The sequence below is a fragment of the Amycolatopsis sp. lyj-84 genome (assembly GCF_046549075.1).
GTDB lineage: Bacteria > Actinomycetota > Actinomycetes > Mycobacteriales > Pseudonocardiaceae > Amycolatopsis.
This window is the reverse complement of sequence record NZ_JAJPWO010000003.1, coordinates 676,447-732,126: the sequence shown is the minus strand read 5'-3', so window position 1 is coordinate 732,126 and position 55,680 is coordinate 676,447. Positions and strand designations below refer to the sequence as shown.

Annotated in this window: 58 protein-coding genes (1 of these 58 only partly in view); 22 read left to right on the top strand and 36 right to left on the bottom strand. The window is 68.7% G+C overall.

The genetic code is table 11. From position 1 onward, the window contains the following. The first annotated feature begins 4 nt into the window (after positions 1–4). On the top strand, positions 5–328 hold the full coding sequence (locus tag ACLJRM_RS13770) for an MGMT family protein (RefSeq protein ID WP_101612538.1): 324 nt from the start codon (positions 5–7) through the stop codon (positions 326–328). Positions 329–342: 14 nt separating this feature from the next. Further along, entirely contained in the window at positions 343–1,173 is an 831-nt protein-coding gene (locus ACLJRM_RS13765) for a siderophore-interacting protein (protein ID WP_101612537.1), read from the top strand. Between the two features lie 362 nt (positions 1,174–1,535). Here ACLJRM_RS13765 and ACLJRM_RS13760 read toward each other — a convergent pair whose 3' ends face one another. Genes ACLJRM_RS13760 through ACLJRM_RS13750 form a run of 3 tightly spaced genes read right to left on the bottom strand, consistent with a single transcriptional unit; the run spans position 1,536 to position 4,652 of the window. Further along, complete coding sequence (locus ACLJRM_RS13760; protein WP_101612536.1) at positions 1,536–2,819, bottom strand: sensor histidine kinase; 1,284 nt, start codon at positions 2,817–2,819, stop codon at positions 1,536–1,538. A 53-nt stretch (positions 2,820–2,872) separates the two neighbouring features. Then, positions 2,873–3,682, bottom strand: a complete 810-nt coding sequence (locus ACLJRM_RS13755; protein WP_101612535.1) for a uroporphyrinogen-III synthase — start codon at positions 3,680–3,682, stop codon at positions 2,873–2,875. After that, complete coding sequence (locus ACLJRM_RS13750) at positions 3,675–4,652, bottom strand: helix-turn-helix transcriptional regulator (RefSeq protein WP_410663141.1); 978 nt, start codon at positions 4,650–4,652, stop codon at positions 3,675–3,677. Before ACLJRM_RS13750 ends, ACLJRM_RS13755 begins: the two co-directional genes overlap by 8 nt. Before the next feature lie 60 nt (positions 4,653–4,712). Between ACLJRM_RS13750 and ACLJRM_RS13745 the strand changes: the two genes are divergently transcribed. Together ACLJRM_RS13745 and ACLJRM_RS13740 are read left to right on the top strand one after the other, a co-directional pair. Next, entirely contained in the window at positions 4,713–5,108 is a 396-nt protein-coding gene (locus tag ACLJRM_RS13745) for a DUF3224 domain-containing protein (RefSeq protein ID WP_101612533.1), read from the top strand. 9 nt (positions 5,109–5,117) lie between these two features. After that, entirely contained in the window at positions 5,118–6,236 is a 1,119-nt protein-coding gene (locus ACLJRM_RS13740) for a DNA glycosylase AlkZ-like family protein (RefSeq protein ID WP_410663140.1), read from the top strand. Between the two features lie 4 nt (positions 6,237–6,240). On the opposite strand, the gene ACLJRM_RS13735 is transcribed toward ACLJRM_RS13740, so the two are convergent. Genes ACLJRM_RS13735 through ACLJRM_RS13710 form a run of 6 tightly spaced genes read right to left on the bottom strand, consistent with a single transcriptional unit; the run spans position 6,241 to position 15,070 of the window. After that, positions 6,241–7,344 (bottom strand): uroporphyrinogen-III synthase, encoded by a 1,104-nt coding sequence (locus ACLJRM_RS13735; RefSeq protein ID WP_410663139.1) that lies wholly within the window; start codon positions 7,342–7,344, stop codon positions 6,241–6,243. Further along, complete coding sequence (nirD, locus tag ACLJRM_RS13730; RefSeq protein WP_101612530.1) at positions 7,341–7,688, bottom strand: nitrite reductase small subunit NirD; 348 nt, start codon at positions 7,686–7,688, stop codon at positions 7,341–7,343. The genes ACLJRM_RS13735 and nirD overlap by 4 nt, the downstream gene beginning before the upstream one ends. Next, positions 7,685–10,189, bottom strand: coding sequence for a nitrite reductase large subunit NirB (gene nirB / locus ACLJRM_RS13725; RefSeq protein ID WP_410663138.1), 2,505 nt, complete (start codon positions 10,187–10,189; stop codon positions 7,685–7,687). The genes nirD and nirB overlap by 4 nt, the downstream gene beginning before the upstream one ends. Continuing rightward, the gene (locus ACLJRM_RS13720; RefSeq protein ID WP_410663137.1) at positions 10,189–11,547 is read right to left on the bottom strand and encodes a nitrate/nitrite transporter; all 1,359 of its coding nucleotides are present in this window, start codon (positions 11,545–11,547) and stop codon (positions 10,189–10,191) included. The genes nirB and ACLJRM_RS13720 overlap by 1 nt, the downstream gene beginning before the upstream one ends. Before the next feature lie 29 nt (positions 11,548–11,576). Then, positions 11,577–13,004 (bottom strand): FAD-dependent oxidoreductase, encoded by a 1,428-nt coding sequence (locus tag ACLJRM_RS13715; RefSeq protein ID WP_410663136.1) that lies wholly within the window; start codon positions 13,002–13,004, stop codon positions 11,577–11,579. Beyond that, complete coding sequence (locus ACLJRM_RS13710) at positions 13,001–15,070, bottom strand: molybdopterin oxidoreductase family protein (protein ID WP_410663135.1); 2,070 nt, start codon at positions 15,068–15,070, stop codon at positions 13,001–13,003. Before ACLJRM_RS13710 ends, ACLJRM_RS13715 begins: the two co-directional genes overlap by 4 nt. A 262-nt stretch (positions 15,071–15,332) precedes the next feature. On the opposite strand from ACLJRM_RS13710, the gene ACLJRM_RS13705 reads away from it, so the two are divergent. Genes ACLJRM_RS13705 through ACLJRM_RS13695 form a run of 3 tightly spaced genes read left to right on the top strand, consistent with a single transcriptional unit; the run spans position 15,333 to position 18,793 of the window. Further along, entirely contained in the window at positions 15,333–15,857 is a 525-nt protein-coding gene (locus ACLJRM_RS13705) for a PadR family transcriptional regulator (protein WP_101612526.1), read from the top strand. Positions 15,858–15,875: 18 nt separating this feature from the next. Then, a complete protein-coding gene (locus tag ACLJRM_RS13700) occupies positions 15,876–16,556 on the top strand; it encodes an ABC transporter ATP-binding protein (protein ID WP_410663134.1) in 681 nt (226 codons plus the stop codon). Then, on the top strand, positions 16,553–18,793 hold the full coding sequence (locus ACLJRM_RS13695; RefSeq protein ID WP_410663133.1) for an FtsX-like permease family protein: 2,241 nt from the start codon (positions 16,553–16,555) through the stop codon (positions 18,791–18,793). The genes ACLJRM_RS13700 and ACLJRM_RS13695 overlap by 4 nt, the downstream gene beginning before the upstream one ends. Positions 18,794–18,837: 44 nt before the next feature. On the opposite strand, the gene ACLJRM_RS13690 is transcribed toward ACLJRM_RS13695, so the two are convergent. From ACLJRM_RS13690 to ACLJRM_RS13675, 4 genes are all read right to left on the bottom strand, one after another. After that, positions 18,838–19,635, bottom strand: a complete 798-nt coding sequence (locus ACLJRM_RS13690; RefSeq protein WP_410605411.1) for a TIGR02569 family protein — start codon at positions 19,633–19,635, stop codon at positions 18,838–18,840. A gap of 137 nt (positions 19,636–19,772) precedes the next feature. Beyond that, positions 19,773–20,951, bottom strand: coding sequence for an adenylyltransferase/sulfurtransferase MoeZ (moeZ, locus tag ACLJRM_RS13685; protein ID WP_101612522.1), 1,179 nt, complete (start codon positions 20,949–20,951; stop codon positions 19,773–19,775). Positions 20,952–21,069: 118 nt separating this feature from the next. Then, the gene (locus ACLJRM_RS13680; protein ID WP_410663132.1) at positions 21,070–22,239 is read right to left on the bottom strand and encodes a DUF3152 domain-containing protein; all 1,170 of its coding nucleotides are present in this window, start codon (positions 22,237–22,239) and stop codon (positions 21,070–21,072) included. Between the two features lie 81 nt (positions 22,240–22,320). Continuing rightward, positions 22,321–23,178, bottom strand: a complete 858-nt coding sequence (locus ACLJRM_RS13675) for an alpha/beta fold hydrolase (RefSeq protein ID WP_168214653.1) — start codon at positions 23,176–23,178, stop codon at positions 22,321–22,323. Between the two features lie 243 nt (positions 23,179–23,421). Here ACLJRM_RS13675 and ACLJRM_RS13670 point away from each other — a divergent pair, with 243 nt between their 5' ends. Next, the gene (locus ACLJRM_RS13670; protein WP_101612519.1) at positions 23,422–24,045 is read left to right on the top strand and encodes a TetR/AcrR family transcriptional regulator; all 624 of its coding nucleotides are present in this window, start codon (positions 23,422–23,424) and stop codon (positions 24,043–24,045) included. 222 nt (positions 24,046–24,267) lie between these two features. Further along, positions 24,268–24,804 (top strand): carboxymuconolactone decarboxylase family protein, encoded by a 537-nt coding sequence (locus ACLJRM_RS13665; RefSeq protein WP_101612518.1) that lies wholly within the window; start codon positions 24,268–24,270, stop codon positions 24,802–24,804. A 145-nt stretch (positions 24,805–24,949) separates the two neighbouring features. Here the strand turns inward: ACLJRM_RS13665 and ACLJRM_RS13660 are convergent, their stop codons facing one another. Together ACLJRM_RS13660 and ACLJRM_RS13655 are read right to left on the bottom strand one after the other, a co-directional pair. Then, positions 24,950–25,873: an alpha/beta fold hydrolase gene (locus ACLJRM_RS13660; RefSeq protein ID WP_410663131.1), complete on the bottom strand. Its 924-nt coding sequence runs from the start codon at positions 25,871–25,873 to the stop codon at positions 24,950–24,952. Beyond that, entirely contained in the window at positions 25,870–26,778 is a 909-nt protein-coding gene (locus ACLJRM_RS13655) for an AurF N-oxygenase family protein (RefSeq protein WP_168214502.1), read from the bottom strand. Before ACLJRM_RS13655 ends, ACLJRM_RS13660 begins: the two co-directional genes overlap by 4 nt. A 50-nt stretch (positions 26,779–26,828) precedes the next feature. Here ACLJRM_RS13655 and ACLJRM_RS13650 point away from each other — a divergent pair, with 50 nt between their 5' ends. Together ACLJRM_RS13650 and ACLJRM_RS13645 are read left to right on the top strand one after the other, a co-directional pair. Then, positions 26,829–27,608, top strand: coding sequence for a TetR/AcrR family transcriptional regulator (locus ACLJRM_RS13650; RefSeq protein ID WP_410663130.1), 780 nt, complete (start codon positions 26,829–26,831; stop codon positions 27,606–27,608). Beyond that, a complete protein-coding gene (locus tag ACLJRM_RS13645) occupies positions 27,605–27,931 on the top strand; it encodes a DUF4873 domain-containing protein (protein WP_101612514.1) in 327 nt (108 codons plus the stop codon). Before ACLJRM_RS13650 ends, ACLJRM_RS13645 begins: the two co-directional genes overlap by 4 nt. 71 nt (positions 27,932–28,002) lie before the next feature. Here ACLJRM_RS13645 and ACLJRM_RS13640 read toward each other — a convergent pair whose 3' ends face one another. The 3 genes from ACLJRM_RS13640 to ACLJRM_RS13630 form a co-directional block, all read right to left on the bottom strand. After that, the gene (locus ACLJRM_RS13640; RefSeq protein WP_101612513.1) at positions 28,003–29,283 is read right to left on the bottom strand and encodes a heparan-alpha-glucosaminide N-acetyltransferase domain-containing protein; all 1,281 of its coding nucleotides are present in this window, start codon (positions 29,281–29,283) and stop codon (positions 28,003–28,005) included. A gap of 114 nt (positions 29,284–29,397) precedes the next feature. After that, positions 29,398–29,628: a DUF3107 domain-containing protein gene (locus ACLJRM_RS13635; protein WP_005167610.1), complete on the bottom strand. Its 231-nt coding sequence runs from the start codon at positions 29,626–29,628 to the stop codon at positions 29,398–29,400. A 58-nt stretch (positions 29,629–29,686) separates the two neighbouring features. Next, entirely contained in the window at positions 29,687–30,340 is a 654-nt protein-coding gene (locus tag ACLJRM_RS13630) for a ferritin-like fold-containing protein (RefSeq protein WP_034313407.1), read from the bottom strand. 504 nt (positions 30,341–30,844) lie between these two features. Here ACLJRM_RS13630 and ACLJRM_RS13625 point away from each other — a divergent pair. After that, positions 30,845–32,443: a DEAD/DEAH box helicase gene (locus ACLJRM_RS13625; protein ID WP_101613746.1), complete on the top strand. Its 1,599-nt coding sequence runs from the start codon at positions 30,845–30,847 to the stop codon at positions 32,441–32,443. A gap of 36 nt (positions 32,444–32,479) precedes the next feature. Then, complete coding sequence (locus ACLJRM_RS13620) at positions 32,480–33,874, top strand: hypothetical protein (protein WP_410663129.1); 1,395 nt, start codon at positions 32,480–32,482, stop codon at positions 33,872–33,874. A gap of 43 nt (positions 33,875–33,917) precedes the next feature. Here the strand turns inward: ACLJRM_RS13620 and ACLJRM_RS13615 are convergent, their stop codons facing one another. The 7 genes from ACLJRM_RS13615 to ACLJRM_RS13585 all read right to left on the bottom strand — a co-directional run bounded on the left by ACLJRM_RS13615 (position 33,918) and on the right by ACLJRM_RS13585 (position 38,351). Beyond that, positions 33,918–34,550 carry a hypothetical protein gene (locus ACLJRM_RS13615; RefSeq protein WP_101612511.1) on the bottom strand — a complete coding sequence of 211 codons (633 nt, stop codon included), beginning with the start codon at positions 34,548–34,550 and terminating at the stop codon, positions 33,918–33,920. A gap of 120 nt (positions 34,551–34,670) precedes the next feature. After that, a complete protein-coding gene (locus ACLJRM_RS13610) occupies positions 34,671–35,015 on the bottom strand; it encodes a hypothetical protein (protein ID WP_410663128.1) in 345 nt (114 codons plus the stop codon). Positions 35,016–35,050: 35 nt separating this feature from the next. After that, positions 35,051–35,911: a RecB family exonuclease gene (locus ACLJRM_RS13605; RefSeq protein ID WP_101612509.1), complete on the bottom strand. Its 861-nt coding sequence runs from the start codon at positions 35,909–35,911 to the stop codon at positions 35,051–35,053. A gap of 153 nt (positions 35,912–36,064) precedes the next feature. Further along, positions 36,065–36,694, bottom strand: a complete 630-nt coding sequence (locus tag ACLJRM_RS13600; RefSeq protein WP_101612508.1) for a MarC family protein — start codon at positions 36,692–36,694, stop codon at positions 36,065–36,067. Continuing rightward, positions 36,691–37,554: a PHP domain-containing protein gene (locus tag ACLJRM_RS13595; protein ID WP_101612507.1), complete on the bottom strand. Its 864-nt coding sequence runs from the start codon at positions 37,552–37,554 to the stop codon at positions 36,691–36,693. The genes ACLJRM_RS13600 and ACLJRM_RS13595 overlap by 4 nt, the downstream gene beginning before the upstream one ends. A gap of 51 nt (positions 37,555–37,605) precedes the next feature. Then, positions 37,606–38,166, bottom strand: a complete 561-nt coding sequence (locus ACLJRM_RS13590) for a PH domain-containing protein (protein WP_101612506.1) — start codon at positions 38,164–38,166, stop codon at positions 37,606–37,608. A 23-nt stretch (positions 38,167–38,189) separates the two neighbouring features. Then, positions 38,190–38,351 carry a hypothetical protein gene (locus ACLJRM_RS13585; RefSeq protein WP_005167589.1) on the bottom strand — a complete coding sequence of 54 codons (162 nt, stop codon included), beginning with the start codon at positions 38,349–38,351 and terminating at the stop codon, positions 38,190–38,192. 186 nt (positions 38,352–38,537) lie between these two features. On the opposite strand from ACLJRM_RS13585, the gene ACLJRM_RS13580 reads away from it, so the two are divergent. Further along, positions 38,538–38,966: an NUDIX hydrolase gene (locus ACLJRM_RS13580; RefSeq protein WP_410663127.1), complete on the top strand. Its 429-nt coding sequence runs from the start codon at positions 38,538–38,540 to the stop codon at positions 38,964–38,966. 104 nt (positions 38,967–39,070) lie between these two features. Here ACLJRM_RS13580 and ACLJRM_RS13575 read toward each other — a convergent pair whose 3' ends face one another. Further along, positions 39,071–40,174, bottom strand: coding sequence for a DUF2332 domain-containing protein (locus tag ACLJRM_RS13575; RefSeq protein WP_410663126.1), 1,104 nt, complete (start codon positions 40,172–40,174; stop codon positions 39,071–39,073). Between the two features lie 32 nt (positions 40,175–40,206). Beyond that, on the bottom strand, positions 40,207–40,710 hold the full coding sequence (locus ACLJRM_RS13570; RefSeq protein WP_076163453.1) for a MaoC family dehydratase: 504 nt from the start codon (positions 40,708–40,710) through the stop codon (positions 40,207–40,209). Between the two features lie 326 nt (positions 40,711–41,036). Between ACLJRM_RS13570 and corA the strand changes: the two genes are divergently transcribed. The 3 genes from corA to ACLJRM_RS13555 all read left to right on the top strand — a co-directional run bounded on the left by corA (position 41,037) and on the right by ACLJRM_RS13555 (position 43,786). Beyond that, on the top strand, positions 41,037–42,125 hold the full coding sequence (corA, locus tag ACLJRM_RS13565) for a magnesium/cobalt transporter CorA (RefSeq protein ID WP_101612504.1): 1,089 nt from the start codon (positions 41,037–41,039) through the stop codon (positions 42,123–42,125). A gap of 177 nt (positions 42,126–42,302) precedes the next feature. Next, on the top strand, positions 42,303–42,950 hold the full coding sequence (locus tag ACLJRM_RS13560; protein WP_410605424.1) for a metallophosphoesterase family protein: 648 nt from the start codon (positions 42,303–42,305) through the stop codon (positions 42,948–42,950). Next, positions 42,947–43,786 (top strand): ParB N-terminal domain-containing protein, encoded by an 840-nt coding sequence (locus tag ACLJRM_RS13555; RefSeq protein WP_101612502.1) that lies wholly within the window; start codon positions 42,947–42,949, stop codon positions 43,784–43,786. Before ACLJRM_RS13560 ends, ACLJRM_RS13555 begins: the two co-directional genes overlap by 4 nt. A gap of 190 nt (positions 43,787–43,976) precedes the next feature. On the opposite strand, the gene ACLJRM_RS13550 is transcribed toward ACLJRM_RS13555, so the two are convergent. Then, positions 43,977–45,491 (bottom strand): MFS transporter, encoded by a 1,515-nt coding sequence (locus tag ACLJRM_RS13550; protein WP_101612501.1) that lies wholly within the window; start codon positions 45,489–45,491, stop codon positions 43,977–43,979. Between the two features lie 121 nt (positions 45,492–45,612). Here ACLJRM_RS13550 and ACLJRM_RS13545 point away from each other — a divergent pair, with 121 nt between their 5' ends. Beyond that, positions 45,613–46,290: a TetR/AcrR family transcriptional regulator gene (locus ACLJRM_RS13545; RefSeq protein WP_101612500.1), complete on the top strand. Its 678-nt coding sequence runs from the start codon at positions 45,613–45,615 to the stop codon at positions 46,288–46,290. A 67-nt stretch (positions 46,291–46,357) separates the two neighbouring features. On the opposite strand, the gene ACLJRM_RS13540 is transcribed toward ACLJRM_RS13545, so the two are convergent. Next, positions 46,358–47,284 carry a hypothetical protein gene (locus ACLJRM_RS13540; protein ID WP_101612499.1) on the bottom strand — a complete coding sequence of 309 codons (927 nt, stop codon included), beginning with the start codon at positions 47,282–47,284 and terminating at the stop codon, positions 46,358–46,360. A 200-nt stretch (positions 47,285–47,484) separates the two neighbouring features. Between ACLJRM_RS13540 and ACLJRM_RS13535 the strand changes: the two genes are divergently transcribed. Then, positions 47,485–47,685: a PspC domain-containing protein gene (locus ACLJRM_RS13535; RefSeq protein WP_101612498.1), complete on the top strand. Its 201-nt coding sequence runs from the start codon at positions 47,485–47,487 to the stop codon at positions 47,683–47,685. 79 nt (positions 47,686–47,764) lie between these two features. Here the strand turns inward: ACLJRM_RS13535 and ACLJRM_RS13530 are convergent, their stop codons facing one another. The 6 genes from ACLJRM_RS13530 to ACLJRM_RS13505 form a co-directional block, all read right to left on the bottom strand. Further along, on the bottom strand, positions 47,765–48,943 hold the full coding sequence (locus tag ACLJRM_RS13530) for an ABC transporter ATP-binding protein (RefSeq protein WP_101612497.1): 1,179 nt from the start codon (positions 48,941–48,943) through the stop codon (positions 47,765–47,767). A 3-nt stretch (positions 48,944–48,946) separates the two neighbouring features. After that, positions 48,947–49,789 carry a carbohydrate ABC transporter permease gene (locus ACLJRM_RS13525; RefSeq protein ID WP_101612496.1) on the bottom strand — a complete coding sequence of 281 codons (843 nt, stop codon included), beginning with the start codon at positions 49,787–49,789 and terminating at the stop codon, positions 48,947–48,949. Next, positions 49,789–50,739, bottom strand: a complete 951-nt coding sequence (locus ACLJRM_RS13520; RefSeq protein WP_410663125.1) for a carbohydrate ABC transporter permease — start codon at positions 50,737–50,739, stop codon at positions 49,789–49,791. Before ACLJRM_RS13520 ends, ACLJRM_RS13525 begins: the two co-directional genes overlap by 1 nt. Then, positions 50,736–52,058 carry an ABC transporter substrate-binding protein gene (locus tag ACLJRM_RS13515; RefSeq protein WP_101612494.1) on the bottom strand — a complete coding sequence of 441 codons (1,323 nt, stop codon included), beginning with the start codon at positions 52,056–52,058 and terminating at the stop codon, positions 50,736–50,738. Before ACLJRM_RS13515 ends, ACLJRM_RS13520 begins: the two co-directional genes overlap by 4 nt. A 226-nt stretch (positions 52,059–52,284) precedes the next feature. Further along, on the bottom strand, positions 52,285–52,794 hold the full coding sequence (locus tag ACLJRM_RS13510; RefSeq protein WP_101612493.1) for a general stress protein: 510 nt from the start codon (positions 52,792–52,794) through the stop codon (positions 52,285–52,287). A 60-nt stretch (positions 52,795–52,854) separates the two neighbouring features. Then, the gene (locus ACLJRM_RS13505) at positions 52,855–54,051 is read right to left on the bottom strand and encodes an acyl-CoA dehydrogenase family protein (RefSeq protein ID WP_410605431.1); all 1,197 of its coding nucleotides are present in this window, start codon (positions 54,049–54,051) and stop codon (positions 52,855–52,857) included. A 158-nt stretch (positions 54,052–54,209) separates the two neighbouring features. On the opposite strand from ACLJRM_RS13505, the gene ACLJRM_RS13500 reads away from it, so the two are divergent. The 3 genes from ACLJRM_RS13500 to ACLJRM_RS13490 are packed head-to-tail and all read left to right on the top strand — an operon-like array spanning position 54,210 to position 55,644. After that, on the top strand, positions 54,210–54,527 hold the full coding sequence (locus ACLJRM_RS13500) for a DUF4190 domain-containing protein (RefSeq protein WP_410663124.1): 318 nt from the start codon (positions 54,210–54,212) through the stop codon (positions 54,525–54,527). 33 nt (positions 54,528–54,560) lie between these two features. After that, positions 54,561–54,938 (top strand): DUF4190 domain-containing protein, encoded by a 378-nt coding sequence (locus tag ACLJRM_RS13495; RefSeq protein WP_101612488.1) that lies wholly within the window; start codon positions 54,561–54,563, stop codon positions 54,936–54,938. 49 nt (positions 54,939–54,987) lie between these two features. After that, on the top strand, positions 54,988–55,644 hold the full coding sequence (locus ACLJRM_RS13490) for a DUF4190 domain-containing protein (protein WP_410663123.1): 657 nt from the start codon (positions 54,988–54,990) through the stop codon (positions 55,642–55,644). 27 nt (positions 55,645–55,671) lie between these two features. On the opposite strand, the gene ACLJRM_RS13485 is transcribed toward ACLJRM_RS13490, so the two are convergent. Then, positions 55,672–55,680 carry the final stretch of a slipin family protein gene (locus tag ACLJRM_RS13485; RefSeq protein ID WP_410663122.1) on the bottom strand. 852 nt of this gene lie beyond the right edge of the window, so the window shows 9 of its 861 coding nt (coding positions 853–861); its start codon lies off the right edge, out of view; the stop codon is at positions 55,672–55,674.

The window sequence follows — 55,680 nt, the reverse complement described above, 5'->3', positions numbered from 1 at the left end:
TCCCATGGATGACGAACTGCACGAGCGGGTGCGCGAGGTCATCGCGAGCGTGCCCGCCGGCTCGGTCGCGACTTATGGGGATATAGCGTCGGTTTCGGGAGCCCCGTCACCGCGGTTGATCGGGCGGATCCTCGGTGAGGACGGCCACGACCTGCCTTGGCACCGCATTCTGCGCGCCGACGGGACACCGGCTCCGCATCTGGTCGACGAACAGCTGCAACGGCTGCGCGCGGAGGGCGTCATGGCCGACGGCCAGCGCGTCGACCTGCGAAAATACCGGTGGCAGCGTGATCCCGATGACGACGCCGGCCTGGGCGGACTTTTTTAGGTTAGCCTCGCCTAATGAGTTACATCGAGGCGAAGGTGACCGGTGTCCGGCGGCTGACCCCGCACATGAGCAGGGTGACCTTCTCGGGGGCGTCGATGGTGGATCAGGCGCCCGACCAGTACCTGAAGGTGTTCTTCCCGCAGCCCGGTCAGGCGGAGCCCGTCCTGCCCGCGCCGCTGGGCGGTGACGAAGTGCTGTCCTGGTACAGGACCTACCTCGCGATGCCCGACGACGTCCGGCCGGCGATGCGCACCTACACCGTGCGCGCGCTGCGGCCGTCGGTGCAAGAGATCGACATCGACTTCGTGCTGCACGGCGACGAAGGCCCCGCCTCCGCGTGGGCTTCGCGCGTTTCGGAGGGCGACAGGGTCGCCCTCCTGGGCCCGCACGGGCTCTACGACGTGCCCGAAGGAACGACCTGGCAACTGCTGATCGGCGACGAAACCGCGATCCCGGCGATCGGCGCGATCGTCGAAGCGTTGCCCGCCGGGACGCGGGCGCTGGTCTACGTCGAGATCGGCGACCGTGAGGACCGGCAGGTCTTCGAAACGCGGGGGACGGTGGAACTGCACTGGGTGGTGCGGGATCCCGGCGGCCCGGTCGGCGACGCCGTGCTGGAAGCCGTGCGGAAGGCGGACCTGCCGGGCGGGACGCCTTACGCGTGGGTCTCGGGCGAGGCGAACATGGTGAAGCTGGTGCGGCGGCATCTCGTGCGGGAGCGCGGGGTCGACAAGCGGGCGATCTGCTTCACCGGGTACTGGCGGCAGGGGCTGAGCGAAGAGGCCGCTGGGCGCGAAGCCATGCGTCAGATCGAGAGCGGAGAGGTTCCGGCCGAAGAGGACTGACCGCTTCTGGTCGCCTCGTGAGTGGCTAGGACGGTTCTGGTGGACCGGTATTTGCCTGCCCACTGGATCCTGATGTCATCTCGGTGAGCTTGTGGGGCTTTGTTCTGGATGCCGGTGGGCGAGTGGGGAAGATTTGAGACGTTCAACGTCCCAAATCTTCCCCACTCGGCTGCCGTCCGCGAGACCACGGTCTTGATCAACGGAGGATTTGGGACGTTGAGTGTCCCCGATCCTCCGTTGATCAAGCCCCGAGACCACTCCGACCCCCATCGACGATGAAGGAATCGGGACACTCAACGTCCCAAATCCTTCATCGTCAACGCCCGGCACACGCGTGAGCGCCACCCCAACCGAGTGTGGACTCAGTGCGGCACCCACAGGGTCACCCGGGTCCCCCGCCCCGGATGCGAATCGATCGTCCCCCGCCCGCCGACCTCGGTCAGCCGCGCCATGATCGACTGGCTGATCCCGAACCCCGGCGGCCGGTCCAGCATGCTGAAGCCGGTTCCCTGATCCCGCGCGATGACCGCGATGCCGCCTTCGCGCTCTTCGACGCGAAGCACGACCTGTTTCGTCCCGGCGTGCTTCACGGTGTTTCGGAGCGCCTCGCGGACAGCGTCGCGGATGGCGGTCCGGCGCGCGTGCGAGAGGCGGTAGTCCTCTTCGTTCTCTGCCGCGACGAGCTGGGTGCGGAGGCCGTCGCGCGCCATTTCGGTGGCGACCTCGGCGAGGTCCGCCGCGAGGCCACGGGCCGACGGCGCGTCCGGGCCGACCAGTTCGCGCCGCAGTTCGGCGGCCTGTGCCCGCGCCGTCGCGCGCATTTCCGCGAGCCGTTCCGCGGCCGCGGTTTCGTCGTCCGGCGCCTCCAGACCCATCGCTTCCAAGGTCTGGAGGACGGAGTCGTGCATGACCCGCTGGGTCCGCAGGCGTTCGGCACGCTGCCCTCGGCGCATCCCGATCCCCAGCGCGAACCGGGTCCCGACGCCGAGCAGGATCAGGATCCCCGCCGTGGTCACCATCGCCACGACCAGCGCGATCATGCAGCCCACCGACCGGCTCACCGCGAGCGGATGGTCGATCGGGAGCCCGCCGATCCAGGTCAGGAACGCCCGGAACGGAAAAGCCGCGATCAGCAACAGGCAAGCGGCGGGCAGTCCGAACGACAACGTCCACAACGCCACCGTCCCGACCATCCAGGTCCACGCGACGTCGATGGCGAACGGCTGGATCTCGGTGGGCGCGGCCAGGGCCACGATCGTCGTGAGCACCACGCCCACCGCGAGATCCGCGTACATCAGCAGCCCGGAGGTCTTCGCCCGGATCCCGCGGCCCCGCACCACCCACCAGACCGCGATGACGTTGAGCAGCACCGCCAAGATCGTCGTGCTCAGCACCGGGACGATCCCGGCCGATCCGTTCGCGACCAGGAAACCGATGTACACCTTGGGAAACGCGGCCACGCGGTAGAAGATCGGGCCGAGCGCGGAGTAGCGGATCGCGCGCATCAGCAGCGAGTCCGCCGAGTCTTCGCGATAACGCCAGTCGGGAACGGAATCGGGATCGGGTGCCTCGTCGGCCGGGCTCGCGCCCAGTACCGAAGATCCCTTGCGCAACATCGCCCGCACGAAGGTGACCGACTCGGACATCCTCCGCCCTCCCGTGCGTTCGATGTCGAGCCTGGCAAAGGGGACCACACCCGTCAAGACGGCCGAATGCGCAGTTCCGCGACGAGAAGTTTCACCAAGGCGCCGAGCCGCTGCCGTTCGGGCTGGACGGTCGGGATTCCGGCGGCCTCCAGCGGCGCCGCGGTCACCGGTCCGACGCACGCGCACAGCACCGGACCTCGAAGAGCGGCGAGAAGTTCCTCTCGGCGCGAGCCCGCCAGCACGAGCAGATTCGCCGCCGCGGGGGCGGAAGTGAACGCGAGCGCGGCCACCCGTCCGGTGAGCACACTTTCGACGAGATCGTGCACCGGTTCGACGTCCGCGGGCGAAAGCCAGCGATACGGCTGTGCCTGGACGACGTCCGCGCCGGAATCCCGCAGCAGCCCGGTGAGTTCGGGCAGCAGCGTGCCGTGCAGTTGGACGGCGACCCGCGCCCCGCGAACCCCGGCGTCGCGCAAGCCCTCGAACAGTCCGGCGTTGCTCTCCTCCGGCGCGGAGAACTCCTCGCGCAGCCCCTCGCCGCGCACCGCACCGGCCGCTTTCGGCCCGCGCACGAAGATCCGTGACGCCGCCAGCCGTTCCAGCAGCGGTTCGCGCAGCCCCCAGCCTTCCGCCGCCGAAAGCCAGCCGCGGAACCCGGCGCCGGTGGTGACCGCGGTGAACCCGACCGGTTCGGCCAGCACGGCGTCCGTCGCCGCGCGGAGTTCGGCGTCGTCGGGCAGCGGGACGATGCGGATGGTGGGCGCGTGCAGCACGGTCGCGCCATGTCGTTCGAGGGCGGCGATGAAGTCGTCGGCCCGCCGCTCCGCGGTGATCCCGATCGTGATGCCGTCCAGGTCAGCCATAGCGCGCGCCCATCTTCCTGATCTCCTCCGCCAGCCGCTCGCGCAGTTCCGGCGGTTCGAGTACTTCGAGGTTCCCGCCGAACCGCAGCAGTTCACCGACGGCCGACTCCCCCGGCTCGACGGCCAGTTCCATCGTCAGCCAGCCGTCCTCGTCCGGCTCGGCGCCGCCTTCGACGGCTTCCCGCAACGCTCGCGTGCCGACGGCGCCCAGATAGAACGGTAGGAGTATGCGGGCGAACTCGTTCAGCCGGACCACCGCCACGCGCGAGTACATCCGCTTCTCGAACTGCTCCGACCACTCCAGCCAGTAGCGTGCGAGGTCGAAGTCGGACGGCCGCTCGAAGGTCTCGCCGAGATCGTCGAGCTCCTCGATCCGGGAGACCCGGTAGGTGCGGTCGGTCCCGTCGCAGCGCGCCGCGAGATACCAGTTCCCCGCCTTGAGGATCAGGCCCAGCGGGTCGAGGACGCGCTCGACCTTCTTCTGGCCCCAGCGTTCGTACCGGACCTTGATCCGCCGCGCGTGCCAGACCGCGTCGGCCAGTTCGGACAGTCGCGGCAGGCTCTCGATCCCGCGGTGCCAGCCCGGGACGTCCAGGTAGAACCGGTCGGAGACCTTGCTCGCCCCGGCGCGCAGCTCCGCGGGCATGGCCGCGTGCAGTTTGAGCTGAGCGGCGGCGAGGACCGTGCCGAGCCCGAGTTCCGCGGCCGCGCCGGGCAAACCCGCCAGCGAAAGCGATTGCGCTTCTTCCTCGGTCAGCCCGGTCAGCCGCGTGCGATAACCGTCGACCAGCTGGTACCCGCCCGTGCGCCCGCGCTCGGCGTACACCGGCACGCCGGCCGCGGACAGCGCCTCGACGTCGCGGTAGACCGTCCGGACCGAAACCTCCAGCTCGGCCGCCAGCTCCTCGGCCGTCATCCGGCCGCGGTTCTGCAGCAGGAGGAGGACCGACAGGAGTCTGCTCGCGCGCATGGATCCAGTATCCCCTAAAACCTGACACATCCTGACAGGTATGGCTGACAGGGTGAACCCATGAACACCTTCGCCATGAAGAACTGGGAAGAAAACGTCGTCAGCGGCACCGAGGGCGGCCCGCGCGTCGCCTACGCCCACGCCACGCTCGCCTACAGCGGGCTGATCGACGGCGAGTCGATCGTGGACTACCTGCTGTACTACGCGGGTGAGGGTTACGACGGCGGCGGAACGACCGCGCCGGGATTCGAACGCGTCGAGGGCACTGTGGACGGGCGTAAGGGAAGCTTCGTGATCAAGCACGACACCGGATTCGACGCGCAGGGCATCTCGTCGACGTTCACGGTGGTCGAAGGCTCCGGAACGGGTGAACTCGCCGGGATCACCGGGTCCGGCACCACCACGGGCGTCCTCGGTGAGCCGACGATGTCGTACACGCTCGAATACTCGCTCTAGGGAGGACAAGTGCTCGAGGTCGATCGCGAGCAGGTGCTGGCGTACCGGATCGCGGCGCACGGGCTGCACCGCGAGGAGACGGACCCGGCCGCGGCGGCCGTGTTCGACCTCGGCCTGCAGGATTCCGTGCGCGACACCGCACTGCTGGGCCTCGCCGCCCGTCTCGACGGCGACGTGACGCCCGCGGTCTGGGACGACGATCGGTTCGTACTCGCCTGGACGCATCGCGGCGCCCCGCATTTCCACCGCCGCGCGGAACTGGACGCGATCAGGGCGGCGCTCGTCCCGCTCGACGAGAAGGACGCGATGGCCCGGATCCTCTGGCAGCGCAAGCAGGTCGAGGACGCGGGGATGTCCGCGACGGACGCGCTGTTCACCGCGGCGAAGGCGATCCGCCGGGCCGTCACCGGTGTGCAGACCAAGGGAACGGTGAGCGGCGCCGTCACGAAACTGATCCCCGAAGGGCTCTCGTACGCCTGCCGGGGCTGCGGTGTCGTCCACATCTACGAGCAGTTGATGCGGGTCGCGTCGATCCACGCTGGCGTCCGGCTCGAACCGGGTGCGACCCCGGCCACGTTGGCACCGCTGGAAGAGCGGGGCAGGCTCAAAACCGCGCCGGACGTCGAAGCGGCCACGCGCGTCGTCGAGGGCTACCTGCGGATCAACGGTCCGGCCGCCCCCGGTGACGCCGCCGTCTACGTCGGTACGACCCGCACCGGCGTCGACGCGATGTGGCCGGACGGTCTGGTCGAGGTCCGGGTCGACGGCAAGAAGGCCTTCCTGCCGGAGGACCGGGTACCGCTGCTGGAGAACCCGCCGGAGCCGGACGTGGTCCGCCTGCTGCCTCCGCTGGACCCGTTCGTCCAGGCGCGGGATCGTGCCGTTCTGGTGCCGGACAAGGCCAGGCAGAAGGAGGTCTGGAAGATCCTCGGCAACCCCGGCGTCCTGCTGGCCGACGGCGAGATCGCCGGGGTCTGGCGGGCCAAGGCGAGCGGGAAGAAGCGGCTCGACTTCACCGTCACCCCGTTCGACGCCGTCCGCCCGGCCGTGCGGAAGGCGGCCGAGGCGGAGGCCGCCCGCGTCGCCTCCGCCCGGGAGTTCCCCGACCACCGCGTCACCTTCTCCTAGCCCGTCACGGGTCGACGGCCAGGCGGTAGCCCCGTTTCACCACGGTCTGGACGAGTTTCGGGGCGCCCAAGGAGCTTCGGAGGCGCCCGATGGCGGTTTCGACGGCGTGCTCTTCGCCGCCGTCGGGCAAGGCGGAGATCAGCTCCCGCCGCGAGAACACCCGCCCCGGGGACTCCGCCAGTGCCCGCAGCAGCGCCATCGGCGCGGGCGCGATGTCGCACCACTGCCCGTCGACCACCGCCGCCTGACCACGCAGTTCGATGGTCCGACCGCCCGCCGTAAGCCGCGACGAGCGGGCTTCGAGCGCTTCGGACACCGTCCGCGCCAGCGCCCCGATCCGCGACCGCACGGGCTGGACCGTCGGGATCCCGAGCGCGGCCAACGGCCCCGCGGTGATCGGCCCGACGCAGGCCGCCACGACCCGTTTCTCCAGCGCCCGCACGATTCCCGGCAGCCGCCCGGTCCGCCTCGCCATCGCCAGCATCGACGCGGCGGCGGGCGCGCTGGTGAACGGCAGCGCGTGCACCGAGCCGTCGAGGACGGCGTCCAGCAGCCGGTCCAGCGGGCCGGGATCGGCAGGGCCGACCCAGCGGTACACCGGCACCTCGATCACCTCGGCCCCCGCCGCGCGAAGACTGTCCACAAAGTACGGAAGCGGCTCGCCGTGCAGCTGCACCGCGATCCGCTGGCCGTCCACACCGGATTCGAGCAGATGCCGCAGCACCTCGGCGTTGCTCTCCGACGCGGGCGAGTAGTCCTCCGAGAGCCCGGCCGCGCGGATCGCGCCTTTGGCCTTCGGACCGCGCGCGAGCAGCGAAGACCGCCCCAGCCTGTCCAGCAGCTCCTCCCCCAGCCCCCAGCCTTCGGCCGCTTCGGTCCAGCCGCGGAAACCGATCCCGGTCGTCGCGACGACGGCGTCGACCCGGTCCTGAAGCAGGCGCATGGTCGCCGACCGCAGTTCGGTGTCGTCGGCCAGCGGCACGATCCGGATCGCCGGGCCGTACCGGACGGTCGCGCCCTTGCGCACGAACAGCGCGCCGAGCTCGTCCGCCCGCCGCGCCGCCGTGATCCCGATGACGAATCCCGCCAGGGGAGGGACTTCCGTCACGGTGAAGCCTCGACCTCCACCACACCCCCGGAGACCCGGACCCCGTACGCCTCGACCGAGACACCTTCGGCATCGAGGCAGGCGCCGGTCCGCAAATCGAACCGTTCCTTGTACACCGGCGAAGCCACCACCGGGACACCGCCGGCGTCACCGACGATCCCCCGCGAGAGCACCGCGGCACCACTGACCGGATCCATATTGGACAGTGCGTACCACCGGTCGCCGGGCAGCCGGAAGATCGCCACCTGGACCCCGTCGTCGAGCAGGGCCGCGACCCCGGACCATTCGGGGACGGCGCCCGCCGCGCAGACGGCGGTCCAGGTGCGCTCGATCGAAGTCGTCACTGTTTCACCTCCGGGATGCCCAGCAGCACGGGCACCTTCTGGTCGCGTTCGGTGCGGAACGAGATCGTCGGGTCCGGCGTGCCCGGCGCGTTGACGAACGAACTGAACTTCGCCAGCTTCTCCGGATCCTCCAGCACCCCGCGCCATTCGTCGGCGTAGTCGCCGACGTGCTTGGCCATCGCCGCGTCCAGGTCCTCGCAGATGCCGAGCCTGTCGTCGACGATCACCGCGCGCAGGTGGTCGAGACCGCCGTCCATCTCCTCGACCCACGGCGCGGTGCGCTGCAACCGGTCGGCCGTGCGGACGTAGAACATCAGGAACCGGTCGATCGTCCGGATCAGCGTCTCGGTGTCCACTTCGGACACCAGCAGATCCGCGTGGCGCGGGGTCGCACCGCCGTTCCCGCCGACGTACAGGTTCCAGCCCTTGTCGGTGGCGATGACGCCGAAGTCCTTGCTCCGCGCCTCGGCGCATTCCCGTGCGCAGCCCGAGACCGCGGACTTCAGCTTGTGCGGCGACCGCAGTCCCCGATAGCGCAGCTCCAGTTCGATCGCGAGGCCGACGCTGTCCTGAACGCCGTAGCGACACCACGTCGAGCCGACACAGGATTTGACCGTGCGCAACGACTTCCCGTACGCGTGCCCCGACTCGAACCCGGCGTCGACGAGCCGCCGCCAGATCAGCGGGAGCTGGTCGACGGTGGCGCCGAACAGGTCGATCCGCTGCCCGCCGGTGATCTTGGTGTACAGCCCGAAGTCCATCGCCACCTGCGCGATCACCATGAGCTTCTCCGGCGTGACCTCGCCGCCGGGGATGCGCGGGACCACCGAGTAGGTGCCGTTGCGCTGCAGGTTCGCCAGGAACTTGTCGTTGGTGTCCTGCAGCGTCGCCTGCTCACCGGCGAGGATGTGCCCGTTGCCCAGCGTGGCCAGGATCGACGCGATCGCCGGTTTGCAGATCGCGCAGCCGGTTCCGGAACCGTAGCGGTCGATCATCTCGCTGAACGTGCTGATCCGCGTGGCCTGAAGGATCTGGAACAGTTCCGCGCGCGACTGCGAGAAGTGCTCGCACAGTGCCTTCGACTGCTCGACGCCGCAAGCCGTCAGCAGCTTGCCCAGCAGCGGGACACAGGATCCGCACGCCGTGCCCGCCCGCGTGCAGCCCTTGATCTTGGCGACCGAATCGCAGCCGTCTTCGGTGATCGCGTGCGTGATGGCGCCTTTGGAAACCGCGTTGCACGAACAGATCTGCGCGGCGTCGGGCAGCGCGTCGACACCGACAGCGGCCCCGCCACCGGCCGGGGCGAGGATCGCGCCCGGTTCGGCGGGCAGCGGCCTGCCGACCATCGCGCGCAGCGTGTTGAACTCGCTCGCGTCGCCGACCAGCACCCCGCCGAGCAACGTCTTCGAGTCGTCCGAGATCACGAGTTTCTTGTAGGTCCCGGCGACGGCGTCGTTGAACGCGACCTCCAGCGCGCCCTCGGTCGCGGCGTGCGCGTCGCCGAAGCTGGCGACGTCGACACCCATGAGCTTGAGCTTCGTCGACATGTCCGGCTCGGGGAACGTGCCCTCGCCGCCGGTCAGCCGCGCGGCGACGATCTCCGCCATCGCGTAGCCGGGCGCGACGATGCCGTACACCTTGCCGTCCACGGCCGCGCATTCGCCGATCGCGTACACCGCCGGATCGGACGTCCGGCAGGAGTTGTCGACCAGGATGCCGCCCCGCGCGCCGACCTCCAGCCCGGACGAACGCGCGAGGTCGTCACGCGGCCGGATGCCGGCGGAGAACACGACCAGGTCGACGTCGAGTTCCGTGCCGTTGCCGAGCTTGGCGATGTAGCGTTCGCCGTCCGGCTCGATCGCGTCGGTCGACGTTCCCGTGTGGACGGTGACGTCGAGCTCGGTGATGAGTCGCCGCAGCAGACCGCCGCCACCCTCGTCGACCTGCAGCGGCATCAGCCGCGGCGCCATCTCGACCACGTGCGGCGAGAGTCCCATGTCCCGCAACGCTTTCGCGGCTTCCAAACCCAGGAGCCCACCACCGATCACGACCGCCGACCGGCGACCGCGGCCGGGCCGCTGGGCGGCTTCCCGGATGGCGTCGAGATCTTCGATCGTCCGGTAGACGAAACAGCCGGGAAGATCGTGTCCCGGCACCGGCGGGACGAACGGCCGCGAGCCGGTCGCGAGGACGAGCGCGTCGTACGGCTGCTCGTACCCGGACTCGGTGACGACCACCTTGCGCTCCCGGTCCACCGACGTCACCGCGTCACCGAGCCGCAGTTCGACCAGCGGGTCACCGGCGTAGTCGGCGCCTTCCAGGGCCAGCGACACCGGATCCCAAGTGTCCACATAGGACGTCAGGGCGACCCGGTCGTAGGCGGGGCGCGCCTCCTCGGCGAGTACCACGACCTGCCATTCGCCGGTCCTGTCCTCCGTGCGCACGGCCTCCACGAGCCGGTGCGCGACCATACCGTGTCCCGCGACGACGAGTTTCCGCATCAGACCTCCGCTCCGGCGAGCGCCAGACCTCGGGTGCTCGCCACCTCCGTCTGCTGTTTGCGCAGGTACACCGCCCAGGTGACGGCGAAGCACAGTCCGTAGAAGACGAGGAAGGCGACGAACGCCGGAACCCCGCTCTTGGTGTCCGCGAACGACTGCCGGAAAGCCAGGTTGATGAACAGTCCGCCGAGTGCGCCGATCGCCCCGGCCAGCCCGATCAGCGCGCCGGAAAGCCTGCGCGCCTTGAGCATTTCGAGCGCCTCGTCCGCGCCTTCGCTGATCGCGACCTTCGCCTTGGCGCGGAAGATCGCCGGGATCATCTTGTACGTCGAGCCGTTGCCGATGCCGGTGAGCACGAACAGCACGATGAAGGCGACGGTGAACAACGCCAGCGAATTCGACGTCGAGGCCAGGATCAGCACCACGGTCGCCGCGGCCATCCCGACGAACGTCACGAAGGTGACCTTGCCGCCGCCGATCCGGTCGGACAGCCAGCCGCCCGCCGGCCGCGAGAACGAGCCGAGGAGCGGCCCGAGGAACGTCACCGCGGCCGCCTGCAACGGTGTCCGGCCGAACTGGTTCTGCAGCACCAGGCCGAACGCGAAGCTGTAGCCGATGAACGAACCGAACGTGCCGACGTAGAGGAACGACATCACCCAGGTGTGCGGATCCTTGACGACCTCGCGCATCGCCTTGGTGTCGCCCTTCATCGAGGCGAGGTTGTCCATGAAGAAGTACGCGCAGGTCGCGGCGAGGACGATCAGCGGGAGGTAGATCGCGAGCACCAGCCGGGGCGCGGTCGCGCCGACGGTGCCGATCACCAGCAGGCCGATCAGCTGGATCGCCGCCACGCCGAGGTTCCCGCCGCCCGCGTTGAGCCCGAGCGCCCAGCCCTTGTGCTTCTCGGGGTAGAACGCGTTGATGTTGGTCATCGACGACGCGAAGTTGCCGCCGCCGACCCCGCCGAGCGCGGCGATCAGCAGGAACGTGCCGAGCGAGGTGCCCGGTTCCATCGCGATCGCGGCCAGCGCGGTGGGTGCCAGCAGCAGCAACGCGCTGACGATCGTCCAGTTCCGGCCGCCGAACCTCGCGACGGCGAAGGTGTACAGAGGCCGCATGAGCGCGCCGATCACGGTCGGCGTCGAGACGAGCAGGAACTTGTCCGCAGCCGAGAAACCGTACTGCGGTCCCATGAACAGGACCATGACCGACCACAGTGTCCAGACGGAGAAGCCGATGTGCTCGGCCAGGATGGAGAACCAGAGGTTGCGCCGGGCGACCTTCTTCCCGGTCTCCTCCCAGAACTGCTCGTTTTCCGGATCCCAGTGCTCGATCCAGCGCTTCCCACGAGCTGCCATGCGGTCCTCCTTGGTGGATGCGTTCGGGTTCACTGGGCGGCCAGCCATTTCGCGACCCCGCCGACGGCGTCCTTGCAGCCGCCGCAGCCGGTCGTCGCGCGGGTCGCCCCGGCGAGGGCGGGAACGTCGGTGGCACCGGCACGCCAGGCCTCGACGAGCCGTCCCTTGGTCACCGCGTTGCAGCGGCAGATGACCGCCGATGCGGGCAGATCGGCCGGGCTCGACGCCGACGGCGCCCCGGCGGGCAGCGCACGCCCCAGAAGGACGGCGAGCCGGTCTTCGGGCACCGGTGTGCCCCGGTCGTAGAGTTGCGTGATCGTCGCGGCCGCGTCGGGCAGGCCGAGCAGGATCGCCCCCGCCACCTTGTTTTCGCGGACGACGAGCTTGCCGTAGCGGCAGCCCGCCGGGTCGCTGAAGGTGAGCACCTCGGCGGTCGGGTCGTCCGCGCCGGTCATCGTCTCGCCGAGCGCGGTGAGGTCGATGCCGCGGGCCTTCAGCCGCGTCACCGCCTGGGTGCCGTGGTAGCGCGACGCGGATTTCGTCCCGGTGACCAGATCCGCGACGACGGCGGCCTGTTCCCAAGCGGGCTGCACGAGACCGCCGAAAGCGCCGGGATGCCGGGCGCAGTCGCCGATCGCGTGGATCCGGCCGTCGCTGGTGCGCAGCAGATCGTCGACGACTATGCCGCCGTCGACGGTCAGCCCGGCGTCCACGGCCAGTTTCGTCTCGGCGCGGACACCGGTCGAGACGACGATGAGATCGGCGGGGACGTGCGTGCCGTCGTCGAGTTTGAGCCCGTCGCCGCTGACGTAGCGCGCCGCTCCGACACCGAGCCGGAAGCCGACGCCGAGTTCTTCGAGCTTCCTGGTCAGCACCCGCGCGGATTCCGCGTCCAGCTGACGTTCCATGATGTGCGGCATCGGATGCACGACGGTGACGAGGTTTCCACGCCCAGCGAGGCCCCGCGCCGCCTCCAGGCCGAGGAGCCCGCCGCCGAGTACGGCGACCGGTGCGCCCAGTTTGGCGGCGTCGAGGATCCGGGCGCAGTCGTCGAGCGTGCGGAACGCGACGACGTCCGGACCCGCTTCGAGACCTTCGACCGGCGGCATCCACGGATTGGCTCCGGTGGCGAGCACGAGCGCGTCGTAGTCCACAGTGGACCCGTCGTCGAGGTGTATTCGCCGGGCCGCGCGGTCGATCGCCGTCGCGGCGACCCCGCGGCGCAGATCGGCTCCGGTGCGGGTCGGCCAGTCGTCGTCGTGGAGCCGGACGACCTCGGGTCGCATGGTCCCGGCGACCACCGAAGACAGCAGCACCCGGTTGTAGGCGGCGTGCGTCTCGGCGCCGACGACGGTGAGCCGGACGCGTTCGCCGTCGGGATCGCGGCGGCGGATGTCGTCCGCCAGCCGGGCGCCCGCCATCCCGTATCCGGCGATGACCACCGACCGGGGGCTCACGCGACGACCTCGACGGGGGCGAGCGCGACCGCGCACACCTTGAACTCGGGCATCCGGCTCGTCGGGTCGAGTGCCGGATTGGTCAGCAGGTTCGCCCTGCCCTCACCGGGGAAGTGGAACGGCAGGAACACCAGGTCCGGGCGCAGCGACGGCACGCAACGGACCCGGGCGACGGTCTCCCCGCGCCGGGACCGCACGACCGCGAGGTCGCCCTCGGCCAGCCCCGCCCGGGCGGCGGTGTCGGGATGAACTTCCACGAAGGCCTCCGCTACGACGTCGTTCAGCTCCTTGACCAGCCGGGTCTGCGCCCCGGACTGGTAGTGCTGCAGGACCCGGCCGGTGGTGGCCTGCAAGGGGAATTCGGCGTCGGGCGGCTCGGCCGGGCCGACGTGGTCCACCGGCACGAACCGCGCGCGGCCGTCCGGGTGCGCGAAGGAGCCGAGGAACATCCGCGGCGTGCCGGGATGCGTTTCCGCCGGAACGGGCCAGTACAGCGCCTCGCCGTCGCGGAGCCTGTCGTAGGTGACGCCCGAATAGTCGGCGACACCACCCTTGGACGCCCGGCGGAGCTCGGTGAAGACGGTCTCCGCGTCGGCGGGGAACCGGCCTTCGGGCTGCCCTAGCCGCCAGGCGAGTTCGGAAAGCACGAACAGATCGGTCCGCACGCCGGACGGCGGGTCGATCGCCTTGCGCCGCAGGAGGATCCGGCCTTCGAGATTGGTCATCGTGCCGTCTTCCTCGGCCCACTGGGTGACCGGCAGGACGACGTCGGCCATCGCCGCGGTCTCCGACAGGACGAGGTCCGAGACCACCAGGAAGTCCAAAGAGGACACGTGATCCTGGATCTTTCCCGCCCCGGGGGACGAAACGACGAGGTTGCTGCCGAACACCATCAACGCGCTCGGTCCGTCTTCGGTGCCGAGCGCTTCCAGCAGTTCGACGGCCGAACGCCCCGGACCCGGCAGGGATTCCGGCGGCACACCCCAGACTCCGGCGACGTACGCGCGGGCGGCGGGGTCGTCGATCTTGCGGTAGCCGGGCAGCTGGTCGGCCTTCTGCCCGTGCTCACGTCCGCCCTGTCCGTTGCCCTGGCCGGTCAGGCAGCCGAACCCGGATCCCTTACGACCGGGAAGGCCGAGCGCGAGCGCGAGATTGATCCACGCGTTGACCATCGCCGTGCCGTTGGCGTGCTGTTCGGTGCCGCGTGCGGTGAGGACGTAGGCGTTGCGGGCCGAGGCGAGTTTGGCGGCGACGCGGCGCTGGTCCGCGGCGGAGACCCCGGTGACCTGCTCGACGCGCTCCGGCCACCACGCCGCGACCGAACGCCACAGTTCCTCGAAGCCGTTCGTGCGTTCGTCTATATAGGACTGATCGAGCAGCCCGTCGGCGACGACGGCGTGCAGGATCCCTTGCGCGAGAGCGAGATCGGTGCCGGGCGCGGGCGCGAGGTGCAATCCGGCCAGTTCGGCGGTCGGGGTCCGGCGGGGGTCGACGACGATCAGGTCCGCGCGCTTGAGATGTTGTGTGAACGGCGGCATCGTCTCGGCCGGGTTCGCGCCGATCAGCAGGACGGCGTCGGCGTCGGCGAGATCCGTGACCGGGAACGGCATCCCGCGGTCGGCGCCGAAAGCCTTGATTCCGGCTGCGGCCGCCGAAGACATGCAGAACCGGCCGTTGTAGTCGATCTGCGAGGTACCCAGCGCGACACGGGCGAATTTCCCCAGCAGGTAGGCCTTTTCGTTGGTGAGCCCGCCGCCGCCGAAGACGGCGACCGAGTCGGCGCCCTTGGCCGCGCGGATCCCGGCGAGCCGCCGCGCGACGAGGTCGAGTGCCTGCTCCCAGGTCGCGGGCCGGAGTTCGCCGTCGATGCGGATCAGCGGGGTCGTCAGGCGGGAAGGGGAAGTAAGGAGTTCTCCCGACGTCCAGCCCTTCTGGCACAGACCGCCGGCGTTGACCGGGAAGTCGCGCGGGGTGACCCGGGCGCCGTCGAGGCTCATTCCGCACTGCAAGGCGCAGTACGGGCAGTGCGTGTCCACCGCGGTTCGGGCGGGAGCGGCGAGCGGCACGGGCACCTCCTCCAGGCGTCGATTGCGCCTGAAGGTAGGTAGGCCGTGTTACCTGGAAACTCCTGAATGTTTCAGGCGTTTGACATTGCCCACCCCCGGCGGACGTCACACGGTGAGGTGGCGCGAGGAGCTGAAGGGGCCTTTCCCCGCATGCGACGCGGTGAAGGGAGCTTTCACCTCATGCGACGCGGCGAAAGGCCCCTTCAGCAGCTATACACCCGGTGTATAGACGGTGCGTATACACACTGTGTATAGTCGCCGCATGTCCATCGGGAACACCCTGCTCGGCCTGCTCGAAGCCGGCCCCAAGCACGGTTACGACCTCAAACAGCTCTACGACAAGCAGTTCCGGCAGGACCGCCCGCTGCACTACGGGCAGGTCTATTCGACGCTGAACCGGCTCCTGAAAAACGGTCTCGTCGAAGAGAACGGCGTCGAGGCGGGCGGCGGTCCGGACCGGAAGCGGTACGCGATCACCGACGCCGGCGTCACCAACGTCGAAGAATGGCTGAAAAGCCCGGAAAATCCCTCGGTCTACCTGCAGAACACGCTCTACACCAAGGTCGTGCTCGCGATCCTCTCCGGCCGGGGCGCCCAGGATCTGCTCGACGCCCAGCGTGGCTCCCACCTCCGCGCCATGCGTGAGCTCACCGCCCGCAAAACCGGCGGCGACCTCGCCGACCAGCTCATCTGCGATCACGCGCTGTTCCACCTGGAGGCGGATCTGCGGTGGCTGGAGCTCACCGCGGCCCGCCTCGACGATCTCGCGCGCCAGCTGGCGCACTGAAACCCTGGGGACCACGAAGTGGAAACACCGTTGTTACAAGGGCTGGGCCTGCACAAGGCTTTCGGCCCCGATCAGGCGCTCGCCGGGGCCGGGCTGACGCTCGAAGCCGGGGAGATCGTCGCGATCATGGGCCCGTCGGGCTCGGGGAAGTCGACCCTGCTGCACTGCCTGTCCGGCATCCTGCGCCCCGACCGCGGCGAGGTGCTGTTCCGCGGCCGCGAGCTCGCGAACATGACCGACAGCGAACGCAGTGCCTTGCGGCGCACCGAATTCGGTTTCGTCTTCCAGTTCGGGCAGCTCGTGCCGGAACTGACCTGCCTGGAAAACGTCGCGTTGCCGTTGCGGCTCGGCGGGATGAAACGCCGTCCCGCCGAGCGGCTCGCGCGGGACTGGCTCGACAGGCTGGAAGTCGCCGACTCGGACGACAGCACCCCCGGACAGGTGTCAGGCGGGCAGAGCCAGCGGGTCGCCATGGCCAGGGCGCTGATCACCGAACCGTCGGTGATCTTCGCCGACGAGCCCACGGGCGCGCTGGACACGCTCAGCGGCGAGCGCGTCATGCGCCTGCTTTCCGAGACGGCGAAGCAGACCGACGCCGCCGTCGTCCTGGTCACCCACGAACCGCGGGTGGCCGCCTACTCCGACCGGGAGGTCATCGTGCGGGACGGCCGGACACGTGAACCGGTGGTGACCCGGTGACCGGACGCGAAGACCTGTTGCTGGGGTTCCGGCTGGCCGTCGGGGGTGGCCGGGGCTCGATCGTCAGGCTGGTCCTGGGCGCCGTCGGCATCGGGCTCGCGGTGGCGATCCTGCTGACCGGCGCCTCCGCGGGCACCATCACGGAGAACCGGGACCAGCGGGCGTTCGCCTCGTACGTGCAGAGCAAGCCGATCCCGGGCGTCGCCCCGCTGGCCTACCTCCCGGCGACGACCGACTTCCGCGGTCAGGCGATCTCGCTCGTCCACCTGCGGCCCACCGGGCCGAACTCGCCGATCCCGCCGGGTGTGGACCGGCTGCCCGCGCCGGGCGAGGTCTTCCTTTCGCCGAAGCTGGACGAACTCGTCGCGGCCGACACCAGCGGCCTGCTGCGGCCGCGGCTCCCCGGCAACCCGGTCGGGGTCATCGCCGCGGAGACCATGCTCAATCCGAACGACCTGGTCGCCTACGTCGGCTCAGGCACGCTGCAGTCCGGGCCGATGGTCTACGGCTTCGGCGCCGAGCGCGGCTATGACGACATGGTCGAAAAGGGAGTCCTGGCGCTCCTGCTGATCGGGCTCTTCGTCCTGCTCACACCGGTGTTCATCTTCATCGGGACGATCTCCCGGCTCGGCGGCGCCACCCGGGACCGGCGCCTCGCCGCGTTGCGGCTGGCAGGCTCGTCCGCGGGCCAGCTGCGCCGGATCACCGCGGCGGAATCGCTCGTGGGCGCCGCGGCCGGGCTCGTCACCGGCGCCGCGTTGTTCCTGCTCTTCCGCGGCGCGGTGACGAACTTCCAGGTGTTCCGCTTCGGGCTCTACCCGAAGGACCTCACACCGGCGTGGCCACTGGTCGTGCTGATCGTGCTCCTCGTCCCCGCGCTGACCGTGGTGACGGCGTGGTTCGCCCAGCGGCACACGATCGTCGAACCGCTCGGCGTCGTCCGCGAGTCCGCGCCGCCGAAGCGGCGGTTGTGGTGGCGGCTGCTGCCGGTCGTCGCCGGACTCGCCTTGGTGCTCCCGGATTTCGGCGTGGCGAGCGAACTCGGCCGGGCGGCGCTGATCGCCGGGGTGGTCCTGCTGATGCTCGGGATCCCGGCGCTGCTGCCGTGGCTGCTGGACCGCGTCGTGTCACGGATCAAGGGCGGGTCACCGTCGTTCCAGCTCGCGATCCGCCGCCTGCGGACCGACAGCGGGACGCCGTCGCGGGTGGTCGCGGGCCTCTGCGTGGTGCTCGCCGGGGCGATCGGGTTGCAGAGCCTGATGGCGGGCCAGGTCGCGGCGCAGGACAAGTACCAGGACACGACGGACGGCCGGACGATGGTCTACGCCGAGGGCCCGGTGGCGGACAAGGCGGTGGCCGCGGTACGCGCGGTGCCGGGCTCCGCCGATGTCCAGAGCGTGCGCTCGCTGTTCGTCACCACGAATCCCGCGGACGCCCTCGCCGCGCTCGCTGTCGCCGACTGCCCCACGATCGAAGCGTCGACGGGGGTCACGGGCTGCCGGGACGGCGACGTGTTCACCGAATCGGTGTCACTCCACAAAGGACAGTCGGTGACGCTGACCGACGACACCAAGCGGGAACAGCCCTGGACAGTTCCGGCCACGCCGCGGCCGTTCGGCGGGAAGCCGTCGGGGATCACCCAGTTGCTCGCGGTGCGCGTGTTCGTGACACCGTCGGCGATGGCAGGTACCGACCTGTCCGGCGCCTCGGTCACGGTGAGCCTGCGTGACGGGACCGGGAATCCCGACTTCGTCGAACTGGTGCGGAACTCGGTCGCCCCGCTCGGCTGGGAGGCCACGGTGGCCGCGTACAACGAGAAGCGGATCACCGACGAGGCCCGGATGTTCGGGGACGCGCGGAACATCCTGCTCGGCGGCGCGCTGTTCGTCCTGCTGCTGGCCGGGGTGAGCCTGCTCGTGCTCGCCCAGGAACAGGTGCGGGAACGGCGGCGGGCGCTGGGCGCACTGTCCGCCACCGGGGTCCCGGTGCGCGTGATCCTCCGGTCCCTGGTGTGGCAGAACGGGATCCCGTTGCTGCTGGGGATGGTGATCGCGACGGCCACCGGGATCGGGATCGCCGCGGTGGGCAGGCGGATGTTCTGGGACGCGGTGTACATCGACTGGACCGCGGTCGGGGTGCTCGCCGCGGCGGCGATCGTGATGGTGCTGCTGGTGACGGCGTCCACGCTGCCGTTCGTGCGCTCGGCGGCGAAGGCGGAGAGCCTGCGCACCGAGTGAAAGCCGGTGAAGGCCCCTTCTTCCGAGGAGGGGCCTTCACCGGTCTACAAGACGGCGCTGACGTCGCGGGCGGCGGCGCGGAGGCCGTCGTGCGCCGCTCGCGTCGATCGCGGATCGAGGGCGTTGGCCGCCAAGCGGAAAAGGACGGCCCGCAGGAGAAGCTGGGGCCATTGCGGGAGATGCGCCCAGCGTTCGAGCAGATCGATGGTGGCGCCGCCCCAGGCCAGCGCGTCGACCGCGACGATCGCGGCGCCCCATTCACCGGGCCGGTAGTACGGCACGAAATCGACGATGCCGGGGGCCTCGTCGCCGTCGAACAGCACCCCGGCGAGAAGCTCCCCGTGGACGACCTGGTCCGGCAGGTTGACCGGTCTTCGGGACCCGGCCAGTACCTCGAACCAGCGGCCGCCCTTGTTCTCGTCGAGGGACATGTCCGCCTCGCCCCACGCGAGTTTGTCGGCCAGGGCCTCGATGTCGGTGCGCCGCCCCAGGAAGTCCGGCCGCGGCAGCCCCGCCGTCGCGCGGTGCAGCTTGACCGCCGTGTGCACGACCTCGTCGTACCGGTGCTCGGCCGTGCCCGACACGAACCGGTTCGCCGACCAGCCGCCGACCACCCACCGGCCGTCGCTGGACCGGACCGGCCTCGCGACCCGCAGCCCCGGCTCGTCCACGGCCTCCAGCGCCCGGGCCGTCCACAGGGTCCGCGACTTGTCCACGACCGGCTTCAGCACGAGATCGGCGTAGCGCCAGGCGGTGGTGCCGGGCATCGGCTCCGCGTCACCGTCACGTCCGCCGAACGCCGAACAGACGTGTTCCGGAGGGCTTTCTAGGGTGGCACGCACGGCACGGGACGTTACCTCGTGAACCGTTCCACGAACGAGAAGACGCGCTGGTGACGCGACGTCTCCCCCAGCGCGTGAAGGCCCCCTTCCCTCGGTTCAGCCGAGGGAAGGGGGCCTTCACGCGCATCGGAAAGGGATCAGTAAGTCGGCAGGCTCTGGTCGATCTGCCGCGCCCAGGCCAGTACGCCGCCGCCGAGGTGGGTCGCGTCCTTGAACCCGGCCTGGTGCAGCGCCGCGAGCGCCTCCGCCGAGCGCGCACCCGACTTGCAGTGCAGCACGATGGGCTTGTCCTGCGGCAGTTCCGACAGCGCCTCGCCCGAGAGGATCTTGTCCTTCGGGATCAGCGTCGCGCCCTTGATGTTCACGATCTCGTACTCGTGCGGCTCGCGGACGTCGATGAGGGCGAAGTTGTCGCCGTTGTCGAACTTGGCCTTGAGCTCCGCCGGAGTGATCGTGTGGCCCGAAGCGGCCGAAGCGGCCTCGTCGGACACGACACCGCAGAACGCTTCGTAGTCGATGAGCTCGGTGATCTGCGGGGTCTCCGGATCCTTGCGGATCTTGACCTCGCGGTACTTCATCTCGAGCGCGTCGTAGCTGACGAGCCTGCCCAGCAGCGGCTCACCGATGCCGGTGATCAGCTTGATCGCCTCGTTGACCATGATCGAGCCGATCGACGCGCACAGCACGCCCAGCACGCCACCCTCGGCGCACGACGGGACCATGCCGGGCGGCGGCGGCTCGGGGTAGAGGTCGCGGTAGTTGAGGCCCTTGCCGTTCGGCGCGTTCTCCCAGAACACGCTCGCCTGCCCCTCGAACCGGTAGATCGAGCCCCACACGTAGGGCTTGCCGGTGAGCACGGCGGCGTCGTTGACCAGGTACCGCGTGGCGAAGTTGTCGGTGCCGTCGAGGATCAGGTCGTACTGCTCGAACAGCTCCAGCGCGTTCGACGACTCGAGCCTGTCGGTGTGCAGGTGCACCCTCACGAAGGGGTTGATCTCGGCGATCGACTCCTGCGCCGACGCGGCCTTGAGCTTGCCGATGTCGGACTGGCCGTGGATGACCTGGCGGTGCAGATTCGATTCGTCGACCTCGTCGAAGTCGACGATGCCGAGCGTGCCGACCCCGGCCGCGGCCAGGTACAGCAGCGCGGGGCTGCCGAGGCCACCGGCACCGATGACCAGCACCTTGGCGTTCTTCAACCGCTTCTGCCCGGTCACCCCGACGTCCGGGATGATCAGGTGACGGCTGTACCGGGCCACCTCTTCCTTGGTGAGCTCGGCGGCCGGCTCGACGAGCGGCGGCAGCGTGCCTGACATCGGGTCCTCCATCTCGCGTGGATCGCGGGTCGCATCCCAGTATCTACAACACGGACAGGCGGAAACGACTTCCCCTGTTTCATATCCTGGGATTTTCCAGCAGGTGAGACGGCGAAGACTAAGGTGTCTGATTCGGCCAGGAACCCGGCTTGCAGACGAAACCGTTCGCGGGCACCCGGCCGCGGTCGCCGCCGGGGAGATTGTTCAGCTGCGCCACGAAGTCGTTGGAGACGCCGAAGGTCTGCTGCATCATCACCGGCGCGATCCCGCCGTTGACCTGGCAGCCCACGTGTTTCCCGCCCAGGGCGTGCCCGACCTCGTGATTGATGGCGTACTGGCGATACCCGGTCATGTCGCTCTCGAAGGCCATCGCCCCCCGCACCCAACGGGCGAGGTTGATCACCACGCGCTTGTCGAAGCTAGAGCGGTAGCACGACGTCTCGTAGGTGATCTGGAACATGCAGACGTCCGCGCGATGCGTCGTTTCCGGTGTGGTGAGGCTCACCCGGAAGCTGGGGTTCGGGAAACTCGCGTCCACGCGCTGGAGCGCCTTCTTGCCGTCCCACGTCCAGCTCTTGGGATTGGACAGGGTGCCCTCCACCATCGCGGCGAAGCTGTCGTCGCCCTGATAGCTGGCCGCATCGATGCCGTCCTCGACCTCGATCGTGTAGGTGAACAGCTGCCCCGTGCCCACCTTCTCGCCCTTGCCCGGCACCACGTGATAGGTGCCCTTGCCGGACTGGGTGAAGTCGCCCCCCTTGGGCAGGTCCGCGGTCGGGATCTTGAGATCGACCGGTTTGGCCGGGTTCTCCGGGAGGACGTCGCCGCCTCCGTCGACACCCGCGCCCGGCTCGCCGCCGTTGCCTGCGGAGCCGTCGGCCGAAGTGAGGCTCGCCCCGTCGGTGGCGACCGGTTCGGCGGGGCCGGTGGCGGTGTTGAACACGACCAGCGCGGTGATCACCACCAGGATCGGCAGCGCGTACACCCGCCAGCCGTAGGTCTTGGCGAAGTGGCCGATGCCGCCCTTCGGCTTGCGCTTGGCGGCACCGCCCTTGGCGCTGGGCTCATGCGGCTTCCAGGACGCGCTGAGCGGCTGGGCGCTGGTCCGGCGGCCGCCCGGGCGGTAGCGGTCTTCGTCGAGCCGCTCCGACGGCGGCGGCGACGGCCGGTACTGCCCGGTGCGCGGAACGTCCGAGGTCCTGGGCTGAGGGCGCGCCGAACGGCGGGCGGATGCGGAGTACTGAGACCGCCGACCTTCGCCCTGCGCGTCTTGCTTCACCCGGTCCACGGGCACCAGGGTGCCATAACCGAACTGTGATGTTGTGAGCGACCGGCACAGGGTGCGGCGTGTCCTGCCCACCCGAATGGGCTACCAGGTGCCCGATTCGACCGATTCCCACATCCCCAAAACGGCCTTTGCTACGACATTCGGGCGTTCCATCTGCGCCACATGGCCGGTTCGGGGGAGAACGAGCAACCGGGCGTGCGGAAGTAGCCGAGCGGTGCGCTCGGCGCGCCGGACGGAGATCACCCGGTCGTGCTGCCCCCAGACGACGAGTGTCGGCGTGGCGACCGTCGGCGCGACGGCCCACAGCGACGCGGGTCCGCGTGCCGACCACGTCCGGAAGATGCCGAAAGTGCTGCGGGCGAGCGCGGGGGTGGCCCAGGCGAAAGCGGCGCGGGCGCTGTGCTCCTCTTCGAGCTCGTTCAGTCGGCTCTCGGCGAAGCGTCCCGGATCGGCGAAGCACAGCTTGATGACCTGCATGGCGCGTTCGCGCGGGCCGAGCGCGGCCAGCTGACGGCGCACCCGCGGACCGATCAGCGGCAGGTACGCGAACGCCATCCGCGGGTCGGAAAGCCGCTTCATGCTGGGCCGGAGATCCGGCATCGCGGGCGAGATCAGCGTCAGCGTCTTCACCAGCTCCGGACGGCGGGCCGCGACGAGCAGCGCCACCGCGCCGCCCATCGAGTTGCCGAGCAGGTGCACCGGCCCGGTTTCGAGGCTCTCGATGTGGGTCGCGACGATCTCGGCGTGCGCGTCGAGACTGAAGCTGAACCCGTCCGGCGGCTCCGAATAGCCGAAACCCGGCAAATCGACCGAGGTGCCGCCCGCTTGGGGCGCCAGGAGCGCGGCGAGGTCGGTCCAATTCGTGGACGATCCGCCGAGTCCGTGGACATAAACCGCCGTTTCGGGGCCACCCGGGGTTCGGCGGATGTGCAATTTCACCCCGCCGACACTTATTGTTTCCCCGGGCCAAGGCGGCGGCGCGGGGTCCAGCGACGGCAATGACCTGCGCGAGAGCGGCACGTGGGTCAGCGGCGGGCGGTCCCGGGCGGCACGGGAAACTGAAGACGACACAGCACCAGGATGCCCGACCCTTGGCGGTCCGGCCGTACCGGCGAGTAATCTCGAGTTCACTTCACGCGGCGGTGACCCCGCCCTGCGGAGCCCCGCTCGACTGGAGGAACGATGACCGAAATGGCGCGACTGCAGGCCCGAGGCGTCCGCCTGCCGAGAACGGAACGCCGGGCCCAGCTGCTGGCCGCCGCGCAGCGGGTGTTCGCCGCGAACGGATACCACGCCGCCGCGATGGACGAGATCGCCGAAGAGGCCGGGGTCAGCAAACCGGTTCTCTATCAGCACTTCCCCGGCAAGCTCGACCTCTACATCGCGCTGCTGGAGAGCCACGTCGACGAGTTGGTGCGGCGGGTCAAGGAAGCGCTCGATTCCACGACGGACAACAAGCAGCGCGTCCCGGCGACGGTCGGCGCGTTCTTCGACTTCGTGAACAACGACGCCGGCGCGTTCCGCATGGTCTTCGAGTCCGATCTGCGCGGCGAGCCCGCCGTGCAGGAGGCGGTGGACCGCGCGACGTCGGCCAGCGTCGACGCGATCACCGAGACCATCACCGCCGACGCGGGCCTCGACGAGGACAAGGCGCGGCTGCTCGCCGTCGGCCTCGTCGGTCTCTCGCAGGTCAGCGCGCGGTTCTGGCTGGCGCACCACAAGTCGATGAGCAAGGAAGAGGCCGTCGCGCTCACCGCCAACCTCGCCTGGCGAGGCATCGGCGGTGGTTTCCCGCTGCAGCACTGACTCCGCGTCGCGTCAGCGTCCGTGCGGTCGGATCCGGAGGAGCTGTGTGGAAATAGGGACACTCGACGTCCCGATTTCCACACAGCCCACCCAAAGCCACTCACGCACGGCCGGGGAGCAAGGGACCTTTGCTCTCGCGTTGGTCCATCCAGCGGCATCGTGAGGGGCCTGGTTTCGGCTATGAATCGAGCGACCGCGTTGCCGATCCGCGAGGAGTAGCCCATGCCCCACATCGCGCTCGACGAGAACCTGCCCGGTATCTCCGCTCTGTTCGCCTACCGCCCGGAGACGGCGGCGCCGCTCGGGCAACTCGCCGAGGTCCTGCTTCGCGGCCCGAGCAGCCTCAGCGTGGGTGAACGCGAGCTGATCGGCGCGGTCGTCTCGCGCGGCAACGACTGCACGTTCTGCTCCCGCAGTCACGCGGCCGTCGCCGCCGAAGCGCTCGAAGGCGGCATGCCGGTCGTCGAGGCGGCGTGGCAGGACGTCGACGGCGCACCCGTGTCGGCGAAGGTGAAGGCGCTCCTGCATGTCGCGCTTGCTGTCCGCGAAGGCGGGAAGTCCGTGAGCGAAGACCTGATCGCGGCCGCTCGCACCGAGGGGGCGACGGACGTCGAAATCCATGACACGGTGCTGATCGCGGCCGCTTTCTGCATGTTCAACCGCTACGTCGACGGGCTGGCGACCCTCGCCCCGGACGACCAGGACGCCTACAAGGCCACGGGCATCCGCCTGCTGGAGGACGGCTACACGCGCCTCTGAAAGGTGCCCGGATGGTGTTCCCGATGTCGCATTCGAGTCGCTGAGCGTCTCAGATGCGACATCGGGAACATCGACAGCCGGGGTGAGCAAGGGACCTTTGCTATCGCTTGCCCCACCGAGAGCGATAGCAAAGGTCCCCCGCTCTCTAGACCCTCGCGGAGCTGCGGACCAGAGCCGCGATGCGGGCCGAGACCTCTTGCGCGCGTTCCTGCGGAAGCATGTGCCCCGCGCCGGGGTACCGCACGAATTCGGCGTCCGGCAGCGCGTCGGCGATGACCTTGGCGTGCGTCGTCGGGCACAGCCGGTCCCGCTCCCCCGACAGCACGATCACCGGTTTCCCCTGCAGCGCGGCGAGCGTGACACGGCAGTCGTGCCGTGAGATCGCGTCCTGGAATCCCGCGACGCTCGCCGGATGCGCGCACAACAACTGCTCGGCGACCGAGTCCAGATCCGCCCGCTGCGGCCGCCGCCCGAAGACGAGCAGGCGCGCGCCCGGGCGCACCATCGACAGCGGCAACGGCAAGGCGTCCCGGCGGTTCTTCGCGAGCAGCTTCGCGAGCCGCCGTTCGAACCTCGCCGCGCCGCTGCCCGCGATCCCCGGCAGGCCGAGGGTGATCCGGTCCATCTCACCGGACGACGTGGCGACGAACGCGACCCCGGCGACGCGCCGGGCCACGAGTTCGGGATGACTGCGGGAAAGTTCCATGATCGTCATGCCGCCCATGGAGTGCCCCGCCAGCACGATCGGGCCGTTCGGCACGCGGTCTTCGATCAGTTCGGCGAGGTCGTTCGCCAACGTCGGGATCGTCGCCGTACCCGGCTTCGCAGGCGCGGAACCACCGTGCCCGCGCAGGTCGTAGCGCAGGATCCGGACGGAGTCGCCGAGCCTCGCCACCACGCTGTCCCAGGTCCGGTGGTCCTGGGTCCAGCCGTGCACGAGGATCAGCGTGAGTTCGGAGTCGGCGGGACCGCTCGTCTCGACGTGCAGTGCGGTGCCGTCACCGGTCACGAACCGGTGCTCCCGGGACGGATCCCAGGAGACGGAACCACGCTGCTTGACGCCCCTCATCGCTTCCCCGGCAGCAGGAACGACTTGCGCCAGAAGTACATGCCGGGTTTGCCGACCAGACCGGATTCCTGCAGGAACGGCATGATCTTCTCGCCAGCCCACCGCACGCTCTCCTGCCAGTGCGGGTTGCTCATCGCGGCTTCCACGCCTTCGCGCGGCCGGATGCCGACGGCCTTGTAGACGCGCGGGTTGATGAAGGCCCGCGTCACGAAGTACGAAATGAGCGCGATGATGAACTGCTGGTAGACGATTTCCTTCTTCGTCAGCTTCGCCATGCCGCGAGTGACTTCTTCGCGGGCGAAGGTGACGTGCCGGGCTTCTTCGAGCACGTGGATGCGGTTGACCATGCGCACCAGCGGCTGGATGTCCGGGTCGTTCATCTGCTCGCGCTGAAGCCGGTCGAGGACCTCTTCGGCGACGAGGATCGCGCCGTAGCGCGCGGGGCCGTAGCTGATCGACGGCATCAGTTTCGCCAGCCGCCGCAGCCACGGCACCGGTCCGTAGGACGGGCAGCCGATCCGCGACGCCATCCGCGCGAACATCGTCGAGTGACGGCATTCGTCCGCGATCTCGGTCAGCGCGTACTGCGCGTGCGAGCTGGTCGGGTCTTCGTCGTAGACCTCCTTGAGCAGCATCTGCATCAGGAGGATTTCGAACCACAGCCCGGTCGTGGCGACGCTCGCGACCTCGTGCTTGCCGAGTTCGATGCGCTGCTCTTCGGACAGCGAATCCCACAGCTTGGTGCCGTAGAGCGAGGAGCGGTGTGCCGGGATGAAGCGCTTCCCGTCCACGAGAGGAGCGTTCCAGTCGATGTCGACGTCGGGGTCGTAGAACTTGTTGGCGGAGGACTTGAGCAGCCGCTCGGCTGTCTTCTCCCGGTCTGTTTCCTTCAGCGCCCGCGTCATTGCCGACACACCCCTATCTGTAACTCGCGGTAACAGTTACCTCTGGTAGCATGACTCGGGTGATCGAACGTGTCAAGCGCAACAGCAAGCAGTCGAGCAAGCACCCCACGGCGGGTGAGGCCGACACGGGCGACGCCCGTCGCGACCGCTGGCGCAAGCACCGGATCGCGCGCCGCGCGGAGTTCGTCGAGGCCGCCCTCCGCGCGCTCGACACGCACGGCCCGGACCTCGGCATGGAAGACGTCGCCGCCGAAGCGGGCGTCACGAAACCCGTGCTGTACAGGCACTTCGACGACAAAGCCGATCTGTATGTCGCGCTCGGGCAGCGCGGCACGGAGATCCTCTTCCAACGGCTGATCCCGGCCATCAACTCCGAGCTGGCCCCGGTCCCCCGGATCCGGATGGCGCTCGACGCGTTCTTCAGCGTCATCGAGGAGCACCCCAACCTCTACCGCTTGCTCGCCCGCGGCGGCCTGCAGGAGAAGGTGCTCGTCAAGTCCGACGTCGTCGCCGAGGACAAAGAACTGATCGCCACCGCGCTCACCGCGCTGCTCGGCGACTACATGCGGATGTTCAACATGGACTCCGGCGCCGCCGAACCGTGGGCGCACGGCATCGTCGGCATGGTGCAGAGCACCGGCGAATGGTGGCTGGACCGGCGCTCGATGGGCCGCGACAGCGTCGTCGAATACCTGACGCAGATCATCTGGGCCGCGATCGACGGCCTCTCCCGGCAGCAGGGCATCGTCATCGACCCGAATCTGCCGCTCGAAGAGAACAAGGTCGTCCAGATGCGGAAGACCCAGGAAAAGCAGGTGGAGGGGCAATGAGCGAGCACGACGAAGACGGCTACGCCGGCGAAGCGGTCCTCGTGATCGACGGGACCGAGATCGCGGCCACGGTCGACCTGCGGGGCTACTTCCAGCCCATCGACGGGTACTACCGCTGGTACGGCCGCGTGGCCACCAACGAGCAGGTGTCCGCGGCCGCCGACGGCAAGAAGACCGCCGTCGAGATCCGCGCGGGCGAGTACAGCGCGAAGGGCGAGCTCTCCGACCCGGACCCGTGGGACCGCTACCGCATCATGGGCACCAGCACGCCGCCGTTCCACGTGCCGACCAGCCTCGAAGAACTGAACGAGCTCAACGCCTGACCCCAGTACGTGAAGGCCCCCTTCCTTGCGTCTAGCGCAAGGAAGGGGGCCTTCACGTACTTAGAGGTGCGTCAGCCCCGCCGCTGAGCGGGCACCCGAGCCGCGTCGAACAGGTACTTCGGCCAGCTCGACAGCTTGTTCATCGCCCATTCCAGCGGCCCGCGCCCGATGAACTTCCGCCACAGCACCGCGGCGGTCAGCGCGACCACCGAGAACTCGACGAAGTGCAGCACGCTGAAGATCGAATCGCCGTCGCTCTCGTCCCACAGCAGCGCGATCGCCACGAAATGCAGCACGTACGCGCTCAGTACCCGCCCGCCCAGATCCGAAAGCGGCCGCAGCACCCGCTCGAACTTCGGCATCAGCAGCTGGCAGCCACCGATCACCGCCGCCGCGATCCCGATCGAGATCAGCAGGTCGAACGGCGTGTACGAGGTCCCGGTCGGCAGCAGCTCCCAGGCCCAGCTGGTGGTCGGCGGCGTGCCGTGGATCCAGGTCTGGTGGAGCCGGAAGAACTCCGACGGCGTCATGCCCGCCTGCGCGGCGGCCGGTTCCAGTGAGCGGTAGACGGCCTGCATGCCACCGAGCGGCCCGGTCGCGATCCAGGACACGACATACCCGCCCACCGCGAGCGCCGAGCCGCCGAAGAACAGCCGTCGGCACACGCTGCGCGAGGTCAGGTCCATCCGCCCGAGGGACATCCCGGCGAACACGTACGCCATCAGCGTCAACGCGGGGAACGTCCCGGTGAGGACGAGAACGGTCGCGGCCTTCAGCAACCCCGTCGAGGTGACGTCGTCCGCGGTCAGGTCCGGCGCGAAGAACAGCAGGTCGCGGGGAAGCAGCTGAGCCCTGATCAGATGCGAGAGCAGCGGTCCGGCCACGGCGACGGCGACAGCGGCGATCGCCAGTGCCTTCGCGCTCGCGCGCAGCCATGGGATCGCGAACAGGAAACAGGCCCCGTAGTAGGCCAGGATCACCATGTAGCCGGTCTCGAGGCTGGTCAGCCACAGCCCCAGCGCCACCAGAAGCGGTGCGCGGGTCGCCAGCTTGAGCGCGACGCGCGTCCGGTCGCGGCCCAGTTTCGGGCGGCGTCCGCCGGACATCAGCGCGATCGAGACTCCGGCCAGCACCGCGAACAGCGCCGCGGAGTGGCCTTCGAACGGCTTGAACAGCACCCCGACGCCGCCTTTGGCGGGATCGGGGCCGACATGCACCGCGTACATGCCGAGTACGGCCAGACCACGGGCGACGTCGATACCGGTCAGCCGCCCCGCGACCCGCTTGCCTTGTTCGGGAACAGTGCGCACGCTGTCGACCAGCGCGCGGTCCATCACAGTGACGCCGTCCACCTCATTTCTCGGCTAGCCCCCTGCCGTCCCCGCCATAGCGTGACGATCAAATCTGAGAGCTGGCTGAGACGCAGCGGTGACGCCACTGTGACATCCGACTACAACCCGATCGGGTTAACCACCAACAGCGAAGCCGACCTTGCGAACATCCGACGGCGCGATCTCGACGTAGGCGATCCGGTCGGTGGGCACGATGTACTTACGGCCCTTTTCGTCGTCGAGGCGGAAGATCCCGTCGCCGGCCCTCAAGGCGTTCGCGACCAGTTCCTCGACCTCGTCGGGTGACTGGCTGCTGGACACCACGAGCTCTCGCGGCGTGTCCTTGATGCCGATCTTGACCTCCACGTGGGACCTCCGCTTGAAGTTCGAAATTACTTGTCCGACCAGGCTAGCCGACCCGGCGTCAGCCGAGCCCCAGTACCTGCATGCGCTTGGTGTGCCCCTGCTGCAACCGGCGGAACAGCGCGGCGATTCCCGAGAGGTCGCCCGACCCCTCGACGATCAGCTCGGCGAGCCCGTCCCGCTCGGCGACCACGTACTGGGCCTGCGTCAACGCCTCGCCCAGCAGGCGGCGGCCCCACAGCGCGAGCTTGTCGCGTGCCTTCGGGTCGGCCTCGATCCCGGCCGCGACTTCGCGCTCGGCGAACGCGGAATGCCCCGTGTCGGCGAGCACGGTGAGCACCAGATCCTTGGTCTCGGGGTCGAGCCAGCTGGCCATCTCGCGGTAGAGATCCGCCGCGAGGCCGTCGCCGACGTAGGCCTTCACCAGGGACTCGAGCCAGGAGCGCGGCGCCGTGGAGGCATGCCACGCGTCGATGTGCCCGACGAACGGCCGCATCGCGTCCTCGATCGCGACGCCGTGCCCCGCGAGATGCTTGGTGAGCAGGTCGTAGTGCCCGATCTCGGCGGCGGCCATGGACGCCAGCGCGGCCCGGCCGGACAGTGTCGGCGCGGTGCGCGCGTCCTCCGCCATACGATCGAATGCGGACAATTCCCCATAGGCGAGTACGCCGAGCAAATCGACTACGCCTTCACTGATCTGCTTTGCCTCCGTCACGGCGATGAGGGTATCCCCGAACACACCTCCGACGTCGCGAAGAGACCGATCCCACGCATGTCGGCACGGCTACGACCTCGGCCGGAAAGAGACCTGTCCCACCTCCTGACGCGATGGGGGCTATCCGAAAAGCGCAGACCAGGTACACTGGCGGCCGGAAACGACGGATCTTCCGTCCGGACCGGAACGCTGCTGCGGCTGAAGGACAGTCGGCGCGGCACCGGTCAGCACAAAGAATGATGTGCGTGCACGCCATCCTGCGGCATTCCCACGAAGGGCCGCTTCAGCGCCAGTAGCGCGGAGCCGAGCGAATTTTCGTGGTCGAGTGTCGATCGGTGACCAGGGCAGTGCGCGCTGGTCACGAGAGAGGCGAGCACCCTGACCACGAACGAAATCACCACCGAAGAGAACACCACGAGCGTCCCCGAGGCCGTCGCGCTGGAGCACAGCGAGACCGGCCCGGCCGCCCTCGACGTGTCGCACCCGCTGCAGGCTGGCGCACCGGTGGAACCCGAATCCCCCACCTTCGCTTCCTTCGGCGTCAAGCCGGAGATCGTGAAGGCCCTCGGCGAGGCCGGGATCGAGCGCACCTTCGCCATCCAGGCGCTGACGCTGCCGCTGGCCATGGCCGGCGACGACCTGATCGGCCAGGCCCGTACGGGTATGGGCAAGACGCTGGGCTTCGGCGTCCCGCTGCTGCACCGTGTCGAGGTCCCCGGCGACGGCACCCCGCAGGTGCTGGTCGTCGTGCCGACCCGTGAGCTGTGCATCCAGGTCGCGAACGACCTCAAGGGCGCGGGCAAGCACCTCGGCATCCGCACCCTGGCCATCTACGGCGGCCGCCCGTACGAGCCGCAGATCGCGGCGCTGCGCAGCGGCGTCGACGTCGTCATCGGCACCCCCGGCCGCCTGCTGGACCTGGCCGAGCAGAAGCACCTGGTGCTGGGCAAGGTCCGCGGCCTGGTGCTGGACGAGGCCGACGAGATGCTCGACCTCGGCTTCCTGCCCGACATCGAGCGCATCCTGCGGATGGTCCCGGACAAGCGCCAGACGATGCTGTTCTCGGCGACCATGCCGGGCCCGATCATCACGCTGGCCCGCACGTTCCTGACCCAGCCGACGCACATCCGCGCCGAGGAGAACGACGCCGGCGCGATCCACGAGCGCACCACCCAGTTCGTCTACCGGGCGCACTCGATGGACAAGCCCGAGCTGATCGCCCGCGCGCTGCAGGCCGAGGGCCGCGGCCTGACGATGATCTTCACCCGCACCAAGCGCACCGCGCAGAAGGTCGCCGACGAGCTCGTCGAGCGTGGCTTCGCGGCCGCCGCCGTGCACGGTGACCTGGGCCAGGGTGCCCGCGAGCAGGCGTTGCGTGCGTTCCGGGCGGGCAAGGTCGACGTGCTCGTCGCCACCGATGTCGCCGCCCGCGGTATCGACATCGACGACGTCACGCACGTGATCAACTACCAGACGCCGGAGGACGAGAAGACCTACGTCCACCGGATCGGCCGCACCGGCCGCGCCGGGCGCACCGGTGTCGCGATCACCCTCGTCGACTGGGACGAGGAGCCGCGCTGGAAGATGATCTCGGACCTCCTCGGGCTCGACATGCCCGAGCCCGCCGAGACGTACTCGTCGTCGAAGCACCTGTTCTCCGACCTCGGCATCCCCGAGGGCACCACCGGGCGTCTCCCGCTGTCGAAGCGGACCCGCGCCGGGCTTTCGGCCGAGGTCGAGGAAGACCTGGGCGGCAAGCGCCGGGGTCGTGGCCAGGGGCCGGCGAAGGACAAGGACGAAGAGGCGCCCCGCAAGCGCAACCGCACGCCGCGCAAGCGGACCCGCGGCGGAGCCGACGCGGCCGCCAAGATCGAGGCGGCGGACGCCGCCGCCGCGCCTTCCGCGGAAGGCACCGAGGGCGAGACCTCGTCGGAGGGCCGCACCCGCTCGCGCCGCCGCAGCCGTGGCGCCGCGAAGCCGAGCCCGGAGGTCAGCGGTCCGGCCGTCGAGAAGGAAGCCGGCGACAGCGCCGAGCGTCCGGCTCGCCGACGCCGCCGTCGCCGTCCCTCGGCGACTTCTGATACACCTGCGTCGGCAGACTGAGGATTTCAGACCGCGGACGTGGGGAGCTAGGGGCACGTGAGCGAACGCTGGGACGCCGCGCCGGAGAACGATCCGGCGCGGCCCGTGCCCGTCGATCCCGAACAGACGTCCAACGGCGGTGAGCCGGAGACCTCGGCCGTGATCGGCAGCGAGGACGTGCTGGACGCCGAACCCGCCCAGCCGGAGGCCACCGAGCCGCCGCTGGCCGGGAAACGCGCCCGGCGCTCGCCGTGGAACCGCACGCGGGATCGCGTGTTCGCCGCGGGGATCGTGGTGGTCGTCGCGGTCACCGGCGTCGTCATCGGCGTGACCAGCGACAACGCGGCGACGGTCGCGCAGGTCGCCGCCACCCTGCCGCCCGGGCTCCCGCCCGCGCCGGCGGAGGTACCCGGCTCGCTGACCGAACTGTGGCAGGCGCCGAGCTCGTCCACGCCCGTCCCGATCGGCGAGGCGAACAGCGTCGTCACCGCCGACAAGGGCGAAGTACTCGGCCGGGACCCGTACACCGGCGACGTCCGGTGGCGCTATTCCCGCGATCTCGAACTGTGCACCGTCGCGCTCGCCGGGATCAAGGTGGACGCGGTGTACCGCAAGGACACCGGCTGCAGCGAGGTCACCCAGCTCGACGCGGGGACCGGCCGCCGCACCGCGCAGCGCAACGGCGACGCCGAACTCGGCACCCGGCTGGTCGTCGACGGCTCGCACGTCACCACGACCGGCAAGAAGCTGCTCAACACCTGGCGCGACGACCTGGTCAAGAGCATGGAGTACGGCCAGGTCCCCGCCATCGTGAACGCGAACAAGCAGCCGAGGACGGGCTGCACCTACGGCACGGTGGCGGCCGCGGCGGGCAAGATCAGCGTGATCGAACGCTGCCCCGGCGACCCGGCCGACCGCTTCACCATCTACCGCGCGAGCAACGACGAGGCCGATGACCCGAAGGTCGACTACAGCACCGTGCTCGCCGGGAAGAACGCGAAGCTGGTCGCGATGTCCGGCGACCTCGCGCTGATCGTGCTGCCGGAACAGAAGCTGCTGGTCATCTACGGCGGCGACGGCGTGCAGAAGTCGGCGTACCCGCTCGACGTGCCCGCCGCGGACATCGCGCAGGATCCGGTGGGCGGCATCATGCCGACCGCGTGGACCGCGCAGGGCGTCTACTGGTTCACCGGCTCGAAGACCATGGCGTTCTCGCGGGACGACCTCACGCCGCGCTGGACGCTGAACAGCTCCGTCGGCCCCGGCATCACCTTCGGGGAACAGCTGGTCGTGCCGATCCAGGGCGGGCTCGCCGTCCTCGACGAGCTGACCGGCACCACGATCCGCACCGTCGGCGTCGACCGGCGCGGCTACAACGGGCCGGTGCAGCTCTCTTCGGTCGGTCCGGTGCTGCTGGAGCAGCGCGGCCCCATCCTGGCCGCCCTCAAGTGACCGCCAGGCGATAGCAAAGGTCCCTTGCTATCGCCCGCCGTCGTCACGTGGTGGGCCGGGTGCGCAGCCGGCTGACCTCTTTCCAGCACCAGGTGCCGCCCTCACCGGCGAGCGTGCCGGTGGCGGTGCCCGGCCGCCCCGCGATGCTCACCGTGACCGCCACCGTGTACTTGGTTTCGGAGACCTTGGTGACCGCGCCGAGCGTGGCGTTCGACGCGTCGCCGACCCGTTCGATGATCTGGTCGATGTCCTTTTCCGCGTTCCCGCACTTGAGCGCCGTCAACGCGGCCTGATCGTGGGCGTTGATGCCGTCGACGATCGCCTGCGCGGTCCCTTCGGGGCCGGACGCCTTGTCGGCCTTGTCGTCGCCGAGGAAGAACCCGGGAGCGACGAACCCGGTGATCCCCAGCGTGATCAGCACGACGACACCGGCGGCGATGCCCACCAGCAGGCCGGTCTTGCTGGTGTTCGGCGGCGCGGGCGGCCCACCGAAGCCCTGCCCGTACTGCTGGTTCTGGCCGTACGGCTGCTGGCCCGGGTACTGCTGCTGGGGGTACGCGCCGCTCTGGTCGTAACCGCCCTGCTGGTACTGCTGCCCTGGGTACTGCTGCTGCTCTGGGTACTGCTGCCCACCAGGGCCTTGCTGGGGCTGTCCTGGCTGGGGTGGGTAAGTCATCAACGGTGCCCTTCGTCCTCGCTGCGCGGCGGATGTTCCTCTACGACGCGCCCAGTGAGTTCCAAGTTTCGCCGTACCGAAGCCCTTTTCCGGGCGGATGGCAGTTTGCTGCCGTCCCGGCTAGTTCCACCAGAACAGGCTCAAAGCCGCTGTCACGCTCACGACGACCCCGAGACCCGCAAAGCCTGCGACGCGGCCAGTGCGTCCATCGGCGACCCGTTGCGCCAGCAGCGCGACCACCGCCGCGACCGGATGCCCGATCAGCATCAGCGGCCCCGGCCCCGGGGCACCGGTGAACAGGCAGATCCCGGCGATCGCGAGGACCAGCACCGCGAGCACGACCATCCCGGCGGCGAGCGAACCGGTCAGCCCGCGCCAGAACCGGCCGCGTCCGGGCGTCGCGGGCTCGTCCGTGCCCAGTGGCGCCGGTGTGGTCGCGAGCTCTTCGGTGTCCGGTGACGACACGTCCTCGCCTGTCCAATCCGTCGGGTCTGAAGAATCTAGGGCGCCAGCAGCTCCCACGGCTGAGACGCGGGACCGGCTTCTTGGCCCGCCGTACAGCTGGGCCGGAAGTCGCACCATGAGCAACGGCGACCGGGGCGAGCCGGGAACAACACGTCCTCGTCGCCGCCGGCCTTCAGGGTATCCGTTGCCAGCCGCAGGTCCCCGGCGGTCTCGTCGGCGCGCTGGAGATGCCGTTTGAGGCTCTGCTCGGTGTGTTCGGCGGCCGCGATGGTGCCGGTGGGCACGTGGTGCAGCTCGACCTGATAGCACGGCGTACGCAGCGTCCTGGCCGCCGCGACCGCGTACAGCGCCAAGGCCTGCGAAGACCGCGCCTCGTACTCGTCCGGCTCTCGGCGGCCGGTCTTGTAGTCGATGATCACCAGTTCGCGGCCACGCTGGTCGATGCGGTCGGCGCGGCCCTCGATGATGAGGCTGGGGCCGCTGCCCGGCTCGAGCGTGACGGGCGCCGAAACCCAGCGCTCCAGCCCGACCGGATCGACGCTGACGTCGTTGTGCTCGACGTACTCCGCGACCCATCCCTTGGCTCGCGCGCGGTACCGGGCGGCCTGGTCGGAGTCTTCGAACCCGGCGTCCTTCCAGTGCTCGGCGACGAGCGCCATCGCCCGCTGCGGTACGCGTTTGATCACCGGCAGGTCGAACAACGCCCGCAAAGCGTTGTGCACCACCGCGCCGAGCGTGCTGTGCGCCCACGCCCCGGTGCGTGTCGGGGGCGGGCGGTCGATGTACGACATGCGGTAACGGCGCGGGCAGTCTTCGAACGTCGCAAGGCGCGCGGGCGAGACCTTCGTCAGCTTGCGCGGCGCCTCGACGCCGAAGTCGAAACCAATCTGCTCCATCGGATCACCCCGCCCGCAACGCTACGCACCCCCACCGACACTTTTGCTGAAGGGGCCCATACCCGCATCCGACGCGGTGAAGGGAGCTTTCGCCGCATGACATGAGGGGAAAGGCCCCTTCAGCCCCCGCCACGCCACGCCCCGCCCGCCCGGTCAGTTCCCGGCGATGAAGCCCTTCACCGAGTTCGCCACCAGCTCGACCGCGATGGCGGCCAGCAGCAGACCGGCGATCTTCGCCAGCAGCGTGATCCCGCTTTCCTTGATCAGCCGGATGACCACGCCCGAGTACCGCATGCACAGGTACAGCACGAAGTGCACCGTCACGATCGAAAGCGCGAGAGCCACGTACGCGCCGACGTGCCCATCGGCCTGCCGCACGAAGACGATGGTCGCGGCGATCGCGCCGGGACCGGCGAGCAGCGGCGTCCCGAGCGGCACGAGCGCGACGTTGACGTCGTCGCCCGCCGCCTCGGCCTCGCCGCCGGTCTTCCCGGTCAGCAACTGCAACGCGATGAGCAGCAGCAACAGCCCGCCCGCGCCCTGCAGCGCCGGGATCCCGATGCCGAGGTACGACAGGATCGCCTGCCCCGCGACGGCGAACAGGGAGATCACCAGCAGCGAGACGAGCACCGCCTGCCGCGCGGCCTTGGCGCGGAACGCCACCGGCTTGCGGCCGGTCAGGCTCAGGAACACCGGCACCGTGCCGGGCGGGTCCATGATGACGATCAGCGTGATCGTCGCGCTCATGAACAGGCGCGCGTCGAAGAAGTCCGTGATCGTCACCGGGTCACGACCTGGTAGCCGGTCGACCGCGCGACGAGTTCTTCGAGCGCGAGCGGGTCGGTGGTCTCGTCTCCGAGATCGATGGTCTTGTTCGTGCCGTGGTAGTCGCTCGACCCGGTGCGCACGAGCCCCAGCTCCCCCGCGAGCCCGTGCAGCCGGACGCGGGTCTCCTCGTCGTGGTTCGGGTGGTCGACCTCGACGCCGGTGAGCCCGTGAGCGGCCAGCCCGGCGAGCACGTCGACGGTGATGGTCGCGCCGCGCGTGTAGGCGAAGGGATGCGCGATGACGGTGACCCCGCCCGCGTCCGCGATCATGTCGATCGCGTCCTCCACGAGCGTGTCCTGCCGCGCCACGAAGTACCCGCTGCCGTTGCCGAGATAGCTCCCGAAGGCCTCGTTCACCGACGAGACGACGCCTGCGCGCACCAAGGCCTGCGCGAGATGCGGCCGTCCGGCCGAACCGTCCTCGGGCAGCAGCGACATGATCTCGTCGGGATCGACCGGCAGGCCGTCGGCGGCCATCCGCTCGGCCATCACGCGCAGCCGCCACCGCCGCTCCGACCTCAGCCGGGTCTGCTCGGCGACGAGCGCCGGCGACTCCGGGTCGAAGAGGTAGGCGAGCAGGTGGACGCTGACGTGCCGCCCGGTCACCGGATCGACGGAGATCGTGGACAACTCGGCGCCGGGCACCAGGGACAACCCCGGCGGGAGTGCCTCGGCGGCCGGGGCCCAGCCGGCCGTGGTGTCGTGATCGGTGATCGCGACTACGTCGAGGCCCGCCTTCGCGGCGGCGGCGACCAGCCCGGCAGGGCTGTCGGTGCCGTCGGAGGCGGTGGAGTGGGCGTGCAGGTCGATGCGCATCAGGGATGAGTATCGAGGATGCGCCAGGTCACAGCGACCCCGGGACCTGCGCTAACCGACCTTCTTCTTGCCGCGCGCCGCACGCTGCGCCTTGATCATCGAAAAGCGCTCGGCCTGCTTCTGCTTGTCGCCGAACACGAGCTCGGAGATCGTGTCGTAGAACTCTTCCGGCTTGGGCAGGTAGTCGATCCGGTTCAGCGCCTGGATCTGACCGGCCGACTCGACCACCATCGTCCCGTAGCCGAAGATCCGGCCGGTCGCCGAACGCTCGTACGTGAGGTCGGTGACCTTGGTGATCGGCATCATCAGCACCTTGGTGGTGTAGACGCCGGTGGTCATCACGAAGCGCTTGTCCGTGACGACCAGCCTCTCGACCCACCACTCCATCACCACGTACGCGAAGCGCAGGATGACGAGCAACGCGGCGTACCAGAGGATGTTCTGGATCACCCACGCGGCAGGCGGCAGCAGGTAGGACACCAGGACGCAGATGGCCAGCAAGGCCACCGCCTCGAAGGTGTCCCACAGCAGCACCGCCCAGTGACGGCGAATCCTGATGACCCGTCGCTCGGTGTCGAGGAGATACTCGTCTGGATCGCGTGGGGCGAACATACCGATAGAGTATCCGCCGTCCGCTAGCTGAAGACGTTGCTGACGAAAGTGATCACCGATTCAGCCGAGTCACGCAGGAACCCGATGATGTTTCCCACGAGGCCCGCGGCCTGACCTGGCTGCGCGATCACGAAGAACAGCACCAACGCGATTCCTGCGAAAGTGAGTAGCTTTTTCGCGTTCACAGCGATCAATCCTGTCTCTTACGGTGACTGACTGCGGATACTGGCTATTCATTTTGTACCGCACCTTCCACCGGCGCGGGAGGGAAGTCCCGCGCTTGGGTCAGTCGGCGAGGGGAAGTGTACCGTACGGCTACTCTCCGTGTACAGGACAGCCATTGTCAGGAAGCCCGTGTCTACCATTCGGGAATGAACACCGTTTCGAACAGCACCGTCCGCTGTGTCGGCGGCATCGCCCATGACGAACTCGGGCGGATTCTGCTGATCCGGCGCGCGAATGAACCCGGACGTGGACTGTGGTCGGTACCCGGCGGACGTGTTGAACCCGGCGAAACGGACGAAGCGGCCGTCATACGCGAGATGCGCGAAGAGACCGGACTGGACGTGATGCCGGGCACATACGTCGGCAACGCCCGCCGCGGCCCGTTCGACATCCACGACTACGCCTGCTCGATCACCGGCGGCACTCTCCGTGCCGGGGACGACGCCGACGACGCCCGGTGGATCGACGCCGAAACCTTGATCGAACTCGACAAAGGCGGCCGATTGGCCGAACTCCTGTTCGTCACTCTCCGCGACTGGGGTGTCCTGCCCACCGCGAATGCCTCACCCGCGTGACAAGTGCCGTGTCCGATTCGGCGAATGACCCGTGAACAAAGCAGTCACATGAGGTGAAAAATGTCCTTGTCGATGCTTTATCGACATGCAGCCGGGCAGAAGAGTTAAACCGGGAGCCAGGTCATCCGTTGTCCGTGCGGCGCGGTCCTGGCCAGCGCGCGGACGTCCGGAACACCGCCTTCCCAGCGGACGAGCCCGAGTACGGCCAGGCCCGCGGGTTCCGCCAGATCGGCCCGGCCGGGCACCAAGGGCTCCAGCGTGGCGGTGTAGAACCCCTCGCTGACCCACCACAGCGGCCGATCCCCGGCGAGGTTCTTCAGCGCCTCCAGGAAGTCCGCCCGCCGCTCCCCCAGGTACGCCAGCACGTGACTGGTCAGCACGACGAGCGGGACGTCGGCGGGCAGCGTGGCGGCCGCCGAGGCGAGGTCGTCGACGGCGTCACCGGTGATCAGGTCCGGTCGCTGCTTGCCCTGCGCGGCCGCGGCCGTGCGCAGGAGCCGGATCCGGTCCGGCTGGTCGGCCCAGACGCAGGCTTCGAGCCAGGCCAGTTCGTCCTCGTCGGTCAGGTCCACCGGGGCGCGGTCGAGGCCGGCGCGGGCGGTGACCGTCAGCTTCTTCGGCACCTTCGGCGTGACGGCGCCGGGTGCGAGGTCCAGCGCGCAGTGCAGGCCGACGGCGGCCTTCGCGGGCCCGGCGGTGAGCTGTTCGCCGCCGGCGCACTGGTAGCGGTAGGCGTACTTGTCCAGGCCGAGGAGCAGGCCCGCGCTGCAGCCGACCTCGAGCAGCGCGATCTTGCCGCCCGCCTCCTTCGCCGCCGTCGTCACCGCGGGGTAGAGCAGCGCGGCCCGGCGGACCTCGTTGGTCTGGGTGTACCGCGAGGAGATGATCGAGCGCGCCTTGTCCGCCCGCTCCAGCAGGAACGAGCGGAACAGCGGCCACGTCTCCGAGTCCACGCCGTCGAAACCGCCGACGGACGGGTAGTACCGCGAGAGCGGGTGGATCGGGTCGGCCTGGATGAGCCGGTGCGCGGTCGCCAGGAGCAGCGTGCCGCGCGCTTCACCGCCGCGGGCGTCGGTCAGCAGCCCGGCGACGTCGTCGTCCTCGGACGCCTTCGACGCCAGGTGCTCGTACAGCGGCGAAACACCGGCCGCCTCGACCGTCGCGAACTTCCGCAGGCGGCTCTTGATCTCATCCAGCCCGATGGGCATCGACGCGCTCCCTCTCCGGTTCCTGACAGCCGTTATTCGTGCGGCACGGGACGGCCGGGCTGCTCGCCGCCCCTGGCGTCACCGTAGGACCGCTTCGGCACCATCACCTTGCGACGGAACACACACACGATCGTGCCGTCCTGCTTGTAACCGCGGGTCTCGACGTAGACGACACCGCGATCGTCCTTCGACTTCGACGGCGTCTTGTCCAGGACCTCGGTCTCGCCGTAGATGGTGTCACCGTGGAAGGTCGGCTTCACGTGTTTCAGCGACTCGACCTCGAGGTTCGCGATCGCCTTGCCGGACACGTCCGGCACCGACATCCCCAGCAACAGCGAGTAGACGTAGTTGCCGACCACGACGTTCTTGCCGAAGTCGGTGGTCTCCCCGGCGTAGTGCGCGTCGAGGTGCAGCGGATGGTGATTCATGGTGATGAGGCAGAACAGGTGGTCGTCGTACTCGGTGACCGTTTTGCCCGGCCAGTGCTTGTAGACCGCGCCGACCTCGAACTCTTCGTAATAGCGACCGAACTGCACCCATTCCTCCTGCACGAAGTAACGCGGCGTGAACCTGGAACGACAGGCTTTCGTGTTGAGGAGTACCCTCGACCATTGGTGTCGGGTCGTCAACGCGACCCACACCACTGCGTAACCGTCCGCCGAGCCGAAGGAGGTGAGGAACCCGATGTCCAGTGGCGATAGTCCGCTTCCTAGTAGTCGCAGCGTTTCCGCCTTCACGTCTCGCCGGATCCCCACCTGGCAGGGCTGACGAAACCGGGAACGCTGGCCTCGCCGAGCGGCCCCCCGACCGCTTGGCCCGTCGTCTTCGCGCATCAACGCACGACGTCTGCCCAGGAGATCCCATGCCTGCCATTCCCTCGCTCGGCGGCCTTCGCGGCCGGAGCAACGGCCGAGCCAAAGGCGCCCCCGAGCGCCCGCTGCCCGTCCCCCTTTCGGCGTACGTCGTCGACTGCGCGGTGTACGTGGAGGGCAAGCGCCTGCCCGGTCGCTGGTCGCACTCCGAGGCCATCAAAGAGGTCCGCAAACGGCACGCCGGCTTCGTCTGGATCGGCCTGCACGAGCCCGACGCGGTCCAGATCCAGGGCATCGCGGAGACCTTCGGCCTGCACGAGCTGGCCGTCGAGGACGCGCTCGAGGCGCACCAGCGGCCCAAGCTCGAGCGCTACGACGACACGCTGTTCATGGTGTTGAAGACGGTCCGCTACGTCGAGCACGAGTCGCCCGCGACGGCGAACGAGATCGTCGAAACCGGCGAGCTTATGGCGTTCCTCGGCCGCGATTTCGTGATCACCGTGCGGCACGGGAACCACTCGGGCCTGGCCAGGCTGCGCCGCGAACTCGATCAGGACCCGGAGCGGCTCGACCTCGGGCCGTCCGCGGTCCTGCACGCGATCGCGGACCACGTCGTCGACCACTACCTCGACGTCACCACCGCGATCGAGTCGGACATCGACGAGATGGAGACGCACGTCTTCGCGCCGCGCTCCAAGGTGAGCGCCGAGCAGATCTACTTCATGAAGCGCGAGGTGCTGGAACTGCGCCGTGCGGTCATGCCCCTCGGGACCCCGCTGCAGCGCCTGGCCGAGGGCTACACGCGGCTGATCCCGGACGAGGTCCGCTCCTACTTCCGCGACGTCTCCGACCACCTCACCACGGTCGCGGAGCGGGTCGCGAACTTCGACGAGCTGCTGACCACCCTGGTCGACGCGACACTGGCGAAGATCACGCTCCAGCAGAACACCGACATGCGCAAGATCACCGCGTGGGCGGCGATCATCGCGGTCCCGACGGCGCTGGCCGGTATCTACGGGATGAACTTCGACTACATGCCGGAGCTGCACTGGCGCTTCGGCTACCCGCTGGCGATGACGGTCATCTTCGGCGTCTGCATCCTGCTCTACCGAATATTCCGGAAGAACCGCTGGCTCTGACCGCTCTTCCCTTTCGGTAGTTCTGGAGTTCCCTCATGCCAAGGATCCTGACCAACCTCAAGTTCTGGGCCCTCGCCTTCTGCGTCGTCTGGCTGGGCATCGTGATCGCGATCATCGCCAAGGACCCCGCGTTCGCGCACGGCCCCAAGTAGCGCCTCCGGCATTACGCTGGAGCGCATGAAGGCGCTGGTCGTCGCGGACGAGGTCGAGGAGCGATTGTGGACCTCCGCTGTCCACCATCACCGGGCCGACCTCGTAATCGGTGCCGGCGACCTGCCGTACGACTACCTCGAGTTCCTGGCGAGCGCGCTCGACGTGCCGTGCGTCTTCGTCCCGGGCAACCACGATCCCGACCTGTCCGGCTACACCCGCTACGGCGGGCTGTCCATGAAGGACGGCTTTCCCGCGGTGTGGCCGGGCCCGGCGGGCGGGGTGAACGCGGACGGCCGGATCGTCGACATCGGCGGGCTCCGGTTCGCCGGGCTCGGCGGCTCGGTCCGCTACAACGACGGCCCGAACCAGTGGACGCAACGCCAGCAGGCGCGGCGGGCCCGTCGGCTGGTGCGCCGGGCGCGGTTCCGCCGCTGGCGGGACGGGCGGGACGTCGACGTCCTGCTCACCCACGCGCCGCCGCGGCACTGCGGCGACCGCGAGGACCCGCCGCACCGCGGTTTCGACTGTCTCCATCGCACGATCGAGTTGTTGCGGCCGAAATGGTTGCTGCACGGGCACATCCACCCGCACGGTGAACCCGTGCCGGACCGGGTGGTCGGCGGGACCACGGTACGGAACGTGGTCGGGCACCGGATCATGGAGTTCCTATGAAGGACACCGGATTTCCCAGGGCTGACGCGGAACACGACTTCCTCCGCGCGCGACGGCGTCAGGTGCTGTCCCGGCTGGCGAACTGGCTGCGCGGCGAGCCCGACGACGTCAACATCATGCTGCCGTTCCACGAAGTCGTCGACGCGCTCGGCTATCTCGGCGAGCGGAGGATCGGGGCACGGGTGATCCGGCTCGATTCGATCGTCGGCAGCGTCGACCGCGGCCGCGACTTCGACCGCCGCTTCCGCCCGACCTCCGGCCGCGTCCGCGAACGCTGGGAACGGCTGGCGCTCGCGACCAGGCGCGGCGAGTCGATTCCGCCGATCGAGGTGTACCGCGTCGGGGAACTGCATTTCATCATCGACGGGCACCACCGCGTTTCGGTGGCGCACGCGATGGGACTGTCCACAATAGAGGCGATGGTCACCGAGGTGCGGACCAAACTGGACCCGAGCGGGATCCGGTACCGCGGCGACCTGATCGTCAAGGACTACCGGCGGCTGTTCCTGGAGCGCGTCCCGCTTTCCGGGCAGTCGCGGGCTTCGGTGGTGTTCACGGATCCGTGGGACTACGCGCGGCTCGGTGAGCACGTGGAGGCGTGGGGTTTCCGGCTGATGCAGGACGAAGGCCGCTACTCCGACCGCGCGACGCTGGCGCAACGGTGGTTCGACGAGGAATTCGTCCCGGTGGTGGCGATGCTGAGGCAAGCGGATCTGATCGGCTCGCGCACGGACGCCGAGGCTTATCTGTGGGTCGCTTGCGAACGGTACCGGCTGATCCGGACGCACCGGTGGGACGACGAGGTCTTCGAAGCGGTGCGGTCGCAGTCCCGCTGACGCGCTCCGCGCGTGCAATGAAGGGGACTTTCAATGCAAATTTTGCGATGAAAGTCCCCTTTCATTGCATCTCGCCCTCCCTGCGGACGGCGACCGGGGGCACTCACCGCCCCGTGCTATGAAAGGCCCGTTACTTGCAAATTTTGCAAGTAACGGGCCTTTCATAGCATCCCCCCACGCGCACGGGGACCTACATGTGCACAGCCACCGGAGCGTCCGAGGCGGTCACCTTCGCCGGAGCGCCGGATCGCAGCAGCAGCCCGCAGATCACCGCACCGATCACGAAGATCCACCCGCCCCAAACGAAAGCGGTCGTGTAACTGTGCACGGCCGCTTCGGCCGCGAGTTGCGGCGTAGGCGTCTTGCCGACCAAGAAGGACGTCGCCGCGTTACCGGCCAGCGTGCTCAGCAGCGCGGTCCCGATCGAGCCGCCGACCTGCTGAGCGGTGTTGACCGCCGCGGACGCGACACCGGCGTCGTGCGTGTCGACCCCGAAGGTCGCGACGCTCATCGCAGGCGCCATGGCGAGGCCGATGCCGACGCCCATGATCATCAGCGGGAAGAGCACGCCGCTGGCGTAGGTGCTGGTGGTGTCGATGGCCGAGAGCCAGAACAGTCCGGCCCCGGCGGTCAGCATTCCCAGTGACACCAACGGTTTCGCGCCGAACTTCGGCAGCAGCACGGCTGTCGCCGACGTCGCGCTGGCCATCAGGGTGGCCACCATCGGCAGGAACGCGACCCCGCTCTGCACCGGCGTGAACCCGAGGTTCAGCTGGATGTAGAAGGTGAGGAACAGGAAGATCGAGAACATCCCGATGGCGAGCAGGAACATCGCGAGGTACGAGCCGCCGCGGTCGCGGTCGAGCAGCACGCGCAGCGGCAGGAGCGGGTGTTCGGCCCGCTGCTGGATCACCACGAAAGCGGCCAGCAGCACGACACCGGCGGCGAGGAAACCCCAGACCGAGATCGAGGACCACGAGTCGCGCTCGGCGTTCGCGAAGCCGTAGACCAGGGCGAAAAGCCCTGCTGAGGCGGTGATGGTGCCCGGGATGTCGAGCTTCGGGCGCGGGCCTTCGGTCTCGGAGTTCTTCAGCAGCACGAACGAACCGGCGAACGCGACCACCGCGAAGACGATGTTGACGTACATCGACCAGCGCCAGTCGAGGTACTCGGTCAGCACGCCGCCGAGCAGCAGGCCGATCGCCGCGCCGCCACCACCGATCGCGCCGAAGACACCGAAGGCCTTACCGCGTTCCTTCGGGTCGGTGAAGGTCGTGGTCAGCAGCGAAAGGGCCGCCGGAGCGAGAAGGGCGCCGAAGACACCCTGTGCGGCGCGGGCGACGAGCAGCATTTCGATGCTGCCGGCGGCGCCGCCGATCGCCGAAACGATGGCGAAGCCGGCGAGCCCGACCAGGAAAGCGCGTTTGCGGCCGAAGAGGTCGGCGAGCCGCCCGCCCAGCAAGAGCAGGCTGCCGAACGCGAGCGCGTACGCGGTGACGACCCACTGGCGGGCGTCGTTCGAGAAGTTGAGGTCCTGCTGCGCCGACGGGAGCGCGATGTTCACGACGGTGGCGTCGAGCACCACCATCAGCTGGGCGAGACCGATCATCACCAGGATGAGCCATCTCCTGGCGTGGTGCGGGTTGGTGTGCTGCGTGGCGCCGGCCCCCGGCGGCGTGACGACAGCGGTGGATGACTCAGGCATACGGGCGGTTTCCTCACCGATAGTGACGGAGAAGCTATGTGGAGTAGGTATCTCCCCTTTCGTCGCCAAGGTACCCGAAAAGCGGAGAAGCGTCCTCTACTTCGTTTGTTAAGCTGGACAGATGGCACGGGACCTCGCTCCCGCCGCACCGGCGCGGCCGCTGCGGCGCGACGCCGAACTCAATCGGCAGCGCATCATCGCGGCGGCACGCGATGTCTTCGGCGAGCGCGGGCTCGAAGCGACGCTCGATGACGTCGCGCATCACGCGGGAGTCGGCGTCGGCACCGTCTATCGCCGCTTCCCGAGTAAGGAACACCTGGTCGAGGCCATGTTCGTCGACCAGTTCGAGACGATCCGCCAGTTCGCCGAAGAGGCGCTTCGGGCCGAAGATCCCTGGAAGGGCTTCACCGACTTCACCTGGCGCGCGGCCGAACTGCACGCCGGTGACCGCGGGTTACGCGAAGTCATGCTGTCGAACGTCTTCGGCCAGGAGCGCGTCGCCGAGGCGAAAGCACGCATGGTGCCGTTGATCACACAGCTCGTCGAGCGTGCTCAGACGGCGGGTGTCCTCCGCGCCGACATCGTGCCGACGGACATGCCGCTGCTGCACCAGATGGTCGGTTCGGTCATCGAGTTCACGCACGGTATCCAGCCGGACCTGTGGCGCCGCTGCCTCGCGCTGCTCCTGGACGGCCTGCGCGCCGAACCCGGCCGCGCCACCCCGCTGCCGCATCCGCCGCTGGACTTCGAGGCGCTGGACGAAGTGATGTGCTCCTTCAGGCTGCCGAAGCTGCGTTGACCCGCGTTTAGTCCTCTAGTCGCGGTAGTTGCGCGTGCAAGGACCGCAACTAGAGGACGAAACGCGGTCAGGGGAGCTTCGGGAACATCACGACCGCGGCTTCCCGCGCCGCGGCGCACGTGGCGTCCCCCTCCGCCCCGTCGACGCCGACCACCGAGAGCATCGCCTGCTCGACCCGCTCCGGGGTCCCCGGGATCGGCCGGTGCGTGGTCACCTGGCAGAACGCGCCCGACGTGACGACCTGGGCCTGCCGTCCGCCCAGCGCCTCCGTCGCGCCCGGCGTGGTGTCCGCCCCCACCGACAGCGAGAAGCTGACCTTGCCGCGGATGCAGCTGTGCCCGGACAGCGCCGGGGCGGGTTTGGTCTCCGGTCCCGCGACGGCGTCGAGTTCGTGCTGGTCGAGCGTCGCGCAGGGGGCGACGCGGCCCCACGAGCGCTGGTCGAGGTTCAGCCGTCCGACCTTCCGCGCGGTGATCGCTCCCGACGCGCTGCCGATCGTCGCGTCGGCGATCCGGCAGCGGTCGGCCTGGTTGGCCGGGGCGGTGTTGTCGGAGGTGACGGCGACGGACAGCCGGATCCCGTCGGCGAAGGTCAGCAGCCGCGTACAGGTGGTGTCCTCGTTGAACGTCGACTGCTGGACGCTGACGCCTTCCGGCAACAGGCCGGCGTAGTCGTAGGGCTGGTTGTTCGGATCCTGCCCGGAAGTGATCGGGCCGGTGGTCACGGTGTAGCGGTTGGCGCCCTCGACGAATTCGAGACGGCAGAACTCGAAGGAGGTCAGCGGTGGTTTGACGGCGTTTCCGCCACCGATCACCTTTTTCTGGTCGACCAGGCTGCAGTAATCGAGGGACGAGTAGTCCCCGAGCGCCTCGGCGGCGGTCAGGGCCTCGTCGCGGGCCGTGGTCGGTGACGGCGTCACCGCCGGTTCCGGCGCGGCACAGGCCGCGGCGAGGAACAGGCCACCGAGAACTGCGATCAGACTCTTCGGGCGCACCGGAGCAGTATCGTCAAAACAGCCCGGAACACCACCCCTTACGGGCGAAGAACACAGGGTCAGCCAGGTTTTCGCAGGTGGTCACCTCACGGCGATTTCACGCCCTTAGGGGTCTGTTTCGTTCCGCGGTGGGATGCGGGAGCGGCGTCGCGCGACGAAAATGGGTTTCACACACCGCGACGACCGAGAGGGACGAACCCGTGAGCAACTCCGTAGCCACCCGCCTGACCCGCCCGCGCCAGGGCCGCATGATCGGCGGCGTCTGCGCCGGTCTCGCCAAACGGTTCGGCACCACGCCGGGCAAGGTCCGCCTGCTCGCCGTGCTCTCCTGCCTGCTGCCGGGCCCGCAGTTCATCGTCTACCTCGTGATGTGGCTCGCCCTGCCCGAGAGCGAGTACTGAGCCCCGGGCAGGACGAGCCTTGGTCAAGCCCCGGGAGCGCAGCTCCTCCGTTGAGGGCGGCGGCGGGGGCATGGATGGACTAGGCGGTGTAGGTCAGGTTCTTGCCGCTGGCCCCGTCGAACAGCTTGATCTTGTCGGCGTCGAACCAGAGTTCCACGTCTCTGTTCTCCGCGGCCGAGGACGCCGCGGACAGCCGGGCCACGATCTGCGACTCGGAGCCGGGAACGTCCGAGGATCCGCTGTCGGCGGCCAGATCCGCGAGGTCGGACGACGACGCGGCCTCACCCTCGACCGAGAAGTGCGCGAACTTCTCGGAACCCATCGACTCGAGGACGTCCACGTGGGCGGTGAACGTCGCGCCCTGACGGGCGGACGCGTCCACCAGTGCGGCGTCCTCGAAGTGCTCCGGCCTGATGCCGACGATGACCTCACGCGGCGCGTCGGCGGCCTCGACGAGCTGCCGCACCCGGTCGGTGAGCGGGATGTCGCCCAGCGCACTGCGGGCGGTGCCGTTCTCCAGCGTCGCGGGCACGAAGTTCATCGACGGGCTGCCGATGAACCCGGCCACGAACAGGTTCGCCGGGTTGTCGTAGAGGAACTGCGGCGACCCGATCTGCTGCACGTAGCCCGCCCGGAGCACGACGACCCGGTCGCCGAGGGTCATCGCCTCGGTCTGGTCGTGCGTGACGTACAGCGTCGTCGTGCCCAGCTGCTTCTGGATCTTCGACACCGAGGTCCGCATCTGGCCGCGGAGCTTCGCGTCCAGGTTGGACAGTGGCTCGTCCATCAGGAACGCCTTGGGGTTGCGGACGATCGCACGCCCCATCGCGACCCGCTGGCGCTGCCCGCCGGAGAGGTTCGCCGGTTTGCGGTCGAGGTGCCCTGTCAGGTCGAGGATCTTCGCCGCCTCTTCGACCTTCGCGCGCACGGTCTTGTCGTCGACCTTGGCCAGCCGCAACGGGAACGCCATGTTCTCCCGCACGCTCATGTGCGGATACAGGGCGTAGGACTGGAACACCATCGCGATGTCACGGTCCTTCGGCGCCTTTTCGTTGACGCGCTTGCCGTCGATGCGCAGTTCGCCGGAGGAGATGTCCTCCAGACCGGCGACCATGTTCAGCGTCGTGGACTTGCCGCAGCCGGACGGGCCGACCAGGATGATGAACTCGCCGTCGGCGATGGTCATGTCCACTTCGGACACTGCGAGGGCGCCGTCGGGGTACTTCTTGGAGACTTTTTCGAGAACGATTTCAGCCATGGGTCAGCCCTTCACCGCACCGGACGTCAGCCCCGCCACGATGCGACGCTGGAAGAACAACACGAACAGGATGATCGGGACGGTGATCACCACGGCGGCCGCGGAGATCGTCCCGGTGGGGTCTTCGAACTGCGAGGACCCGGTGAAGAACGACAGCGCCGCCGGGACCGTCCGCGAGGACTCGGTCGAGGTCAGCGAGATCGCGAACAGGAAGTCGTTCCAGCAGAAGATGAACACCAGGATCGCGGTGGTGAACACCCCCGGTGCCGCCAGGGGCGCGATCACCTTCCGGAACGCCTGCGCCGGGGTCGCGCCGTCCATCTTCGCCGCTTTTTCCAGCTCCCACGGGATTTCGCGGAAGAACGCGGAAAGCGTGTAGATCGACAGCGGCAGCGCGAACGTGATGTAGGGCAGGATCAGCCCCGGCCAGGTGTCGAACAACCCCAGCTCACGTTCGATGTTGAACAGCGGCGTCACCAGCGACACCTGCGGGAACATCGCGATCAGCAGCGACATCCCGACCAGCAACTGCTTGCCGGGGAAGTCGAGCCGCGCGATCGCGTACGCCGCCATCGTGCCGAGGACGACCGCGATCACCGTCGCGATGATCGCGATCCCGATCGAGTTCACCAGTGCCCGGATGAACTCCGTGGTCTCGAAGATGTCCGCGTAGTTCTGCCAGGTCCATTCCTTCGGGATGAAGGACCCGTCGTCCAGGGTTTCCTTGGTCTTGAACGAAAGGGACACCACCCACAGCACCGGGAACAGCGCGAACACCAGGACGAGGAGATCCACCACGCCCCACTTGAGTTTGCGGCCGGGAGTGACCGCTCCACCCATCACCATCAGCGCTTACCCCCGTTGTCACTACCAGGTGCGGCCGTGCCGAACACCTTGATGAAGATGAACGCGATGATCGCCACCGTGATGAAGATCAGCACCGCCATCGTCGACCCGATCCCGAGGTTCAACCCCTTGACCAGGTTGTTGTAGGTCTGCATCGACACCGACGACGTGTCCTGCGCGCCGTTGGTGAGCACGAAGATGTTGTCGAAGATGCGGAACGCGTCCAGGGTGCGGAACAGCAGCGCCACCAGGATCGCGGGTTTCATCACCGGCAGCATCACCTTGGTGAACCGCTGCCACGCGGTCGCGCCGTCCATCGACGCGGCCTTGAGCAGGTCGTCCGGCACCAGCGCCAGCCCCGCCATCAGCAGCAGTGCCATGAACGGCGTCGTCTTCCAGACCTCGGCCAGCACGATGATCGCCAGCGAGGGCCAGTACTCGGTCAGCGGCGCGGTATCGGGGAAGAACAGATTCGCCAGATAGCCCGTGTCCGGTGTCCAGGCGTAATACCAGGAGAACGCCGCGACCACCGTCACGATGCCGTACGGGATCAGGGCGACCGTCCGCACGAGGCCCCGTCCGACCAGCGTCCGGTGCATGATCAGCGCCAGGCCCATGCCCAGCACGAACTCGATCACCACCGAAACTATGGTCAACCCCATCGTCGTCCCGAACGCCGTCCACCAGTAACCGTTGGACAGCACCGCGATGTAGTTGTCGAACCCGACGAACTCCTGCTGCGCCGGGAACCGGAGGTCGTAGCGCTGCAGCGAAAGCCAGATCGAGTAGACGATCGGATACCCGGTGACGGCGATCATCACGAACGCCGCCGGGGCGCACAGCCAGAGACCGAGCCTGCGCTCGGCCTTCTTTCCTTCACTGAGAACGGGTTTCGCCTTCTTGCCCGGCTCGCTCTTGGTCGCCGAACCGGCGGTTTCCTGCACGGTCACGGGATCACTCCCTTCGACTGGAGCGCGTCGGCGAGCTGCTCTTTCAGCTTCTCCGCCGTCTTCTGCGGATCGATTTCAGAAGGCGGGGAAAGGATCTTCGACAGCACCGTCGAAGCGTTCTGGTACGCGGGCGTCAGCGGGCGCACCGCGGCGTCCTTGAGCGCGTCCAGGATCGTTTCCCGCATCGGGTACTTCGTGTCCATGCTCGGGTTGTCGTCGCTCACCCCGGCGGTCGCGTCGAGCGGGACCGTGTCGGTGTACAGCGATTCGAGCGTCGGCGGGACACCGTCCTTGAGCGCGGAGAACTTCTGGTTCTTCTCGTTGCGCAGGCACAGCGCGACCTCGTAGGCCTCGGCCTTGTGCTTCGACGTCGAGCTGACCGCCAGGTTGTAGCCACCGATCGTGGTCTTGGCGGGCTTGCCCGCTTCGAGCTGCGGATAGGTGGTCCACTTGAAGTGCTGCAGTTCGTTCTTCTTCTCCTTGGCGTAGGAGGCGTAGACGAACGGCCAGTTCAGTTCGAAGGCGGCGTTGCCGCGCTGGAAGGACTGGCGGACCTCGTCCTCCTTCGAGTTGGTCAGCGACGGGTCGGTGATCCCGGCCGTGGTGACCTTCTTGAGCATCTCCAGCGCCTTGATCGCGCCCGCGTCCATCACGACCGATTTACCGTCGTCGGACAGGATCTTGCCGCCCGCCGACTCGACGAGCGTGTTGTAGATGACCACGAGGCCTTCGTACTGGGCGCCGGTGAACACCACGTTCGCCGGTTTGCCCTGTGCCTTGAGCGCCTGGGCCTGCTGGATCATCTCGTCCCAGGTCTTCGGCGGATTCGGGGTCAGCCTGTCGTCGTACCAGAGCAGCTGGACGTTGGTGTTCTTGGTCGCCGCGTAGAGTTTTCCGTTCCACGTGGCGGTTTCGAGCGGCCCCGGCAGCACACCGGCGGTCGCCTCGGCCTTCGCTTCGCCCGTCCACTCGTCGGCCCAGCCCGCCTCGGCGAACTCGGAGACCCACGTGACGTCCAACCCCAGTACGTCGAGTGAATCGTCGCCGGCGGCCAGCCGGCGGACCATCTGTTCCCGCTGGCCGTCGGCCGGGCGCGGGAGCTTGTTGTAGACGACCTCGTACCGCCCGTTCGAGGCCTTGGTGCATTCGTCCACAACGGACTGGAAGTTGTCTTCGGGCGCGTAGTAGACGTTGATCTTGAGTCCGGCATCCGACCCACAGCCCGCCAGCAGGCCGACCGTCAGCGCTGTCGCGCCGAGTAGCGAGCCGGTGCGGCCTGGTGAGCGGCCCCTCCGGCTCGCGCTCATCCTCTTCCCCATGAGGCCTCCTCACCCGCGCACGGCCGGGGATTCGGCGGCACTAGGACGCGTTGAAGAAGCCGCGCGCCAGCACCCCGACGTGCTAGTGCTCGGGCGGACCCCGCTGGAGTACGTGACCGCCCGACTGGTGTTGTGCAACCTATTCCGGGCGATCTACGCCCGCAAGCAGTATCGGTAACGATTCAGCGGATCGCACGACGAACAGGTGAACCAGTACCGCCGAATGTCACCGATGCGGTCGCAGCGCGAGCTGAGCGAGGAGCTCCCGGCCCTGTTCGGCCGAACGCGGCTGACAGAGAACGTCGTAGCGGTTGGCGACCAGTTGGCTCGCCGACGAGAAGTCGCGGCGGGACATGCTGTAGCTGATGGCCGCGAAGACCGTCCACGCCAGAATCCCGAGCAGGAGCCCGCCGATCACCGGCTGCCAGGCGAAACCCTGGTTGTTGAACATGCCCAGCAGCAGGCCGATGATCAGGCCGAACCACGCGCCCGACACCGCGCCGGTGCCCAGCACCCGGCCCCAGCTCAGCCTGCCGAGAACACGCTCGACGAGCATCAGGTCGACACCGACGATCGTCACGTCGGTGACCCCGAATTCCTTCTCCGCGAGAAAATCGACGGCGTGCTGCGCTTCGCCGTACGTCGCGTAGGAGCCGATCGGCCAGCCTGAAGGCGGTGTCGGCAGCCTGGGCAACCCACCCGCGGCCCGGCCGCCTCCGCCAAAGGGAGCACTCACGTAATCACCTCTCGCCCGTCCTGGTCCATCTTCTCAAGGACGGGCGAAAGGCGCGAACGTTCAGGAGCGTGACTTGTATTCGCGGAGCAGGCCACGGCTGATGATGGTCTTCTGGATCTCGCTGGTGCCCTCGCCGATGAGCAGGAACGGGGCCTCGCGCATCAGGCGCTCGATCTCGTACTCCTTGGAGTAGCCGTAGCCGCCGTGGATGCGGAACGAGTCCTGGGTGACCTCGGCGCAGTACTCGCTCGCGATCAGCTTGGCCATCCCGGCCTCGACGTCGTTGCGCTCGCCGGAGTCCTTGAGACGGGCGGCGTTGACCATCATCAGGTGCGCGGCCTCGACCTTGGTGGCCATCTCGGCGAGTTTGAACGCCACCGCCTGGTGCTCGGCGATCGCCTTGCCGAAGGTCTTGCGCTGCTGGGCGTATTCCACCGCGAGCTCGAACGCGCGGATCGCGATGCCGCAGGCGCGCGCGGCGACGTTGACGCGGCCGACCTCGACACCGTCCATCATGTACGCGAAGCCCTTGCCCGGCGCTTCGCCGAGGACCTTGTCGGCCCCGATCTTGAAACCGTCGAAAACGGCCTCGGTGGTGTCGACTCCCTTGTAGCCCATCTTGTCGATCTTGCCGGGGATGGTGAGGCCGGGAGCGACCTCGCCGAAGCCCTCGGGCTTCTCGACCAGGAACGTGGTCAGGTTCTGATGGGCCTTCTCGGCGCCCTCGTCGGTCTTGACGAGCAGCGCGATCAGGTTGGAGCTGCCGCCGTTGGTCAGCCACATCTTCGAGCCGTCGATGACGTAACCGTCGTCGGTCTTGCGGGCGCGGGTCTTGATCGCGGCGACGTCGGAGCCGAGATCCGGCTCGGACATCGAGAACGAGCCGCGGACCTCCCCGGTCGCCATGCGGGGCAGGAAGTGCTGCTTCTGCTCCGGCGTCCCGTGGCGGGAGATCATGTGCGCCACGATGAAGTGCGTGTTGATGACGCCGGAAACGCTCATCCAGCCGCGCGCGATCTCCTCGACCACGAGCGCGTAGGTCAGCAGTGATTCGCCGAGGCCGCCGTACTCCTCCGGGATGGTGAGCCCGAACAGGCCCATCTCCTTCATCCCCTCGACGATGTCGGTGGGATAGGTGTCGGAGTGCTCGAGTTCCTGCGCGCGCGGGATGACCTCCTTGTCCACGAACTGGCGGACCGTGGCCAGGATTTCGGACTGCACGTCGGTCAAGCCGGCGGTCTGGGCGAGGCGAGCCATCGCTGCTCCCTAAATTCGCGCGCACCGGGCTCCCGGCGCTGGGTTACCGGTGAGTATGACGCCTGTCCGGGGACCTCGCTATGAGCGCAGTCACGCGTACGCCATCCGTGACCATGGCACTACAGTGACAGGCCGATCACAGTCCGAGGGGGACGAAGATGACTCAGCAGCCCTTTGGTGGGTTCCCACCGCAACAGCAGTACGGCTTTCCGAACCAGCCTCCGGCGCAGAGCAAGGACTCCGGTCTGGCCATCGCCGCCTTGATCTTTTCACTCTTCGGGCTGATCGGACTGGTGTCCGTGATCCCGGGGATCGTCCTGGGCCACGTCGCCTTCGCGAAGGCCAGGCGTGGCGAAGCGGGCGGCAAGGGGATGGCGCTGGCCGCTTTCGTCGTCGGCTATCTGATGATCATCCTGTACGCCATCGCGATCCCGGTCGTCTTGAGCATCGCCGCGAAACACGGGGCTTTCCGCTAGCGATACCGTCCTGAGCCGACGAGGGGACCCCGCATGACGAATCCGCACGACCCGTATGGGCAACAGCAGCAGCCTTCCGGGCAGTTCCAGCAGCCGTACGGCCTCCAGCCGTACCAGCCTTCGCAGCAGTTCTACGTCCAGCAGACCTACGTGCGACCGCCGGACCAGGGCATGGCCGTGGCGTCGCTGGTGTGCTCGCTGATCGGGCTGATCATGTGCTTCCCGGCGATCCTGGGGATCATCTTCGGGCACATCGCGCTCTCGAAGGCCAAACGCGGCGAAGCGGGCGGCAAGGGCATGGCGCAGGCCGGGATGATCATCGGCTACGTCGTCACCGGGCTGTGGCTGATCCCGGTCGTCCTGTGGTTCGTTTTCGTGGTGTTCGCGATCGGTGCCGCGGGCGTCTCGTGACCCGTGCCCGGATACGGTGGGGTCCCGCACGAACCAGGGGGCCAACCGGATGAGCAGCAGTTCCGACCCGCAGGACACGCCGTCGACGTCGTCCTACACCGACTCGAACACTTACTCGGATCCGACGTCCGCGTCGGAAACGGTGTCGAACCCGTCGCCCGCGGAACCGCAGCGGTTCGAGCCGCCCGCGCCGTTCACGCCGCCTCCGCCGTTCGAGCCGCCCGCGCCGTTCGGAGCGCCCGCCGCTTCCGATCCCGCGCCTGCTGCTCCTGGTGATGCCACCGAGTCTCAGCCGTTCGGGCAGGCCATCGACCCGCTGACCGCCGAGCCCGTTCCGCCTGCCTTCGCGACTCCGGACGCGACGGCTCTTCCCGCCTACCCGGCCGCGCCTCAGCCGATGGCGTACCCGCCGCAGCCATACGTCCAGCCGTACAACCCGTACGCGGGAACGGCGGCGCCGCGTTCGCAGGACAACGGGATGGCGATCGCCGGACTGGTGTGCTCGCTCGTCGGGATCTGCTCGTGCGTGACGGTGATCGTCGGGCTGATCCTGGGGCACATCGGGCTGGCGAAGGCGAACCGCGGTGAAGCGGGCGGGCGCGGTATGGCGCTCGCGGCGGTGATCATCGGCTACGTCGTGCTGGCGCTGTACGTCGGGTTCTTCGGGACGTTGATCATCTTGGGTGTCAACGGCGAGCTGGATTAGCGGGTCTCGTGAGTGGTAAAGGCGGTTCTAACCGTC

Coding starts and splice junctions, on each gene's coding strand:
- ACLJRM_RS13770 (WP_101612538.1), top strand. CDS start 5: ATGGATGACGAACTGCACGAGCGGGTGCGCGAGGTCATCGCGAGCGTG.
- ACLJRM_RS13765 (WP_101612537.1), top strand. CDS start 343: ATGAGTTACATCGAGGCGAAGGTGACCGGTGTCCGGCGGCTGACCCCG.
- ACLJRM_RS13760 (WP_101612536.1), bottom strand. CDS start 2,819: ATGTCCGAGTCGGTCACCTTCGTGCGGGCGATGTTGCGCAAGGGATCT.
- ACLJRM_RS13755 (WP_101612535.1), bottom strand. CDS start 3,682: ATGGCTGACCTGGACGGCATCACGATCGGGATCACCGCGGAGCGGCGG.
- ACLJRM_RS13750 (WP_410663141.1), bottom strand. CDS start 4,652: ATGCGCGCGAGCAGACTCCTGTCGGTCCTCCTCCTGCTGCAGAACCGC.
- ACLJRM_RS13745 (WP_101612533.1), top strand. CDS start 4,713: ATGAACACCTTCGCCATGAAGAACTGGGAAGAAAACGTCGTCAGCGGC.
- nirB (WP_410663138.1), bottom strand. CDS start 10,189: ATGCGGAAACTCGTCGTCGCGGGACACGGTATGGTCGCGCACCGGCTC.
- ACLJRM_RS13720 (WP_410663137.1), bottom strand. CDS start 11,547: ATGGCAGCTCGTGGGAAGCGCTGGATCGAGCACTGGGATCCGGAAAAC.
- ACLJRM_RS13705 (WP_101612526.1), top strand. CDS start 15,333: ATGTCCATCGGGAACACCCTGCTCGGCCTGCTCGAAGCCGGCCCCAAG.
- moeZ (WP_101612522.1), bottom strand. CDS start 20,951: ATGTCAGGCACGCTGCCGCCGCTCGTCGAGCCGGCCGCCGAGCTCACC.
- ACLJRM_RS13670 (WP_101612519.1), top strand. CDS start 23,422: ATGACCGAAATGGCGCGACTGCAGGCCCGAGGCGTCCGCCTGCCGAGA.
- ACLJRM_RS13665 (WP_101612518.1), top strand. CDS start 24,268: ATGCCCCACATCGCGCTCGACGAGAACCTGCCCGGTATCTCCGCTCTG.
- ACLJRM_RS13660 (WP_410663131.1), bottom strand. CDS start 25,873: ATGAGGGGCGTCAAGCAGCGTGGTTCCGTCTCCTGGGATCCGTCCCGG.
- ACLJRM_RS13655 (WP_168214502.1), bottom strand. CDS start 26,778: ATGACGCGGGCGCTGAAGGAAACAGACCGGGAGAAGACAGCCGAGCGG.
- ACLJRM_RS13650 (WP_410663130.1), top strand. CDS start 26,829: ATGACTCGGGTGATCGAACGTGTCAAGCGCAACAGCAAGCAGTCGAGC.
- ACLJRM_RS13645 (WP_101612514.1), top strand. CDS start 27,605: ATGAGCGAGCACGACGAAGACGGCTACGCCGGCGAAGCGGTCCTCGTG.
- ACLJRM_RS13615 (WP_101612511.1), bottom strand. CDS start 34,550: ATGACTTACCCACCCCAGCCAGGACAGCCCCAGCAAGGCCCTGGTGGG.
- ACLJRM_RS13605 (WP_101612509.1), bottom strand. CDS start 35,911: ATGGAGCAGATTGGTTTCGACTTCGGCGTCGAGGCGCCGCGCAAGCTG.
- ACLJRM_RS13595 (WP_101612507.1), bottom strand. CDS start 37,554: ATGCGCATCGACCTGCACGCCCACTCCACCGCCTCCGACGGCACCGAC.
- ACLJRM_RS13590 (WP_101612506.1), bottom strand. CDS start 38,166: ATGTTCGCCCCACGCGATCCAGACGAGTATCTCCTCGACACCGAGCGA.
- ACLJRM_RS13580 (WP_410663127.1), top strand. CDS start 38,538: ATGAACACCGTTTCGAACAGCACCGTCCGCTGTGTCGGCGGCATCGCC.
- ACLJRM_RS13575 (WP_410663126.1), bottom strand. CDS start 40,174: ATGCCCATCGGGCTGGATGAGATCAAGAGCCGCCTGCGGAAGTTCGCG.
- corA (WP_101612504.1), top strand. CDS start 41,037: ATGCCTGCCATTCCCTCGCTCGGCGGCCTTCGCGGCCGGAGCAACGGC.
- ACLJRM_RS13560 (WP_410605424.1), top strand. CDS start 42,303: ATGAAGGCGCTGGTCGTCGCGGACGAGGTCGAGGAGCGATTGTGGACC.
- ACLJRM_RS13555 (WP_101612502.1), top strand. CDS start 42,947: ATGAAGGACACCGGATTTCCCAGGGCTGACGCGGAACACGACTTCCTC.
- ACLJRM_RS13550 (WP_101612501.1), bottom strand. CDS start 45,491: ATGCCTGAGTCATCCACCGCTGTCGTCACGCCGCCGGGGGCCGGCGCC.
- ACLJRM_RS13545 (WP_101612500.1), top strand. CDS start 45,613: ATGGCACGGGACCTCGCTCCCGCCGCACCGGCGCGGCCGCTGCGGCGC.
- ACLJRM_RS13530 (WP_101612497.1), bottom strand. CDS start 48,943: ATGGCTGAAATCGTTCTCGAAAAAGTCTCCAAGAAGTACCCCGACGGC.
- ACLJRM_RS13525 (WP_101612496.1), bottom strand. CDS start 49,789: ATGGTGATGGGTGGAGCGGTCACTCCCGGCCGCAAACTCAAGTGGGGC.
- ACLJRM_RS13515 (WP_101612494.1), bottom strand. CDS start 52,058: ATGGGGAAGAGGATGAGCGCGAGCCGGAGGGGCCGCTCACCAGGCCGC.
- ACLJRM_RS13505 (WP_410605431.1), bottom strand. CDS start 54,051: ATGGCTCGCCTCGCCCAGACCGCCGGCTTGACCGACGTGCAGTCCGAA.
- ACLJRM_RS13500 (WP_410663124.1), top strand. CDS start 54,210: ATGACTCAGCAGCCCTTTGGTGGGTTCCCACCGCAACAGCAGTACGGC.
- ACLJRM_RS13495 (WP_101612488.1), top strand. CDS start 54,561: ATGACGAATCCGCACGACCCGTATGGGCAACAGCAGCAGCCTTCCGGG.
- ACLJRM_RS13490 (WP_410663123.1), top strand. CDS start 54,988: ATGAGCAGCAGTTCCGACCCGCAGGACACGCCGTCGACGTCGTCCTAC.